This is a genomic window from Marinomonas sp. (assembly GCF_039940335.1).
Lineage (GTDB): Bacteria > Pseudomonadota > Gammaproteobacteria > Pseudomonadales > Marinomonadaceae > Marinomonas.
In genome coordinates, this window is record NZ_JBDVGW010000005.1 from 517,530 (window position 1) to 565,621 (window position 48,092).

General features: G+C 45.4%; 39 protein-coding genes, 1 tRNA gene, 1 rRNA gene and 2 riboswitches (1 of these 43 only partly in view). Of the genes, 24 read left to right on the forward strand and 17 right to left on the reverse strand.

The features are described 5' to 3' along the window. The 4 genes from ABJF92_RS04460 to ABJF92_RS04475 all read left to right on the forward strand — a co-directional run. Nucleotides 1-717 carry the 3' portion of a carbohydrate ABC transporter permease gene (locus ABJF92_RS04460; RefSeq protein WP_446814639.1) on the forward strand. 426 nt of this gene lie to the left of the window's left edge, so only the last 717 of its 1,143 coding nucleotides appear in the window; its start codon lies off the left edge, out of view; it ends in the stop codon at nucleotides 715-717. 63 nt (nucleotides 718-780) lie between these two features. Next, a complete protein-coding gene (locus ABJF92_RS04465; RefSeq protein ID WP_446814640.1) occupies nucleotides 781-1,872 on the forward strand; it encodes an ABC transporter ATP-binding protein in 1,092 nt (363 codons plus the stop codon). Between the two features lie 78 nt (nucleotides 1,873-1,950). Then, nucleotides 1,951-3,573 carry an alpha-glucosidase family protein gene (locus tag ABJF92_RS04470; protein ID WP_446814641.1) on the forward strand — a complete coding sequence of 541 codons (1,623 nt, stop codon included), beginning with the start codon at nucleotides 1,951-1,953 and terminating at the stop codon, nucleotides 3,571-3,573. Nucleotides 3,574-3,674: 101 nt separating this feature from the next. Next, nucleotides 3,675-4,742: a LacI family DNA-binding transcriptional regulator gene (locus ABJF92_RS04475; RefSeq protein ID WP_446814642.1), complete on the forward strand. Its 1,068-nt coding sequence runs from the start codon at nucleotides 3,675-3,677 to the stop codon at nucleotides 4,740-4,742. Here the strand turns inward: ABJF92_RS04475 and ABJF92_RS04480 are convergent, their stop codons facing one another. The 10 genes from ABJF92_RS04480 to ABJF92_RS04525 all read right to left on the reverse strand — a co-directional run bounded on the left by ABJF92_RS04480 (nucleotide 4,743) and on the right by ABJF92_RS04525 (nucleotide 15,794). Beyond that, nucleotides 4,743-5,465: a 3'-5' exonuclease gene (locus ABJF92_RS04480; RefSeq protein ID WP_446814643.1), complete on the reverse strand. Its 723-nt coding sequence runs from the start codon at nucleotides 5,463-5,465 to the stop codon at nucleotides 4,743-4,745. Between the two features lies 1 nt (nucleotide 5,466). Beyond that, a complete protein-coding gene (locus ABJF92_RS04485) occupies nucleotides 5,467-7,323 on the reverse strand; it encodes a DUF294 nucleotidyltransferase-like domain-containing protein (protein WP_446814644.1) in 1,857 nt (618 codons plus the stop codon). A 24-nt stretch (nucleotides 7,324-7,347) separates the two neighbouring features. Beyond that, the gene (locus tag ABJF92_RS04490; protein ID WP_446814645.1) at nucleotides 7,348-7,914 is read right to left on the reverse strand and encodes a TMEM165/GDT1 family protein; all 567 of its coding nucleotides are present in this window, start codon (nucleotides 7,912-7,914) and stop codon (nucleotides 7,348-7,350) included. A gap of 82 nt (nucleotides 7,915-7,996) precedes the next feature. Then, nucleotides 7,997-8,103, reverse strand: a riboswitch (yybP-ykoY riboswitch). Between the two features lie 78 nt (nucleotides 8,104-8,181). Then, a complete protein-coding gene (locus ABJF92_RS04495; protein ID WP_446814646.1) occupies nucleotides 8,182-9,768 on the reverse strand; it encodes a BCCT family transporter in 1,587 nt (528 codons plus the stop codon). 407 nt (nucleotides 9,769-10,175) lie between these two features. Next, on the reverse strand, nucleotides 10,176-11,363 hold the full coding sequence (hemW, locus tag ABJF92_RS04500) for a radical SAM family heme chaperone HemW (protein WP_446814647.1): 1,188 nt from the start codon (nucleotides 11,361-11,363) through the stop codon (nucleotides 10,176-10,178). Further along, nucleotides 11,360-11,968, reverse strand: a complete 609-nt coding sequence (rdgB, locus tag ABJF92_RS04505) for an RdgB/HAM1 family non-canonical purine NTP pyrophosphatase (RefSeq protein WP_446814648.1) — start codon at nucleotides 11,966-11,968, stop codon at nucleotides 11,360-11,362. The genes hemW and rdgB overlap by 4 nt, the downstream gene beginning before the upstream one ends. Nucleotides 11,969-11,986: 18 nt before the next feature. Further along, the gene (metW, locus tag ABJF92_RS04510) at nucleotides 11,987-12,577 is read right to left on the reverse strand and encodes a methionine biosynthesis protein MetW (protein WP_446814649.1); all 591 of its coding nucleotides are present in this window, start codon (nucleotides 12,575-12,577) and stop codon (nucleotides 11,987-11,989) included. Further along, on the reverse strand, nucleotides 12,577-13,749 hold the full coding sequence (gene metX, locus ABJF92_RS04515; RefSeq protein ID WP_446814650.1) for a homoserine O-succinyltransferase MetX: 1,173 nt from the start codon (nucleotides 13,747-13,749) through the stop codon (nucleotides 12,577-12,579). Before metX ends, metW begins: the two co-directional genes overlap by 1 nt. A 150-nt stretch (nucleotides 13,750-13,899) precedes the next feature. Further along, nucleotides 13,900-14,505 (reverse strand): 16S rRNA (guanine(966)-N(2))-methyltransferase RsmD, encoded by a 606-nt coding sequence (gene rsmD, locus ABJF92_RS04520; protein ID WP_446814651.1) that lies wholly within the window; start codon nucleotides 14,503-14,505, stop codon nucleotides 13,900-13,902. After that, on the reverse strand, nucleotides 14,502-15,794 hold the full coding sequence (locus tag ABJF92_RS04525) for an insulinase family protein (protein WP_446814652.1): 1,293 nt from the start codon (nucleotides 15,792-15,794) through the stop codon (nucleotides 14,502-14,504). Before ABJF92_RS04525 ends, rsmD begins: the two co-directional genes overlap by 4 nt. 182 nt (nucleotides 15,795-15,976) lie before the next feature. On the opposite strand from ABJF92_RS04525, the gene ftsY reads away from it, so the two are divergent. From ftsY to rpoH, 4 genes are all read left to right on the forward strand, one after another. Beyond that, nucleotides 15,977-17,257: a signal recognition particle-docking protein FtsY gene (gene ftsY / locus ABJF92_RS04530; protein ID WP_446814653.1), complete on the forward strand. Its 1,281-nt coding sequence runs from the start codon at nucleotides 15,977-15,979 to the stop codon at nucleotides 17,255-17,257. 47 nt (nucleotides 17,258-17,304) lie between these two features. After that, nucleotides 17,305-17,976 (forward strand): cell division ATP-binding protein FtsE, encoded by a 672-nt coding sequence (ftsE, locus tag ABJF92_RS04535; protein ID WP_446814654.1) that lies wholly within the window; start codon nucleotides 17,305-17,307, stop codon nucleotides 17,974-17,976. Beyond that, nucleotides 17,976-18,983, forward strand: a complete 1,008-nt coding sequence (gene ftsX / locus ABJF92_RS04540) for a permease-like cell division protein FtsX (RefSeq protein WP_446814682.1) — start codon at nucleotides 17,976-17,978, stop codon at nucleotides 18,981-18,983. The genes ftsE and ftsX overlap by 1 nt, the downstream gene beginning before the upstream one ends. A 128-nt stretch (nucleotides 18,984-19,111) precedes the next feature. After that, nucleotides 19,112-19,978, forward strand: a complete 867-nt coding sequence (gene rpoH / locus ABJF92_RS04545; RefSeq protein WP_446814655.1) for an RNA polymerase sigma factor RpoH — start codon at nucleotides 19,112-19,114, stop codon at nucleotides 19,976-19,978. A 45-nt stretch (nucleotides 19,979-20,023) separates the two neighbouring features. Here rpoH and ABJF92_RS04550 read toward each other — a convergent pair whose 3' ends face one another. The 6 genes from ABJF92_RS04550 to metK all read right to left on the reverse strand — a co-directional run bounded on the left by ABJF92_RS04550 (nucleotide 20,024) and on the right by metK (nucleotide 26,267). Beyond that, nucleotides 20,024-20,881 carry an energy transducer TonB gene (locus tag ABJF92_RS04550; protein ID WP_446814656.1) on the reverse strand — a complete coding sequence of 286 codons (858 nt, stop codon included), beginning with the start codon at nucleotides 20,879-20,881 and terminating at the stop codon, nucleotides 20,024-20,026. Between the two features lie 5 nt (nucleotides 20,882-20,886). Next, the gene (gene gshB / locus ABJF92_RS04555; protein ID WP_446814657.1) at nucleotides 20,887-21,834 is read right to left on the reverse strand and encodes a glutathione synthase; all 948 of its coding nucleotides are present in this window, start codon (nucleotides 21,832-21,834) and stop codon (nucleotides 20,887-20,889) included. Between the two features lie 103 nt (nucleotides 21,835-21,937). Continuing rightward, nucleotides 21,938-22,546, reverse strand: a complete 609-nt coding sequence (locus tag ABJF92_RS04560) for an OmpA family protein (RefSeq protein ID WP_446814658.1) — start codon at nucleotides 22,544-22,546, stop codon at nucleotides 21,938-21,940. Between the two features lie 98 nt (nucleotides 22,547-22,644). Beyond that, nucleotides 22,645-24,150: a TolC family outer membrane protein gene (locus ABJF92_RS04565; RefSeq protein WP_446814659.1), complete on the reverse strand. Its 1,506-nt coding sequence runs from the start codon at nucleotides 24,148-24,150 to the stop codon at nucleotides 22,645-22,647. Between the two features lie 127 nt (nucleotides 24,151-24,277). Then, entirely contained in the window at nucleotides 24,278-25,009 is a 732-nt protein-coding gene (locus ABJF92_RS04570; RefSeq protein WP_446814660.1) for a 16S rRNA (uracil(1498)-N(3))-methyltransferase, read from the reverse strand. 94 nt (nucleotides 25,010-25,103) lie between these two features. Further along, nucleotides 25,104-26,267: a methionine adenosyltransferase gene (gene metK / locus ABJF92_RS04575; protein WP_446814661.1), complete on the reverse strand. Its 1,164-nt coding sequence runs from the start codon at nucleotides 26,265-26,267 to the stop codon at nucleotides 25,104-25,106. A gap of 77 nt (nucleotides 26,268-26,344) precedes the next feature. After that, nucleotides 26,345-26,420, reverse strand: a riboswitch (SAM riboswitch). 227 nt (nucleotides 26,421-26,647) lie between these two features. On the opposite strand from metK, the gene tkt reads away from it, so the two are divergent. From tkt to serA, 11 genes are all read left to right on the forward strand, one after another. Continuing rightward, nucleotides 26,648-28,648, forward strand: coding sequence for a transketolase (gene tkt / locus ABJF92_RS04580; RefSeq protein ID WP_446814662.1), 2,001 nt, complete (start codon nucleotides 26,648-26,650; stop codon nucleotides 28,646-28,648). Nucleotides 28,649-28,751: 103 nt separating this feature from the next. Further along, entirely contained in the window at nucleotides 28,752-29,771 is a 1,020-nt protein-coding gene (locus tag ABJF92_RS04585) for a type I glyceraldehyde-3-phosphate dehydrogenase (RefSeq protein WP_446814663.1), read from the forward strand. Nucleotides 29,772-29,838: 67 nt separating this feature from the next. After that, entirely contained in the window at nucleotides 29,839-30,999 is a 1,161-nt protein-coding gene (locus ABJF92_RS04590) for a phosphoglycerate kinase (RefSeq protein ID WP_446814664.1), read from the forward strand. A gap of 299 nt (nucleotides 31,000-31,298) precedes the next feature. After that, nucleotides 31,299-32,366, forward strand: coding sequence for a class II fructose-bisphosphate aldolase (gene fba, locus ABJF92_RS04595; RefSeq protein ID WP_446814665.1), 1,068 nt, complete (start codon nucleotides 31,299-31,301; stop codon nucleotides 32,364-32,366). Between the two features lie 110 nt (nucleotides 32,367-32,476). Then, a tRNA-Leu gene (locus tag ABJF92_RS04600) sits at nucleotides 32,477-32,561 on the forward strand. A 186-nt stretch (nucleotides 32,562-32,747) separates the two neighbouring features. After that, a complete protein-coding gene (locus ABJF92_RS04605; protein ID WP_446814666.1) occupies nucleotides 32,748-33,869 on the forward strand; it encodes a substrate-binding domain-containing protein in 1,122 nt (373 codons plus the stop codon). Next, a complete protein-coding gene (locus ABJF92_RS04610; RefSeq protein WP_446814667.1) occupies nucleotides 33,857-36,430 on the forward strand; it encodes a hypothetical protein in 2,574 nt (857 codons plus the stop codon). Before ABJF92_RS04605 ends, ABJF92_RS04610 begins: the two co-directional genes overlap by 13 nt. Before the next feature lie 3 nt (nucleotides 36,431-36,433). Next, entirely contained in the window at nucleotides 36,434-37,126 is a 693-nt protein-coding gene (mtnN, locus tag ABJF92_RS04615) for a 5'-methylthioadenosine/S-adenosylhomocysteine nucleosidase (RefSeq protein WP_446814668.1), read from the forward strand. A 6-nt stretch (nucleotides 37,127-37,132) separates the two neighbouring features. Then, entirely contained in the window at nucleotides 37,133-38,110 is a 978-nt protein-coding gene (locus tag ABJF92_RS04620; protein ID WP_446814669.1) for a hypothetical protein, read from the forward strand. A gap of 101 nt (nucleotides 38,111-38,211) precedes the next feature. Beyond that, on the forward strand, nucleotides 38,212-39,309 hold the full coding sequence (trmA, locus tag ABJF92_RS04625; RefSeq protein WP_446814670.1) for a tRNA (uridine(54)-C5)-methyltransferase TrmA: 1,098 nt from the start codon (nucleotides 38,212-38,214) through the stop codon (nucleotides 39,307-39,309). 141 nt (nucleotides 39,310-39,450) lie between these two features. Continuing rightward, nucleotides 39,451-40,680: a phosphoglycerate dehydrogenase gene (serA, locus tag ABJF92_RS04630; RefSeq protein WP_446814671.1), complete on the forward strand. Its 1,230-nt coding sequence runs from the start codon at nucleotides 39,451-39,453 to the stop codon at nucleotides 40,678-40,680. A 59-nt stretch (nucleotides 40,681-40,739) separates the two neighbouring features. On the opposite strand, the gene ABJF92_RS04635 is transcribed toward serA, so the two are convergent. Continuing rightward, nucleotides 40,740-42,713, reverse strand: coding sequence for a methyl-accepting chemotaxis protein (locus tag ABJF92_RS04635; RefSeq protein ID WP_446814672.1), 1,974 nt, complete (start codon nucleotides 42,711-42,713; stop codon nucleotides 40,740-40,742). A gap of 344 nt (nucleotides 42,714-43,057) precedes the next feature. Between ABJF92_RS04635 and ABJF92_RS04640 the strand changes: the two genes are divergently transcribed. From ABJF92_RS04640 to ABJF92_RS04660, 5 genes are all read left to right on the forward strand, one after another. Next, nucleotides 43,058-44,170 (forward strand): extracellular solute-binding protein, encoded by a 1,113-nt coding sequence (locus tag ABJF92_RS04640; RefSeq protein WP_446814673.1) that lies wholly within the window; start codon nucleotides 43,058-43,060, stop codon nucleotides 44,168-44,170. 74 nt (nucleotides 44,171-44,244) lie between these two features. Then, nucleotides 44,245-45,336: an ABC transporter ATP-binding protein gene (locus ABJF92_RS04645; protein WP_446814674.1), complete on the forward strand. Its 1,092-nt coding sequence runs from the start codon at nucleotides 44,245-44,247 to the stop codon at nucleotides 45,334-45,336. After that, nucleotides 45,320-46,207: an ABC transporter permease gene (locus tag ABJF92_RS04650; RefSeq protein WP_446814675.1), complete on the forward strand. Its 888-nt coding sequence runs from the start codon at nucleotides 45,320-45,322 to the stop codon at nucleotides 46,205-46,207. Before ABJF92_RS04645 ends, ABJF92_RS04650 begins: the two co-directional genes overlap by 17 nt. Next, complete coding sequence (locus tag ABJF92_RS04655; RefSeq protein ID WP_446814676.1) at nucleotides 46,204-47,004, forward strand: ABC transporter permease; 801 nt, start codon at nucleotides 46,204-46,206, stop codon at nucleotides 47,002-47,004. Before ABJF92_RS04650 ends, ABJF92_RS04655 begins: the two co-directional genes overlap by 4 nt. 432 nt (nucleotides 47,005-47,436) lie before the next feature. Further along, nucleotides 47,437-48,092: ribosomal RNA gene (locus ABJF92_RS04660) — 16S ribosomal RNA — on the forward strand; the annotation flags it as partial.

Genomic DNA, 48,092 nt, shown 5'->3' on the forward strand with positions numbered 1-48,092 from the left:
TATACCGCGCAAATTCCTCCACGCTTTACCCTCGATAACTATCGCGAGGTGTTAAGTACTGAAGGTTTAGGGCAATCCTTTATTAACTCCTTAACGGTAACGATACCGGCCACCATCATTCCGATTCTTGTGGCAGCGTTTGCAGCTTATGCACTGGCTTGGATGCGCTTTCCTGGCCGAGCTTTGTTATTGGCGGCGGTGGTGGGATTGCTGGTGGTGCCTTTGCAGATGTCATTGATTCCATTGCTGAAAAGCTACAACTTAATTGGCGAATTTTTTGGGGTGGGTTCTAAAACCTATGTGGGGGTTTGGCTGGCTCATACCGGCTTTGGCTTACCTTTGGCGATTTACCTATTGCGTAATTATATCGCAGGTCTGCCTGCTGAAATCATTGAGTCTGCACGAGTCGATGGTGCGTCGGATTTTGATATTTTCCGCAAAATTATCTTGCCTCTGTCTTTTCCTGCGCTGGCTTCTTTTGCCATCTTCCAATTCTTATGGGTATGGAATGACTTGCTAATTGCGATGGTATTTTTAGGCAACAACGCAGAGCATCTGGTGCTCACCGGGCAGCTACGAGAGTTGTTAGGTTCCCGAGGTGGTAACTGGGAAATACTAACGGCGTCAGCCTTCATTACCATTATTGTACCCTTATGTGTGTTCTTTAGTTTGCAGCGTTACTTGGTGCGAGGCTTGTTGGCAGGCTCAGTAAAATAAATTATCCCACTGGGTGAGTTGAGCCTAGCTCCTCACCCAAGCAACGAATTGAGAGGAAAAATCATGGCTGATGTTAAGTTAACCCATGTAAAGAAAATTTATTCGAATAAAGTTGAAGTGCTACGAGACATTAATTTAGACATTAAACAGGGTGAATTCATCGTCTTTGTTGGTCCATCGGGTTGTGGTAAATCTACCCTTTTACGCATGATCTCCGGCTTAGAGGAAATCTCAGGCGGAACGCTGGAAATTGATGGTCAAGTGGTCAACGACATACCGCCTGCGTTACGTGGTATTGCGATGGTGTTCCAAAGCTATGCCTTGTATCCCCACATGACGGTGTACGACAACATGGCATTTAGCTTGCAAATTGCCAAGTTAAGTAAGGCCGATATTGATACACAAGTACGTAAAGCGGCTGAAATGCTGCAATTAACGCCTTATTTGGACCGTTTACCGAAAGCTTTATCCGGTGGTCAACGTCAGCGTGTAGCCATTGGTCGTGCTATCGTGCGCCGCCCTAAAGTCTTCTTGTTTGATGAGCCCTTGTCGAACTTGGATGCGGCGTTGCGCGTAGCAACTCGTATGGAGATTGCCAATCTTAAAGAGAGCATGCCAGATTCCACCATGATCTATGTAACCCATGATCAGGTAGAAGCCATGACCCTTGCGGACCGTATTGTACTGTTGTCGGCGGGTAATATTGAACAAGTTGGCTCCCCATTGGAGCTGTACGAGAATCCTGCGAATGTTTTTGTAGCTAAATTTATTGGCTCCCCTGCGATGAATATTGTGCCTTGTCAGATCGCACAAACGGGCGAACAAACTAAGGTGACCGTTGCTGATCACAGTGTGCAGACAGCCGTTAATACTGCGACCAGCGAACAAGGAAAATCGGCATTCTTTGGTATTCGCCCAGAAGATCTACACGTAACGGACTCCGCAGAGCAGGGCTTTTTATCCGGCAAGGTATTCTTTGTTGAATCGCTGGGCGAGTCGACCTTGTTGTACGTGAAGGTGCCCGGTTGTGAAGAGCTAGTAATTGCTAAATTGATTGGCACTTTGCCAACGCAACGTGGTGATCTTGTACACCTAACGGCGGACGCACAAAAAATGCACCTGTTTGATGAGAACGAGCTTGCTTACGGCCGTTAATTAAGCACTTTAAGTAATTCTTATGATAATGAGGCAATGCAGTAGTATTGCCTCAGTTTTTTATTTTGGAGAGTCAGAATGACAACAAGCGATCTTAACTGGTGGAAAGGGGGAATCATCTATCAGATTTACCCTCGTAGTTTTATGGATGCCAATGGCGATGGCATTGGTGATCTAGCAGGTATCACCAGTAAGCTTGATTATGTAGCTTCATTGGGTGTCGATGCGATTTGGTTATCGCCTATTTTCACCTCGCCTATGAAAGACTTTGGCTATGACGTGTCCGATTATTGCGATATCGACCCTATGTTCGGTTCGTTAGAAGATTTCAAAACTCTGATTAACCGTTCCCATGAATTGGGGTTGAAGGTGATGATAGATCAGGTGATCAGTCACTCTGCGGAATCTCATCCATGGTTCGAAGAAAGCCGTCAAGATAAAACCAATGATAAAGCCGACTGGTACGTTTGGGCAGACCCTAAGCCAGACGGTTCACCACCAAACAATTGGTTGTCGATTTTTGGCGGCAGTGCTTGGAAATGGGACAGTCGTCGCTTGCAGTATTTTTTGCATAACTTCCTAGAGTCCCAACCAGACTTTAACTTCCATAACCCGGATGTTCGAGAAGCGCATTTAAACAACATGCGTTTCTGGCTTGACCTTGGCGTAGACGGATTCCGTTTAGACACGGTGAATTTCTATTTCCATAGTGAAGGACTAGAAGATAACCCACCTGTGCCGCCGGGTGAGCCAAAAACCATGGGGGCTCCCCATGACAACCCCTACACTTATCAGCGCCACGTGTACGATCTAAGCCGCCCTGAAAACCTAGACTTCCTAAAAGATCTACGGGCCATGATGGATGAATACCCAGGTACCACGACCGTGGGCGAATTGGGCGATGATTTCCCATTAAAGCGCATGGCTGAGTACACCTCTGGTGGCGACAAGCTGCACATGGCTTATACCTTTGACTTCCTTAACACTCCTCATTCACCTCAATACATTCGTACTACACTGGCGAATATGAATGACATAGTTGGCGATGGCTGGCCGTGCTGGGCACTGTCTAACCATGATGTGGTGCGTGCTTGTACTCGTTGGGGCGCGAATGAAGACCCTGTTGCCTATCCGTTGATCGCCATGGCGCTGATTTTATCCCTGCGAGGTAGTGTGTGCTTGTATCAGGGTGAAGAACTTGGCTTGCCAGAAGCTGAAGTACCATTTGAGCGTATTCAAGACCCATACGGCAAACCACTATGGCCTGTCTTTAAGGGGCGTGATGGCTGTCGAACGCCTATGGTTTGGGAAAATGTTGCTCAAGGTGGCTTCTCGACCATAGAACCTTGGTTGCCTGTTGATGACCGCCATTTACCTTTAAGTGTGGCGGAGCAAGAAGCCGACCCAAGTGCGTTACTGCATAAGGTTCGTCGTCTTATCCATTGGCGTCAAAAGCAGCCTGAGTTGATCAATGGTGAGCTATCTCAACTTGAGGTGGGCAATGAAGAACTGATTGCTCTGGTGCGTGAATATGAAGGCCAACGAGTATTGGTGGTATTGAATATGACCAGCGAAACTCAACAAGGAGAGCTTAACTGCACCATTAGTGACGTGCTAGAAGGCCATGGCTTTACGGCAGAACTGAAAGCTAACTCCTTGATCTTACCTGCATACCAAGCTTTTTACGCAAAACTTGCTTAGTCCCATTATATTGTCTACTTTAGGCAGGTTTAGAAAGTTTCTAAGCCTGCCTTTTTGGGCTTTATTATGATGTGACGGATTTGTTTTCTGCGGGATATGAGATGAAAAAAAACATAAAAAAACTAACCTTAAAAGACGTCGCTGAGCGTTTACAGGTCTCAACCGCCACGATATCAAACGCTTTTAATCGTCCTGATCAACTGTCTGCCAGCTTACGAGATAACATACTGCAAGAGTGCGAGAAAATGGGCTACTTTGGCCCGAACGCCGCGGCCCGCAGTTTACGCACAGGTCGTACTGGAATTGTCGGTATCGTACTATCAGATGATTTAAGTTATAGCCTGACAGACCCTGTGGCAAACCAATTTTTACAAGGGCTAGCGGAAGTCTTCGAAGCGCACGAATACAACATGTTATTACTGTCTTCGAATGAAGAGCAACAAGACGCGCAAAGCCGAATGCAGTCTTCCATGGTGGATGGTTTTATCGTTTATGGACACAAGCCGCAGCAGTGTCAAAATGCGCCCTGGCTCATGCCCCACAAAAACATCATCACGGTTGATAGCTTTATTCCCGGCACCACGTCAGTGAATATCGAAAACCATCAGGGTGCTTATACGATTGCTCGCCATGCCTTGGCTCACCAGCCGAAAGCCGTGGCTATTATGGGGTTAAGTTTGTTGAATACCGACCGTGTTTGTCGAGTGCGTGATGACGAGCTTTATGATCGCGCGGCGTCTATCTCGATTCAACGATTGCAGGGTTATGAGCAAGCTTTACAAGAGCATGGCTTATCGGCTGTACCTGAATATATTTGGAATATACCAGTTAACAGCCATAAATTAGCGTATCAGGCAGCACGAGAAGCCTTATCTATGGCACAGCGTCCTGAACTGTTGCTGTGTATGAGTGATTGTATTGCGATTGCTTCGGTGCAAGCCGCATTACATATGGGTTTAAGAGTGCCAGAAGATATCCACGTGGTGGGCTTTGATGGCATTGCTGAGAGCGCCAATATCCACCCCTCCATTACGACTATTCACCAACAAACCGTGACCAAAGGTCGAGTCGCTGCCGAAGTGTTTTTAGGGTTGCGTGAAGCTAAGGATGTGATTTTAGATACCGAGCTAGAGGTACGAGAGAGCTGTCCAAGCCCAGTCTCTAATTAATCACAGCCAATATTCACCGATGGGCTTGTTTTTATCAAAGTGATAGCTGAACTGAGCTTGCAGCAACTCTGCCGATGACAAAGCGTCGGTAAGGGCGTGATGCGCTTTATAGCGGGGTAATCGATAGTTTTGTCGGCAAGCATCTAAACGTAACGAAGGGGCTTTACCAAGCCTCTGCCACCAAGGCTTATGCTGGACTTTACGCTCAATAGCCATGGTATCCAGCATAGGAAAGTACAGCGGGTAACCATAGACTTTTAGGGCAGCTTCGAGCAGAAATTGCCGTTCTATCGCCAAACAATGTACTACCACTACCTTGCCTATTAGGGCTTCCAATACCTTATCTAAAATCGCACTGACCGGCGGCGCACCGGCCAGTTCACTGTCAGTGATTTCATGGATAGTGACCGATTCTGGGTGTAAATTCTTCTTGGGTTTAGCGATCCAATATTCTGCCCCTTGGCAACGGATAATACTGTGGTCAAAGGGCACTAAACCTATGCTAATGATTTCATCTTGCTGGGCGTCGAGTCCGGTGGTTTCTAAATCCAAAGCCACCATGGGCAAACTGTGCAGAGGTGTATTGATATCTACCACCCCTGCTTGATAATAACGCTTTAATGCGCCCTCAGGTGCTCCATGTGCCCATTTTGCAAACATGTTGGGCCAGTTAGAGGCTTCTTCTGAAGAGACTGTAGCGTTGTTCTTAGGGTCTTTCTGCATGCTAATTACGTTTTCCTGCGTAGCGGAATCTTAAGAATTCCTGTTGGCGAGAAACGATGTCGAAGGCATCCCGTAAGTGGCGCTTTTCGAACGCGGAAAGGTTCTCTGGGTCCACGTGATTGTTCGCTACCTGACCAGCTTCAAGCTGATCTTTTTGATGTTTAATTCGTACCATGCCGATCATCTCTAAGGCAAGGGCAAGGTCTTTCGCTCGGCCTTTGAGCAATAAGCCTGCCGCTTCAATGTCTTCTAGACGCTCTAAGGTGTTGAGCTTGCGGCTACCACAGGCGAGGGCGTGAACACGCACAATGTCGATAATGGGGGCAATGCCTCGCTCTTTTAGATTAAAAGTGCGTGACTGCTTACCACTGCCATCAAGAACGAACTGACGGAAGAAACCAAGCGGGGGTTTTCTTTGGTTAGCATTACGCGCCATAAAGGTTAAAAACGCTGGATGTTGTTTGGTTTGGGCGAGAATATGCTTGTGCAGCTGGTTGGCTAAGCTTTTATCCCCATAGACACCACGCAAATCAAAGAAGATGGATAGGCGCAATAGGGCTTCCGCTTTAGGCTGTTGGATCCATTCACTAAAGTTAGCTTTCCATTGCTCTAAAGGCTGTCGCCAGCGGATATTGGAGGCCATGATGTCCCCTGAGCATAGGGTATACCCGCATTGGTCGAGGTTTTGACAAACCCATTGACTAAGTGATTCGAAATAATCCCCATGTATTTTTTCATCGTACTGATCGCTTAAAATCAAGGCATTGTCTTGGTCGGTACTAATGGTCTGTTCTTCACGGGCTTGTGAACCTAAGGCGACAAAACAATAGGGCACAGGGGGCGGACCGAATTTCTCTTCTGCTAATTTGAGCAAACGCTTAACAAAGGCGGTGCCGATGTGAGACATGGCGTTGCCGATCATTTGTGTGTTGGCATCGGCCACTACGAGCTGGGTAAAGGTGTGGGTCATTTTACGGCTAATGGCCTGTAACCCCTCAATACTGGTTTGTTTGAAGATATCGCTAATGAGATACACACTACCGTGGCTCTCTTTTTGGACAATATCGCCAGTGCTGATAACGCCTATGGGTTGATCATTTTTCATGACTGGTAAATGGTGGATGTTTCTTTCCATCATTTTCAAAACGGCCTCAGAAGCATAGTCGCCGCTGTCCATGACCAATGGATCACGGGTCATGATATGCGCTACGGGGGTGTCGTAATCCAAACCTTGGGCAACAGCACGGGTACGCAAGTCGCGATCGGTTAAAATACCAACCAGTTCCCCTTGTTCAATAATCAGTAGACTAGAAACTTTATGCTCCGACATGGTCTGCGCGGCCATGCGAATGTTGGCGTTGGCGTGAATACTAATTGGCGGCCGACGTAACAAGCTTTTCACCGGTGTGGTCATCAAAGAAATATCGGAGCTTTGGGAATCGACAGCGGTTCGCAGGCGAACATCTCGATCTAGCTCGAAGAAATCAGAGAAGTGGTCGTTCTCTGCATAGAGTTTTAGAAACCATTTAGCCGGTATGCGATACAGCAAGCTATCTTCTATGGTACGCATAAATTGTGTTGATTTACCGCCTCGTAATAAGGAGGCATAGCCAAACAATTCGCCTTCATTCATGCGTCGAATCAGAGTGTTCTCTTTGTGTAAGACTTCTACCGCGCCACTGCGAATAAAAAACAGCACCTCATTCAGCGTGTTGGGAGCGATGGCCCATTCACCTGCACGTAGGTATTGGATTTCAATCTCGCTAACCATGCCTTTGAGCTGCGGATCATCGGCGATCTCCTCAAAGGGGGCGTGCTGACACAGGGCATCCAGAATCTCTGATAATTCGACTTCCATGCTAGTACCTTCGTGAGACCTAATTTAGTGAAGTAAGGGTGACAGGATAGTACCGACACCAATAATAATAAAGAGCACACACGCTAGCTGACGGGTTCGCTTGGCGTTAATACGTTGCATCAACCAGTTACCGGCATACACCACAGGAACATTGGCGAGCATCATGCCCAGCGTAGAACCGATAAGTACCAACCAAACAGAGCCATAGTGAGCACCTAGTAAAATCGTTGCAATCTGTGTTTTATCGCCAATTTCTGCCACAAAAAACAAAACAAAAGAGGCAACAAAGGCACTGTGTTTCAGTATCTTGCTGTCGTCACTGTCATCTTCATCTGGAATGAGTAACCACAGGCCCACCAGAATAAAACTGGCGCCCACAATCCCGTTAGCCCATGCCATAGGAAGCCAGCGAGCGGCCTCAACACCAAGCCAAGCAGACATTAAATGATTCAATAAAGTGGCGGCAAAAATACCGAATACAATGGCGCTTTTAGAAGCAAATCGAGTGGCTAAGAATAAGGCGAGTAATTGCGTTTTATCACCCATTTCAGCGAGGGCAACTGTGCTGACGGATGTGATGAGTGCTTCCATTGATAAACTTCCTCGGTGGGCAAAAAACATAAGACAATAAACTTGTACCCACCAGAGCCAAGTTATCGTCTTAAGTCTCATCAATCTTGGCGATCTACACCAAGACTTCTTTGCCACGAGCATGAGGCTCAATTATGTTGACAAAGAATCTTTGCATTGCAAAGAAGATTACTCCCCTAAGAAGAGGTTGCATCTTAATCGAAGGCTACTCAAAAAACAACTCAGCAGAGAGCTCTACTGAGTTGTTTTATAACCTTTTATGACAGACTACTTAGCAATCAGGTGAACATCACCCTGCAAGCCTTTCCATAGACTGACACACATTACTAACATCAATAAGGTGAAAGGTAGACCAATGGTAATGGCAGCAGATTGGATGGCGCCAAGGGAGTCAGAGCCGCCGCCAACCAATAAGGCGATAGCGATGACACCTTCCAAAATGGCCCAGAAGACACGCTGAGTCATAGGAGCATCAGTTTTACCGCCGGCGGTGATGCCGTCGATAACCAATGAACCAGAGTCAGAAGAGGTAACAAAGAAGACCAATACCAAGACGATGCCAATGAAAGAGATCACTGACGTCAGCGGAAGGCTGGCAAACATTTGGAACATGGCCAGAGAAGAGTCCGTTAGGCCGCCAGCCAGTGCGCCAACACCGTTCTGTACTTGATCCAATGCCGAGCCACCAAAGATTGCCATCCAAATAACGGATACCAAGGTTGGTACTAGCAATACGGCAATAACGAATTCACGAACAGTACGACCGCGAGAAACACGGGCGATAAACATGCCGACAAATGGCGACCAGGAAATCCACCAAGCCCAGTAGAAAACGGTCCAACCGTGGTAGAAGGTTTCATCTTCACGACCAATCCAACTACTTAGCGGGATAATGTTTTCAACATAGCTCAACAGTAGGGTGCCCACAGCGCCTAAGATCGCACCAGTATGGCCAATAATGATGATCAATAACGCCAAACCTGCGGCAATAATCATGTTGATGTTACTAAGCAGCTTCACACCACCTTCTAAACCACGCGCAACCGAAACAATGGCTACGGCGGTCACACCACAAATAACCAGAATTTGAGTGGTTAGCGTGTTGGGAATACCGAACAAGAAGTTTAAGCCACTGGTCGCTTGTAGCGCCCCGAAGCCCAAAGAGGTTGCTAGACCAAAGATCGTTGCAATAACCGCCAAGACATCAATGATGTGACCAACTACGCCCCATACTTTTTCACCAAAAAGTGGGTAAAAAGCGGAACGAATGGTGAGCGGTAAGCCTTTGTTGTAGGCCACAAAAGCGAGAGATAATGCCACAACAGCATAGATGGCCCAAGGGTGTAGACCCCAGTGGAACATGGTTGCACCCATAGCAAGATCTGCGGCTTCAGGTGTGTTCGCCGTAACGTTTAGAGGTGTACCGTACCAACCTGTGTAGTAGGCCACAGGCTCTGCGACACTCCAAAACATTAGGCCGATACCCATGCCTGCTGCGAATAACATAGAGAACCAAGTGATGGTTGAATGCTCTGGTTTCGCTTGGCTGCCACCTAAGCGGATTTTACCGATTGGGACAAAAATCAGAGCCAAACAGAAAAGCACAAAGATGTTACCAGCAATCATGAAGAACCAATCAAAGTTATTGATTGACCAACCACGGGCTCCGGTGAGAATTTCTTTGGCATCCGTAGGAAACCAAATACTGCCAATAATAAAGGCAAAAATAATTAATGCACTAGTAGTGAAGACGGGATTAAGCACATCTAGGCCAAGGAACTGGATATTGTCCTGACCAACTTTATAGGATGTGCTGTACTCTTCCCGACCTGAGTCTGGGACCTGATTACTCATAAAATTCTCCTGAATGAGTGTCTATTTTCCTGAAAGTAACAACGTTTGTTCGCTGAGCACTTTTTAAACGAAACACCAATTCAGCCTAGAAGATAACCCGCCAATTCAATGTTCTTAACACGACGAATATTGTTCTATTTCGACAACAAGGTAAATCATCGTTATTCGTTTGGTTGGATAGAATCCTAGACCATATCGCTCAACAGTCTGCGACAAAAGACCGTGTTAACAGGCGCTTTTAAGCAAAATGTTTTACGTTATAGGGTTATTTTTGAAGTAGATACAGATGCTATCGTTAGAGTTACTCAGACAAGAGGCTAAGCGAGCTAGCCTCTATGGATGTAATAAGGCGCGAATATTGACAGTAATTTAGTTAGATGTCAAATCATCGTCAGGAAAGAGGGTGTTCAGGGCAGGAAAAGTTCAAGCAATTCGTTGAGGAAAAGTTTCCCTTTTTCTGTCGTCTGAATGCGTTGCTTTTGCCAGGCGGTAGCGTCGAGTAAACCTCGGCTTAAGGCAATAATACAGGCATCTATCAGAGATTTAGGCACTTTTTGATAGCAATATTGCTCATATTCATGCAAATCAAAGGTTTCAAACAAGCGTAGGCGATTCATCATAAATTCCAGCGGTAAGTCTTCATTGGTTATCGCATCCTTGGTGATGAGGGCTTGGGCTATGTTGTTCAGATAATGGTTTGGGTGACGAGTCTTTCGAGTTCGAAATATTTGTCCATCCTGCAATGTGATCTTGCCATGGGCTCCTGCCCCTATGCCGAGATAATCTCCAAAGCGCCAATAATTTAAATTGTGTGCCGCTTGGTGCTGCGCTTTGGCGTTAGCCGAAACCTCGTACTGTCTATAACCGTTCGCTGCGAGTAGCTCTTGGCCTTTGTCTTGGATACCCCAAAGGGTGTTATCTTCTGGCAAGCTTGGCGGACGGCGATAAAACTCGGTATTTGGCTCAATGGTTAATTGATACCAAGATAAATGTTCAGGATTAAGGTCGATGGCTAAGGATAAGTCTTTCATGGCCATGTCTAGACTTTGATCTGGTAAACCATGCATCAAATCGAGGTTGATATTGTCAAAGCCTGCCATACGGGACTTATCCACAGCATGGATGGCTTCTTCACGGTTGTGGATTCTTCCTAGGGTTTTCAACAGCTTTGGCTGAAAACTTTGAATGCCGATCGAGAGTCGATTAATACCTGCTTGGCGGAAATGGCGGAATTTCTCTTGCTCGAAGGTACCTGGATTGGCTTCCATGGTGATTTCAGCGTTCTCCACCCAAGTGAGTTTTTCCTGTAAGGCAGCCATCAAACGATAGTAGAAATCTTCACTCATTAAGCTCGGTGTGCCACCACCAATAAAGGCCGTTTCGATAGGGCGACCCGCTACATACGGTAAGTCTGCGTCCAAGTCAGCTAGCAATTGCTGTAAGTAGGCTTCTTCAGGCAATTTGCCATCGTTACCAAAACGGTCTGCTTGGTGAGAGTTAAAGTCACAGTACGGGCATTTTTTCACACACCAAGGCAGGTGAATATACAGACTGAGCGGTGGCAGAGAAGGGCTTGCTGGTAAGGATGTACTCATAAAGTAAGGTTTGCTTGAGCAAAGGTTTCGGCCAGTTGTTTTAGTGCCTTGGCACGATGACTGATCTGGTTCTTAATTTCTTTTGGTAAGCTGGCGGCGCTACAGCCACATTCAGGTACGTAAAACACAGGGTCATAACCGAAACCTTCAGCGCCTTCTAGCGTGTCTAGTATGCGGCCTTCCCAAACGCCATGGAAAATTAGTGGCGTAGCATCATCTTTATGGCGCAAATAAGCCAACACACAATGAAAACGGGCGGTGCGCTCGAGTTCTGGTACCCCTTGCATTTTTTCCAGTAACAGGCGGTTATTGGCGTCGTTATCCCCATGGTGACCAGCAAATCGGGCTGAGTAAATACCCGGAGCGCCGTTAAGGTAATCCACTTCGATTCCTGAGTCATCAGCCAGTGCTGGTAATCCAGTGCTAGCGCAGGCGTGACGGGCCTTTAAGATAGCGTTTTCAATAAAACTCAAGCCTGTTTCGTCAGCTTCACTGACCGCAAATTCACTTTGGGGTTTGACCTGCCAACCCATGTCAGCCAATAGGACGTTGAACTCTTTAATTTTACCGGCGTTATTGCTGGCCAGAACGATCGTTTTATTCACCTTAGTTCCTTTTATGGGTTAGCGGCTAACATGGAAGATTGCGGTTTCACTGAATAGGTTTGGCATGGCACGTATCCACCAATGGTCTTTCAGGTGTCCATCTACGGCGGCCCAACGCATGATTTTGATGCCTTTCTCTTGGCATAAGCGTTCAAAGTCGTTGAAGGTACAAAAGTGAATGTTAGGCGTGTCATACCAGTTATAAGGTAGAAACTCGGAAACCGGCATGTGGCCTTTAATGCCCAGATGAATACGGTTACGCCAATGGCCAAAGTTCGGGAAAGTAATAATGCATTCTTTACCTATGCGTAGCATTTCGTCGAGCAATAGGTCTGGTCGGCGAAATTGCTGAAGAGCATGGGTCATAACAACAAGATCAAAACTTTGGTCACCAAAGTTTTCCAAGCCTTCATCAATGTTTTGGTCTAGGACTGGGATACCTTTTTCAATACAAAGATTGAGATTTTCTGGATCAATCTCTAAGCCATAGCCCTGCACTTCTTTATTACCAATAAGGTGTTCTAGTAGTTCACCAGGTCCACAACCTAGATCAAGAACACGGCTTTTGGGTTGAATCCACTCATTGAGCAGTTCTAAATCGGTACGCATTATTCTGTAGGCTCCTTCAGTAGTGGTTTACCTATGCGTGTCAAAAAGCTTCGCAGGGCATTCATATAACGAGGAATAGGGAAAAGGAAAGCATCGTGACCTTCGTCGGCGACGATTTTAGCGTATGAAACATGCTTACCAGCTTTGACGAGAGCATCGACGATTTCTTCACTGCGTTCTGGAGCAAAGCGCCAGTCGGTCGAGAAGGAAACTAATAGGAATTCACATTGAGCGTTACTTAATACTGCTGCAAGGTCCCCATCCGCTGCGGCGGCTGGGTCAAAATAGTCCAGCGCCTTGGTCATTAGCATGTAGGTGTTTGCATCAAAGCGTTTGGTAAAGGCTTCCCCTTGGTAGCGCAAATAGCTCTCTACTTCAAACTCAATACCATAGTTGTATTGGTAGTGATCATGGCGCATTTGGCGACCAAATTTCGCTCCCATGGCATCATCTGATAAATAGGTGATGTGCCCTAGCATGCGTGCCAAGCCGAGACCATTGGTCGGCACGGTTTGCTTGTCTAGATATTGGCCGTCAAAAAAATCTGGGTCGCGACGAATGGATTGTCTGGCGACTTCATTAAAGGCGATGTTTTGTGTCGACAGCTTAGGCGCGGAAGCAATAATTACGGCGGCTTTTAAGCGATCAGGGAAGCGAATGCTCCACTCTAATACTTGCATGCCTCCTAGACTGCCACCGACGATCGCGGCAAAGGTTTGAATGCCCAGTTTATCCGCAAGGCGGGCTTGGCTTTCTACCCAATCTTCGACGGTTAACAGAGGGAATTCTGCCCCCCATGCTTTTTGCGTGTCGGGGTTAATGCTGACAGGCCCAGTTGAACCGCAACAGCCCCCTAAATTGTTAAGGCTGATCACAAAAAACTTGTTGGTATCGATGGCTTTGCCCGGACCAATGGCTGAATCCCACCAGCCAGGTTTTTTGTCTGCTATGCCTTCTTCATTGGCATGGTAGCCCGCCGCATGATGGTCGCCACTGAGTGCATGGCAAATAAGGATAGCGTTGCTGGCGGCTTGATTCAGAGTGCCGTAGGTTTCATAAATCAATTGGTAAGACGATAAGCTCTGTCCACAGGCGAGTGCCAGAGGCGTATCAAAGTGCGCAATCTGTGGCGTTACAATGCCAACGGAGTCGACAGGAAGAGTGTCCGACATAGGTTTTGACTGTCCTAGTGAAAGTAATCGAATTCCCAGCTGGAAGAACGGGAAGATTTATGCAAAATTAATCTTTTACAGTCTAGCGTTTGCGCTCTCTACCATCAAGGGATAGGCGCAGAAAGCCTCGTATTATGAGGCTCTCGGGGACTATTGATGACCTGCTTGAGTGACTTCAAATAAACGGTAGACCAATTGCCCTGCCGTCTTCTCTTTGCTCAGCTGCCAGTGGCTGGGTAACTCTGGCAAACTGGCTTCTTTCTCCATCTCGATATAGACCAAAGCTCTTGGTGCTAACCAGCCTCTTTCGAGCAAAGGAATGATCTGTCCCAGCCAGCCTTTTCGAAAAGGTGGGTCAAGGAATACTATGTCTAAGGCTTGCGGTGTGGCGGTTTCCAAAAATTGAGCTGAATTTTGTTGAACGACCTGAGCGTTCTTTGCGTTTAAGGTGCTGAGATTTTCCTGCATCTGTCGGGTAACTTGCTTGGAATTGTCGACAAATGTTAATTGTTTCGCCCCTCTAGACAAAGCTTCTAAGCCTAGCGCGCCAGAGCCACAGAAGAAATCGCCACAACAAGCCCCCGGTACATAATGATTGATCCAGTTAAACAGTGTTTCACGCACCCTATCTGGTGTGGGGCGTAAGCCTTCTATGTTCGGAATGGGTAACTGGCGGGAGCGCCACTCACCAGAAATAATGCGCAACTTTGAAGGTTTGGTTTTCCCGCTGGGTTTGGCGTTGGTCTGTTTTTTCATTGATAAACCTGAATTTCTTGGTAGGAAGAAGGCGCAAATAGGCTTTCTAGTCGTTCTTTATAATTGCCTCGAGTTAAGTTATCAATGGTGTCTGGTAACTGGTCGGCAAAGGCTTGTAAGTCGAATGGGCCTTGAGGTTGTACTACTTGAGTGGCGATATGGTTCCACCAAGTGGGCGACAGGGCTTGGCTGGTGACTTGCTGCTTAAAGGTATCAAACAGCTCGTTAAATTTGGTTTGGTCATTCACTGAGGGCAGGTTTTCAAGCTGTACAAAACTGGCAGCATTAAGTTCGCCAGCTGTCGTTTCTTCATCAGAGACTAATACCGCCTGCCGGTATTGTATGTTCCACCATGCCCAAGGTTGTTGTGGTGTTAGGCTTAGATTGAGTTGTACAAAGTTCATGCTGGGCTCTTGGTTGAACTGTCTTACTAGATCACCACCCCAAAGTTGTAAGCTCACCCAATCTTGTGTGCTGCTTAAGGGTTGGAGAGCCAGAGCGCTGTTAGTTTGCCAAAGCTGTCCGTTACCCAGTTGCTCTGTATGATGCTCTTGTAAAGCAACGGATTGATAAGATGCTTCAGGCAACTGGAAACCTTGGGTGATCTGATTTAGGTGGTTTTGTATTTGTGTTAAAGCGTGATCACCCAATGGGCCGACTACACTGATCGCGACTAGGTTTTGTTTAAGTGTTTGGTAATAATCGTGCACTTGAGACAGAGAAATTATGTCATCGGTATGGGCAGCTTCGGTTTTAAAAAGCGCCTTGGTTAAGGCCATTTGCGTGCTAAGCTCGAGTGGTGTGCGTTGCTGTTTGTTGGCGAATGTACGTTGTTTAAAGCTCGGCTCAGACAACCATTGTTGTACAAAGTTTAGAGTCGGTTCTAAGTATTGGCTTTCATTACTGAAGGTCAGCCCAAGTATTTGACGCTCACTGTCGAAATTAGCGCTGGCTTTTGCTGCCAAAGGGGAAAGTCTTTGGTTAATTGTCGCGGTGCTTAGAGGCAATGAATCACTCATCAGCATCGCCAAAGTGAGGTGTGTGAGTTGGGCGGAGTCACTAGGGGCTTGGAAGATAAAGCTTAACTCAAGTTTATTACCTTCTTGCCATTGAGAGGTGGTGAGCCAAGTGACGGGAATGCCTGATTCAGTGTGCCATTGGGCAATAGAAGGAGTCGGCAATTGCTGGCTTGGCGCGGTAAGATTAAGCACCCAAATACCTAGGGTAGAAAGCAGCATAATAGCGGCCAGAACGGGTCGACTAAAAAGCGGTTTTGATTGTTCAGGCATAATGAACCTTGATCTGGTGTGGATTTTGGGCTTTTTCCATGAAACTAAGCCTGTTTGCGAATAGGAATGATGATAAAATCACCATTTTAACGCCAATACCCATGACGAATCATACTTGGTAGGTTAGATCATAACATTTCACCTATGTATTCGGCATTAATCTATTTTAAGAGATCAATTTAATGGAATTTGTTCAGCAACTAATTACTTTCTTAACGCCCTACCTTGGCGAATATGCACGTTATGCACCGATCGCCATTGGCTTATCCTTATCTTTAACGGCGATAGTGATACGTCGTCGCTTTCACCGTAAAATGGCTATAGAAAAACAGAAGGCCAGAGAAAAGGCTACAGCTGCACTAGAAGCTGAAAAAGCCAACGACATTGAGTCTGTTCAAGAAGGTTCCTCGCAAGTTGTTGAACCCATAGATGCATCAACTGATGTGCCGGTTGTGGCCGAAACTCCAGAGGCCGTTGAGCCGGAAACCGTTAAAGACGTTGAAGAAGAGATTACGCCGCCACAAGCTGAAGAAAAACCGTCTCTTTCTTGGGCGCAACGCATTAAGTCTGGTTTATCGAAAACACGTAGTGGTTTGGGGAGTGGATTGGCTTCTATTGTGGTCGGTAGCAAAAAAATCGACGACGACCTCATGGAAGAGCTGGAAACACAATTGCTTATGGCCGATGTAGGGCTAGATGCTACGCAAGCATTAATGCAAAGTGTGACGGACAAACTGAACCGTAAAGAACTCAAAGACTCCAACGCACTGTTGGCGAGTTTAAAGGCTGATATGGGTGATATTCTTGCCAATTCCCAACAAGAACTTGTGCCTGTTAACAAAGAAGGACCGTTTGTAATCTTGATGGTTGGGGTAAATGGTGTTGGTAAAACCACCACCATTGGTAAATTGGCGAAGAAATATCAGGCTCAAGGCCAAAGTGTTATGTTGGCTGCGGGGGATACCTTTCGTGCGGCAGCGGTTGAGCAGTTACAAGTGTGGGGTGAGCGAAACAATGTACCTGTTGTGGCGCAACACACTGGTGCAGATTCTGCCTCGGTTATCTACGATGCCATCGAATCCGCGAAAGCTCGTGGTATTGATGTGGTGATTGCTGATACAGCAGGCCGTTTGCAAAACAAAGCGAACCTGATGAATGAGCTGTCAAAAGTGGTGCGTGTGATGCAAAAGCTTGATGTACATGCGCCTCATGAAGTAATGCTAGTATTGGATGCTGGGACAGGACAGAATGCTTTAAGCCAAGCAAAACTTTTCTCGGAAGCAGTAGGGGTGAGCGGCATTACCTTGACGAAACTAGACGGCACCGCGAAAGGGGGGATTATTTTTGCGATCGCTAAACAGTTTTCACTTCCTATCCGCTATATCGGTGTGGGTGAACAAGCAGATGATCTACGACCTTTCGTCGCGCAAGAATTTGTCGATGCCTTGTTTGATAGCGAATAATGATCAATCAATAAATATGGTTAAGTAAATAAGGAAGCTTTACAAGCGTGGAAATTGAATTTCAGCGGGTTGGAAAAAGGTACGAAAGTGGTCAGGACGCTTTGTCGCAGGTGAGTTTTCACTTGCGACAGGGGGACATGGCTTTTCTTACTGGGCATTCAGGGGCCGGTAAAAGTACCTTGATGAAGCTTATGATGATGATTGAGCGCCAGACATCAGGACAGATTTTAGTGGATGGGGTGGACTTAAGAACCTTAAGTCGCCGCGCGATTCCACAGCATCGTCGTCGTGTGGGTGTGGTTTTTCAAAATCACCAGTTGTTATTTGATCGCAGCGTTTTTCATAATGTTGCCTTACCTTTGCAAGTGAGTGGTGCAGACCCTCAACAAATAGCGAAGCGTGTTCGTGCAGCATTGGACAAAGTCGGCCTTTTGGGCAAAGAAAAGTTTAACCCTATGGCACTATCCGGTGGTGAGCAGCAACGTATTGGCATTGCTCGCGCTGTGGTAAATAAGCCGCAATTGCTGTTAGCAGATGAGCCAACGGGTAACCTAGATCCTAGGTTATCCGCCGAGATCATGAATCTATTCCAAGAATTTAATCGCGTTGGTGTGACTGTATTGGTCGCCAGCCACGACCTTGCGTTGGTGGCTAGAATGCGCCATCGAGTGTTGACCCTGAATCAAGGTCGAATGGTGAATGATGGAGGTTTTGCTTGATGCCGCAAAAACCGAATCAGCGTGGGGCTACCCGCGATGCCGTAAAGACCACTAAGCATCAGTGGTCAAAGCATTCTTCTTTCAACATTAAGAAATACCTCTTACAGCATCAGGCAACGCTTACCGAAAGTTTCGTGCGTCTGTTAGGTTATCCATTGGCCAGTTTGATGACAGTGATGGTGATTGCCATTGCTTTGTCTCTGCCAGGTGGTTTGTATGTATTGTTGAAGAACGTCCAGTCTGTGACGGATCAGTGGGAGCAACAGTCGGTTATTACCTTGTATTTGTTTCCGCAACTTGAAGACACCCAAGCCTTGGCGTTATCCCATCGTATTTCTGCACAAGCCGATGTGGCCAATGTTGAGTACATATCCAAGGAAGAGGGGTTACGCTATTTCGAACAGGAAAGTGGCTACGAGCAAATTTTGTCGTCTCTGCCTGAAAACCCTCTACCTATTGTGTTACGAGTGATTCCTAAGCAAGAGGTGAATCTAGAGTCTCTGCAGAGTTTGCAATTGCTGAGAGATAACTTAGCGAGCGAGAATGAAGTAGAAAGAGCGGACCTCGATGCACAATGGTTACAACGTCTTGCCAATATCTTAAGCTTCGGTCAGCGCTTTGTGTATGTTTTATCCACTTTGCTGGTGGTTGCTGTGCTACTAATTGTGGGGAACACCATTCGTATGGCGGTTGAAAGCCGACGTAATGAAGTGCTCGTGATGAAGCTTGTGGGGGCAACCGATGCGTACATTAGAAGGCCATTTTTGTACATGGGCTTTTGGTTTGGTGTGTTAGGTGGTTTATTCGCAAGCCTTTGTATTTTAATGGTTAGTTGGTGGGTTAGTGCGCCAGCTGAACGCCTCATTGATCTGTATCAAAGCGGATTTGAGTTGCAGTCTTTCAATGTGGATGAGATCGTTTTATGCTTAGTCATTAGCGCGATGGTGGGTGTTTTCGGGGCTTGGATTGCTGTGAATCGCCACATCACTAATATTGAGTTAGAATAAAGCGCTACGGACAACGGAGAAGCAAAATAATAGTCATGCTTTCTCCACATTTATGTCCTATACAAATTGAATTAAGTTGATAGTATTTTGTCATACACAGTATGAACAACTACAAGGTGGAAATAGAGATGAGTAAAGCTCTTCAGCCTACGGATATTATGATTCCAGGCCAAAATCTAGAATCTTACATGCAAGCCGTTAGCAGAATTCCTATTTTGACAGCGGAAGAAGAAAAAGCGCTGGCAGAACGTCTATATTACAAAGAAGACCTTGAGGCCGCGCGTACCCTAGTTATGTCGCACCTAAGATTTGTTGCACATATTGCAAAAAGTTATTCAGGCTACGGCTTGGCTCAGGGTGATTTGATCCAAGAAGGCAATGTCGGTTTGATGAAGGCGGTAAAACGTTTTAACCCTGAAGTGGGCGTACGTTTGGTGTCTTTCGCGGTACATTGGATTAAAGCCGAAATTCATGAATTCATTCTGAAAAACTGGCGTATCGTGAAAGTTGCGACGACAAAAGCTCAGCGCAAAATGTTTTTTAATCTTCGTAGTGCAAAGAAAACATTGTCTTGGTTTAGCAATGACGAAGTCGAGTCTGTGGCGAGCGATCTTGGTGTGACACCAGAAGTTGTCCGTCAAATGGAAGGCCGTTTAAGCTCCTCTGATATGGCATTTGATGCCTCGGCAGATGACGATGATGAAAGTGCCTTCCAAGCACCGTCCCAATATCTTGAAGACCATAGCTATGACCCTGCAATGTTGCTTGAGAATGGTAATTGGGCAGCGGATTCTAATCAACGCCTTGAAGAGGCTATGGCAGATCTAGATGAGCGTAGCCGTAATATCCTAGTACAACGTTGGTTGTCGGATGGTAAGTCTACTTTGCATGAGCTGGCAGATGAATACGGCGTTTCTGCTGAACGTATACGTCAGTTAGAGAAGAATGCGATGAAAAAGATTCGTATTGCTATGGGTGATGGTCAATTTGACTAAGACTTAAGCCAATACCTAAGAAGGTCTTCAAAATGAAGGCCTTTTTTATTGGCTCTGTAATTGGTTTCCTGGCGTAAAGCGCCAAGTTCGAATGATTTCTAGTTGGTCGACTTCTGCTTTTAATTCCACTGGGAAAGCTTGAAAAGGCTCTGCCAGACGTACGATACGCATAGCCGCATCGTCTAACACTCTAATGCCAGAAGTTTGCAGCACTTCTATGTCATCAACATAGCCTGTGGGTAAAATACTGACCGCTAATCTTAATTCACCGTATAAATGGCTACGTTTTGCTTCAATAGGGTAATGGATGTTACCAATGCGCTCGATTTTTCGTCGCCATTCGTCTAGGTATTGGGCATCTATCGCCGCTTTTGCAGACACAGATGTTAAGCGACGAATGCGCGGGCGTTTGGCGTAAGCTTGTCTTTGTTGATCTAGCAAAGCTTCCAGTGTGGCAATGTCGCTGGATAGGTGGCTGGGAATTTGAGTCTCTCCTGAAAACTGCTCTTCTAGAGTCTTCGCCTGCTGGTCTGGTTCTTCCAGCACTTCAAACTTTGCTTCTTGGTGGCTTGATAGTAAGGGCTGTTCTTCAATAGGCTTAGAAGAGGCCAATTGTGGTTGTACTGGTGGCGTAATATCTTGGATATTATCGGATAAAAACTTAGCCGTTTCTGAGGTGGTGAGCTTTTGCTTATGAAGCTCCGTGCCGCTGCCTTGTTGATTTGCTTGGGCGATGAAATCTGCTTCTTTCGGAGGCTTCGAGACATGCTGAACAAGCGTGATTTCAAGCGTTTTAGGCTTGGCTGGGGCGCTGAGAAAATCAAAGCTCACAATCATTACCATCAGCACATGAAAGCTAATGGCAATGAAAAGAGCGATGGAAAATCGATCAATAACGCGCATCTAGGCTACTGCAGTTTCGACTCGATGGCCTCTATGAGTGTCATGGCAATGTTAAGACCAAACTGATTGTCTAACTCACGTACACAAGTTGGGCTGGTGACGTTAATTTCGGTCAGATAATCCCCAATCACATCTAGGCCAACGAACATAAGGCCCTTTTCTTTCAATGAAGGAATGATCTGCTCACAAATCCAACGGTCGCGCTCGCTTAACTCTCTGCCTTCACCACGGCCACCTGCGGCAAGATTGCCTCGGGTTTCACCTGAAGCTGGAATGCGTGCTAATGCATAAGGCACAGGCTCACCATTAACCACTAGGATACGCTTGTCTCCTTGTTTGATCTCAGGGATAAACTTTTGCGCCATGATCTGCTCTGCACCCATATTGGTTAAGGTTTCAATAATCACGCTAACGTTTGAGTCATCGGCTTTCAAGCGGAAAATAGAGCTACCACCCATACCATCTAAAGGTTTGAAGATAACGTCGCCATGTTCTTGGTGAAAAGCTTTTAATAGGTCTGCACGACGGGTCACAAGAACTGGAGGGCAGCACTGTGGAAATTGCGTCGCAAAAAGTTTTTCGTTGCAGTCACGTAAGCTTTTTGGATCGTTTACGACCATTGCACCATCACGTTCCGCTTGTTCAAGAATCATTGTGCTGTAGACAAATTCACTGTCGAATGGAGGGTCTTTGCGCATCAGGATAACGTCAAGATCACCCAGGGCAATTCTGCTTTCTTCGCCTAGGTCATAAAAATGCTCAGGGTCTTTATAAACACTTAAGGGACGGGCCATAGCGTGAGCTTTGCCATGGTCAAGAAAGAGGTCTTTTTGTTCCATATAAGTAAGCTCCCAGCCTTTCTCAGCGGCCGCCCATAACATGGCAAGGGAAGTGTCTTTCTTGTAATTAATGGAGGTAATGGGGTCCATTACGATGCCAAGTTTGATTGTCATAAAACGATTCCCTCTGTGTCATATTCGAATAATAGCTATGCTACATAAATATGGGGGCAGAGGGAAAAAAAACTAGTGAAGGATAGGGGCTGGAAGCAAATAATTACTCACCTGCATAGATATCCCAACGTTTCACATCATATCGAGCTCTTGAAAAGACTTCAGCCATCACACGACGGTTTCTAGAGCGTCCTTCAGCAGAGGTGTTATCTGCAATAGGTTGCTCTTCGCCATAACCCTTGAACGTCACACGAGCTGAGTCAACTTGGAAGTAGGAGGTTAATACTTTTGCTACCGCTTCTGCGCGCTCAAGAGAAAGTTCTTTGTTGTAGACATCGTTACCGACATCGTCTGTGTGCCCCTCAATATGGGCTTTGGTGTTCGGATGAACTCTAAGAAAATCGGCAATTTTTTGGATTTCCTGATAGTAATCTCGCTTTACATCATATTTTCCTGTTTCGAATAAAATCGCCAGCTCAACGGACAGTAAAAGTTTACTGTCTATTGTGCAGCCATAAATATCGATAGCCGAGTCACTTATTGGTGTATTTTGGCAGCGATCACGGATGTTAATGACGCCATCTCTATCATCGTCGTGCAGTTGTTCTTGAATATGCCCTTGTTCAAGGAAAACTTCGGAAGCTTGTACAGGTTGGATTATTAACATTGTCACGGAAAGCGCGCAGGCTAATAAATAGAAAGGTGTGTTCATCAAGTATCTGACTCCCTGTCATGTTCTTGTTGATAAGTAGCTCTGACACCATAGCTTCATTCATTTGAGACTATGGTGTCAGTGATTAAATTAAAGCACTACCAAGACCCCGTATTATCATCGGCCTCAAGGAAAAGCTCATCTTCTAATGAATCTGTTTGGTCCGTGCGTTGTACAGGAGTAGGAGAAGAGGGTACAGTTTGTACTTGTTTCTTCACTTCTTGTTCAACAGATCTGAGCTCTTGCGTCGCAGAGGTCTTTTCAGGCGGGTGGTCGTAGTCAAAGTCGTCATTAAAGCCGAGCAATTGTGGACGATAAATGCGGAATGCGCGCATTAGCTCACCCTTAGCGTTAAATAAACGAAACTCAGAGAAAAGTTGGTCGTAATCCGCATTCACATAGTCTTGGCGTGCTTGGAAAAGCTCGTTCTCACTGTCGAGTACATCAAGCAGTGTTCGACGACCTAAGCGGAATTGTTTTTCATAAGCAATTTGAGACTCTTTCGTCGAAATAACGTATTGACGGATATGTTCTTTTTGCCCAACGGTTGCCTCATAGGCAGCCCATGCTAGACGAACAGTTAGCTCTGTATCTCTAATGGTGTTGCGGCGAATTTCGGAAGCTTGGACATTCTGCTGAACAGCTACTTCTTTTTGTCGCTTTTGATTACCACCGCTGTAAATGTCATAACTTAAACGGAACATAGCCAATAGGTCTTCACTTGGACCTTCATCCCCGTCTAGGTTGTTATCCCATGAACGTTCTAAAGCAAAGTTGATATCTGGGTATAAGCTGGAGTCCGAGATTTTCTTAAAGCTTTCTGTTGCGCGAACATCCCATTTAGCACCTTCAATTGCTGGATTTTTGGCGAGAGCTTGTTTAATTGCCACGTCTAAGCTGTCAGGGATAAGGTCTTTATCCGGAACAGGATAAATTAAATCTTCAGGTGGTAGCTGACCCACAACATTTAAGTAGTTACTTTCGGCATCACGCAAGTTATTGATAGCAGCAAGGTTATTCGCATGAGCTTTGGCTAAACGCGCGGTGATTTGACTTAAATCGGATTGACGGCCGATACCAGTATCACTCTTCAGCTTAATTTGCCCGTAGATACGAGTGTGGGTTTCAAGGTTTAGATCTGCTAATGCCACTAGCTCACGATAGCGCAAGATGTTGGCATAAGCTTGGGCGACTTCAAGAGCCGTATTTTCCACAGCAATCAAAGCGTTCCATCGCTCTGCTTCTGCTTCATTACTAAGACGCTCAATTTCATACTTTGTTGAAAAGCCGTCAAAGATTGGTTGGTTAAGAGCAAGGGTTAGCTCTCGACGAGTCAGACTGACATCACTACTTGTTGAGGAGTCTCCGTAAGTTGTCTCGCGTCCAATCCCTGCCGAAAGGTTGATGTTTGGATAGTAGCCTGAATGACGAGATATCTCACCGTCTTCGGTGATTTCGCGATATCGAGCGATGGCTTGTCTAACTTCAGGGTTACTTTCTATAGCGATATAGGTTGCTTCTTCCAAGGTTATCGCATTGACCAAACTGGAAGACAGTGCCGTACTCAAGCAAACAGCACTGGTGAGAATGATTTTATAGAACATAAGCTACTTATTCCTTTTGTGTTCGCTGCTATATGAAAACATTGTAACAAGGAATATATCGCAATTACCTTACGGATTGTTGCAAATTTCCTTTTAAAATGTGTGTTTGTTGTAAACACACAAAAAGCTAGAGATCTCCCCATAGTAGGTTTAATACACCTAAGGCGATCACTGGCGCCGTTTCTGTACGCAGCACTCTAGGACCAAGCGCAATAGGGTTAAAGTTATGATTTATAGAAGATTTTACTTCATCTTCGGTTAAACCACCTTCTGGTCCAATTAACAAACTAATGTGATTATTGGTAGGACAATTAAAATTTTTAAGAGGTTTTGCGCTGTGATGGTGCAGCGTAAACTTTAACAAATCACTACATTCAGCGACCCATGTATCAAGTGCTATAGGCGGATAGACTTTCGGCACTATACCGCGCCCAGACTGCTCTGCGGCACTGATAGCAATTTGTTGCCAATGATTTAGGCGCTTCTCAATGCGGCTGTCGTTGAGCTTTACTTCACAGCGTTCGCTGAATAAGGGTTGTATCGCATAGACACCTGCTTCTACAGATTTTTGTATGGCGTAATCCATGCGCTCCCCTCGAGATAAGGTTTGGCCTATGGTGACTTTTAGAGGAGATTCGTTATGCAGTGGTTCGAATTCGGTAATGTCGGCTTTGGCTTGACGCTTTTCGACTTCAACTAGAGTTGCATGATATTGCCCTCCTTGGCCATTAAATAATCGAATAGGATGGCCGGTTTTAAGGCGAAGCACCTTACATAGATGTTGAAAAGTGGTGTCGGGTAAGGCGAAACGGGTGTTTTCCTTTAACTCGGCGTCTACATAAACTCTTGGTATACGCATGCTCTACTCTGCTGCTGTGGTCATAAATTGAATAAAAAAAGCCCTCTCTAAAACATGTCTTAGAGAGGGCTTGTTATAGCTTAAAAAGCGCTACTTATAAACCTGCTGCTTTACGCAATAGGTCAGCTTTATCCGTTTTTTCCCAGGTGAAGTTGTCACCGGTACGGCCAAAGTGACCGTACGCCGCTGTTGGCAAGTAGATTGGGCGTTTTAGATCTAACATCTTGATTAGGCCTGCTGGACGCAGTTCGAAGTGGTCACGAACTAGATCGACGATTTGTGCATCACTAATCTTGCCAGTGCCAAAGGTATTAATGCTGATAGATGTCGGCTCAGCGACACCGATAGCGTAAGACACTTGGATTTCACATTTATCTGCAAGGCCTGCTGAGACAATGTTCTTGGCAACGTAACGACCAGCGTAGGCAGCAGAACGGTCAACCTTGGATGGGTCTTTACCAGAGAAAGCACCGCCACCATGGCGAGCCATGCCACCGTATGTATCGACAATAATCTTACGACCTGTTAAACCACAGTCGCCAACAGGGCCACCGATAATAAATTGGCCAGTAGGATTAATGAAGAACTTGGTTTGAGCTGAAAGCCATTCTTCTGGCAATACTGGCTTAATAATTTCTTCCATAACGGCTTCGCGCAAATCGGATTGCTTCACGTTAGCGCTATGTTGTGTAGAAAGAACGACTGCATCAATCGCACAAGGCTTGCCATTTTCATCGTAGCGAAACGTTACTTGGCTTTTTGCGTCTGGGCGCAAGAAGTCTAGAGTGCCATTTTTACGAACTTCTGCTTGGCGCTGAACAAGACGATGAGCATAGGTCACAGGGGCAGGCATCAAGACATCGGTCTCATTGGTGGCAAAGCCAAACATTAGGCCTTGGTCGCCGGCACCAAGCTCTTTTTCGTTAGCTTCATCAACACCCACTGCAATATCTGCAGACTGTTTGCCGATGGCGTTCATTACCGCACAGGACTCCCAGTCAAAGCCCATGTCTGAGCTGTTATAACCAATCTCTTTTACAACGTTGCGAGTAATCTCTTCAATGTCCACCCACGCATTTGTGCGTACTTCACCTGCTACCAATACCATGCCCGTTTTTACTAGGGTCTCACAGGCCACGCGGGCTTGAGGATCTTCCGTTAAAATAGCATCAAGGATGGCGTCAGACACTTGGTCTGCAATTTTATCTGGATGGCCTTCAGAAACAGATTCTGAAGTAAATAATGAATAATCTGACATGTAATTAGTGCCTCTATCAAAATGATGGATAAGCGCTAAAAAGGTATAAAAAAACCCGCTTAGCAATCGGTACAGCTAAACAGGCGTCGTGCTTCTGTTTAGCTGATTTTATATAGCGTCCGCAAGCCGAAACAAATCGACGCTGTTAAGGTCGAGAATAATGCATGAAAAATGTCTAATTATCAACCTAAGGGGTGGATATAAGAGAGCAAAGCGGTTTCTTTTTTGCTAGGATTGGAATCATTCTAATGCAGTTTCATTTTTCATTGCTCTAATCTGGGGCGTAATCGCAGAGCTTAACCGTCTGCACGCTAGACATTGCTCTATGGCGTGGAAAGTGGATCTCTATTGTTCATTAAGCTACTAGGAGTGGAATAATAATGCCGTCTCGTAAACAACTCGCTAATGCTATACGCGCTTTAAGTATGGATGCTGTTCAGAAAGCCAAATCAGGCCATCCTGGTGCGCCTATGGGTATGGCTGATATAGCTGAAGTTTTGTGGAACGACTTTCTAAAGCACAACCCTAACAATTCTAAATGGGCGGATCGTGACCGTTTTGTACTGTCTAACGGCCATGGCTCTATGCTGATCTACTCACTACTACACTTATCAGGTTATGCACTACCGATCGAAGAGCTTAAACAGTTCCGTCAATTACACTCCAAAACACCAGGTCATCCGGAATATGGCTACACAGACGGTGTAGAAACAACGACAGGTCCTTTGGGTGCTGGTATTAGTAATGCGGTTGGTATGGCGATCGCTGAAAAAACTTTGGCGGCCCAGTTTAACCGTGAAGGCCACACAGTGGTTGATCACAATACTTACTGTTTCTTAGGTGACGGCTGTTTGATGGAAGGTATCTCCCATGAAGCGTGTTCCTTAGCGGGCACTTTAGGCTTAGGTAAGTTGGTGGCTTTCTGGGACGACAACGGCATTTCCATTGATGGTCATGTAGAAGGTTGGTTCACAGACAACACACCACAGCGTTTTGAATCTTACGGCTGGCACGTTATTGCTGACGTTGATGGCCATGATCCAGAAGCCATCAAAGCCGCTATTGAAGCAGCGAAAGCGGAAACCAGCAAACCAACATTGATTTGCTGTAAAACTATTATCGGCTTTGGTTCTCCTAACAAGTCTGGTAGCCATGACTGTCACGGTGCACCACTAGGCGAAGAAGAAATCGCTGCCGCTCGTGAATTCTTGGGTTGGGAACATGCACCATTTGAAATTCCTGCCGATGTTTACGCAGGCTGGGATGCGAAAGCTGCAGGTGACGACCACGAAGCTAAGTGGAACGAAACCCTTGCCGCTTATAAAGCTGCTTATCCTGAATTGGCCGCAGAATTTGAACGTCGTGTCTTGAACGGTGAGCTACCCGCTGACTTTGCAGCGAAAGCACAAGCTTACATTGAAGAATGCCAAGCGAAAGGCGAAAACATAGCCAGCCGTAAAGCATCACAAAATGCTATCGGCTTCTTCGGCGCTATGTTGCCAGAGTTACTAGGTGGTTCTGCTGACTTGGCAGGTTCAAACCTAACGCTTTGGTCTGGCTCTAAAGGCATTCAAGAAGATCCAGCAGGTAACTACGTTTACTACGGTGTACGTGAATTTGGCATGAGCGGCATCATGAACGGTGCTTCTTTGCATGGCGGCTTCATCAACTACGGTGCGACTTTCATGATGTTTATGGAATACGCACGTAATGCGGTACGTATGTCTGCCTTAATGGGAATTCAAAATATCTTTGTTTACACCCATGACTCGATTGGTCAAGGTGAAGACGGCCCAACTCACCAACCTGTTGAACAGCTTGCTAACTTGCGCATGACACCAAATATGGCGGTATGGCGTCCGTGTGATGCGACAGAAACAGCGGTGGCTTGGAAAGCGTCTATTGAGCGTCGTGATGGGCCAACTTCATTGATATTTTCACGCCAAGGCTTACCTGCTCAAGCTCGTTCAGCGGATCAATTAGCGGCTATTCAGAAGGGTGGGTACGTGCTACAAGATTGTGCCGGTACACCAGATTTAATCTTGATTGCCACCGGTTCAGAAGTTGCACTAGCGGTTGAATCTGCTGCAACGCTTACGGCAAAAGGCAAAAACGTTCGTGTGGTTTCTATGCCATCAACGACTGTTTTTGATGCTCAAGATGCCGCTTACAAAACGTCTGTATTGCCTGCTTCTGTGACGAAACGCGTTGCCATTGAAGCCGCTCACGTAGATTTTTGGGCTAAATATGTTGGTTTTGAAGGCGCTACGGTTGGCATGACGACATTTGGTGAATCTGCTCCTGGTGGTGATCTACTGAAGCACTTTGGCTTCACGGTAGAGAATGTTGTGGCAACTGCAGAGAAAGTACTGACTGCATAATTGATTACGGCACTCAATTGCAAATGGGGGCGCCTGCAAAGGCACCCCATTTTTGTGTTTTATAATAGAGGATTATTCCTCATGAATGCGATGAAGTAGGGCTATGTTGCGAGTCGCGATAAATGGTTATGGCCGAATCGGTCGTTCGGTGTTACGAGCTTTGTATGAAAATGGCTATCGTGAGCAAATGCAGGTGGTCGCGATTAATGAGCTTGCTGATATCGACACAATCAGCTACCTAACCCGCTATGACACCACTCATGGTCGTTTCCCTAAACAAATTTCAACTTCTGCGAACAGCTTGTTGGTAGAAGACGATGAAATACTGTGTTTCGCTTGTGAAAAACCAGAAGACATTCCTTGGTCAGGTCTGGCTATCGATATGATTCTCGAATGCTCCGGCAGCTTTGCGGATAGAGAAGGGGCGCAAGCCTATTTAACCACGGGTATTCCACGTATTTTGCTCTCTCAGCCAGCGGATGCGGAAGTGGATGCCACTATTGTTTATGGTTTTAATCACCCCGAAGTGAGTGTTGACCACAGTATTGTGTCGGCCGCTTCATGCACCACGAATTGCCTACTGCCAGTATTGGATACGATAAAGCGGTTCGCAGGTATTGAGCACGGTACGACTCAAACCATTCACTCTGCAATGAATGATCAGCCAATCATTGATGGTTATCACACGAAAGATCTGCGTTTAACTCGGGCGGCCTTGAGCTCTATTATTCCAGTCGATACGGGGTTGGCGAAAGGGATTAACCGCATGATGCCCGAGTTGAATGGCAAAATGGCCTGTAATGCCGTGCGTGTACCCACATTGAATGTCTCTGTTATTGATTTGGTGTTGCGCACGGAGCGTGATGTGACTGAGGCTGAGATCAATGCCCAGCTGTTACGCGCAACTCAAGGGAAATATGCAGGTTTAATAGGGTATACACAAGAAGCTCATGCATCGGTTGATTTCAACCATGATTCTCGATCTGTGATAGTGGACGGCTCGCAAACGAAAGTGGTTGATGGGCGCTTAGTTAAGTTATTGTGTTGGTTTGATAATGAATGGGCTTATGCCAATCGCATGTTAGATGTGGCGAGATATTGGGCGACCTTGATCGAAAAGTAAGAAGGTTGTGTGAAGCACAAGAAGATTTAAATTTTACTGTTTAAGCTTAAATGATGAGGGTATCGAAATGACTGTAATTAATATGACGGATCTGGATTTAGCAAACAAGCGTGTACTGATCCGTGAAGATTTGAATGTGCCAGTAAAAGATGGACAAGTTACCAGTGATGCACGTATTCGTGCAGCGTTACCAACGATCAAACTGGCCCTAGAAGCTGGTGCCAAAGTCATGGTTATGTCTCACCTAGGTCGCCCAACGGAAGGTGAGTACGACGAACAGTATTCTCTTAAGCCTGTGGCGGATCATTTGTCTACGCTACTTGGTCAAGATGTACCATTAGTCAAAGATTGGCTAGACGGTGTTGAAGTGGCTGCGGGTCAGGTTGTTCTTGTTGAAAACGTGCGCTTTAACGTCGGCGAGAAGAAAGACGATGAAGCACTCTCGAAAAAAATGGCAGCTTTGTGTGACATTTATGTCATGGATGCTTTTGGTACAGCGCACCGTGCTCAGGCATCGACTCATGGTGTGGGTAAATTTGCTCCTGTGGCCTGTGCAGGTCCTTTGTTGGCCGCCGAGTTAGAAGCACTTGGAAAGGCACTAGACAATCCTGCGCGTCCGTTAGTAGCGGTGGTTGGTGGCTCAAAAGTATCAACCAAACTGACGGTGTTAGAGTCTTTGTCAAAAGTTTGCGACCAGTTGATTGTCGGTGGCGGGATTTCTAACACCTTTGTGGCGGCAAGAGGTTACAACGTAGGTCAGTCTTTACATGAAAAAGACTTAATCCCTCAAGCACAAAAGCTAATGGCAGATCTTGATATTCCAGCGGTGACCGATGTTCGTGTGGGAACTGAGTTCTCTGACACTGCTGTTGCAACGGTCAAGCCTGTTGATCAGGTGGCGGACAATGAAGAAATTATGGACCTTGGTCCTGATTCTGCTCAAGCCTTAGCGGAAATCTTGAAAAGCGCAAAAACGATTCTTTGGAATGGTCCTTGTGGTGTATTTGAGTTTGATAACTTCTCTAAAGGAACGGAAGTGGTTGCACAAGCCATTGCACAAAGTGATGCTTTCTCAGTTGCGGGTGGTGGCGATACGCTAGCGGCGATTGATAAATATGGTTTAGCAGACCAAATTTCTTATATTTCTACTGGTGGTGGCGCCTTTTTGGAATTTGTTGAAGGAAAAGTACTACCAGCTGTTGCGATGTTGGAATCCCGCGCGTCATAATAGCGTATAAAGAATGACGTTAGATCATTCCACATAATAATGGCGAAAGCCGATCACGTTAACCACGAGTGAATAAGTCAGAATCTAGATTTTGCTTATTCACGGTGAGTTGGCGGATATGAAACTAGAGAGTGACTCTCTTGGTACTCGTACCAAGAATGACGATAAGGCGTAAGCCACACAGTGTTTATGGTTTGATAAACACTGTGAATATAAATAAAACAGCGACCTAACCCTAGGTTAGTTCCATCTTTTGTGATGTTTCACGGAAGATATACTGTCAGTCAGAGGAAACTTTTATGCCTTTAATTAGTATGCGTCAGCTATTAGATCACGCCGCCGAGCACAGCTACGGCTTGCCTGCTTTCAATGTGAATAACATGGAGCAAGTTAAAGCGATCATGGAAGCCGCGCACGAAGTCAATTCACCTGTCATTATGCAAGCCTCTGCTGGTGCGCGTAAATACGCAGGTTCTCACTTCTTACGTCACCTTATCGCAGCTGCTATTGAAGATTACCCTCATATTCCTGTTGTAATGCACCAGGATCACGGTACCTCACCTGCTATTTGTCAACGTTCGATTCAACTAGGTTTCTCCTCTGTAATGATGGACGGCTCTCTTGAAGCGGACGGTAAGACACCTGCTTCCTATGAGTATAACGTTGACGTTACGCGCCGTACGGTCGAATTTGCCCACGCTTGCGGTGTGTCAGTAGAAGGTGAGCTTGGATGTCTGGGTTCCCTAGAAACAGGGCAAGCAGGTGAAGAAGATGGTGTTGGTGCAGAAGGAATCTTGTCCCACGACCAAATGCTAACAGACCCTCAAGAGGCTGTGGATTTTGTTAATGCAACGGGCATTGACGCCTTGGCTGTTGCCATCGGTACAAGTCACGGTGCCTATAAGTTTACTCGTCCGCCTACTGGTGACATTCTAGACATTGAGCGTATTAGTAAGATTGTTGAACTACTCCCAAATACTCACATCGTATTACATGGCTCTTCTTCCGTACCTCAGGATTGGCTATCTATCATTAATGAATTTGGTGGTGATATCCCTGAAACATATGGTGTTCCGATTGATGAAATCGTTAAAGCCATTCGTTATGGCGTACGTAAGGTGAATATTGATACCGATTTACGTTTAGCGGCTACTGGGGCTATTCGTCGTAGTTTGGCGGAACACAAAGGCAACTTCGATCCGCGTAAATACTTAACGGAAAGTATTAAAGCGATGAAAGCGGTTTGTATTGATCGTTATGAAGCATTTGGCTGTGCAGGTCAGGCTTCCCGCATTCATACCATTGACTTAGAAGAGATGGCGGTACGCTACGAGCATGGCGAATATCAAAATGGTCGTGTTTTTTAAAACAGGTCTCTAGTTGAGCGAGCAGGGCAATATTTTTTCAAGTATTTTAAAATTTATTATAAAAGTGCTTGACCTGTAAAATCATTTGCCTATAATGCTCGCCATTCCTTGCGGGAGTGGTGGAATTGGTAGACACGCTGGATTTAGGTTCCAGTGCTTCACGGCGTGAGAGTTCGAGTCTCTCCTTCCGCACCAAATTTAAAAAAGCTGACTTTATGTCAGCTTTTTTTTTGCCCAAAATAAGTCATTGTAGCGTTTCTTTGGTCGCTAAGCTTTGGTGATGCTTGTGTTGCCAAGGTATTGCCTTTATCTTCTAAGATTGAGTTTTGCTTATTTTGGCGTTGGAATAAAAGCGCAGCGGCTTCGCCTTGGAACCTAATTATGCAACAGACATTCTTTGGTGCTTTTTTAAAAATTGTGCTTATTGGCCTCTTGCCTATACAGTCTTCTTTCTCAACAACCCTTTCCTCCATTCTTATTGATAGTCAGCAATTTTATAGTTCATATCCAGAGCAGTTACCTCTAGGAGAGCAGTTCGCCGAAGTAGTGGAAGCCTCTGGCATCCCTATCAACAAGCCACCACAAGAGACTTTGCGTATTGTGATTCAGCTGGTAGGGCTAGAGTCGTCTCTAAAAAACCAAGCAATTTTAGAAACGTTCAAACAGAGAATGCGTGAACTGCGAATTGATTACCGTTTAGACACCTTTACTGAAAGTGGTTATTTAGGGGGCAGCGAAGGGGCATTGCAAGGTTATTTGAAAATCGCCGCAATGGATCCCGATTACTTATTAGTTACAGGAGGAGGTGCGGTTCAAAGTCGTATTGTAGAGCGCTTTTTACTGTCTATAAAACCTAAGATTATTGTTTATGATATGGCGACCCCCTTAAGGAATTGGGAGAACCATCCACCGTTGATCTACATCGGCTTTGATGAAAGGCAGGCAACTTCCCAGTTGGCCTTCGAAATTCATAAGAAGTTGCCCATAAAATCTTCTATGCATGCTTTGGTGTTGCCACCAGACTATCTTAGCCACGCGCGCTGTGACACTTTTCTAGATCGTATGTACGACAATAATCGAAAAATTAAAGTTATTAGAAGTGTCGAAAATAGTAAAAAGTTAGCTTATGAAGCGGCACTTGAGTTGTTATCGACTTCCTCGGTTGATTTTGTGTTTAGTTGTACCCAAGCAATTTCTGATGGTGTGGTCTTGGCAATAAAGGCGCTGGGGCTGGAAGGAAAAACCCAAACGAACACTTGGCGCTTATCCTCTCAAGACATCAGGGGGTTAAGAGATGGGCTGGTTCTTATGAGCTACTTATTTAAGCAAGATGAACTGGCGGTTGGGATGGCCGAGGCGGTTAAAAGGGATTTGGAGGGCGCACGTATGCCAAGGTTATACATAGCAAGTGGTAGCTTAGTTAATATGCCATTAAGTGATGAGCGGTTGGGCGAGCTACAGCGTCAGGCATATCGCTATTCGAGGTCTATATGGCAGAAATAAAAGTTAGCTTGAAGAAGCGCTTGCAGCAACTGTTTGTTTGCTTATTCTGCGCTGTGTTTGTGGTTGCTTTAGGTGGGGCTTTATATTTTGTTAATGCTCAAAACAAAGCGCTGATTGAGCAAAAATTAAACTTAAGTCATGCGGCTGTCGAACAAGCTTTTAATGCCTATTTGGTCCGTTCAGAATTTGAGATGAGCTTTATTAGCCAAGATTTGATTTTGGGAGATTATGAGTCAGGCCGAGAATTGGAAATGCTTTTTGGTCACCATGAAATTTTGTTTTTTGGCGGCTTAGACTTTTTTTACATCGAATGGAGTGATGGCCGCCAATCCATTGATCCAAGGGCACGTTTATTTACCAAGGTAGATTTATCCAGTTTAATTGTGCCGACAGAGATTAGTCAGTGGGTTAAGCGGACGACATCTGATGGTGCTTCGTTAATGATTTATAAGAAAAAAATCGTGTCGAAAGAGAATGAGAATGTCGGTTTTCTATATGGTTTTATCTCCTTAAACGCTAACTTGACCTTAGCCTATGAGTTGTATGTTAGTGCTCAGGCTGACATGGTCCGTATTTATGATCAGGCGAGTGGTCAAGTCGTTCTAGAGGAACATGCTAATGACTTTGAGCCAGATTCCTCACTATTGCGCTCCACGCAAGTGATTAAGACCCCCGTTCAAGCACAATTACAGTTGGAGTTGAGCCAACAAGGCAGTTTAACGGGCAATGTACTTTCTAAAAGCATTTTGCCCATGGTCGTGATTGTATGTGTCTTACTTGGTTTATTCTTTATATTGTTAATGGGGGCGCGGCATTTTATTTTTACTCCGCTGAAACGCGTCCAGAAGGCGTCTCCCAATAACTTACCTTTTAATGAGTTTGCACCGATACAACAGCAGAACAGTCACTACAGAGCGCTAATTGAAGGTAAAGACAGGCGTTTCCATGTGTTACTAGAAGCCAGTGACAATGTCATCATTTTCTGCAGTGAAGTGGCAGAAATAGAAATGATGAACGGCCAAGCAAAATCGCTGTTTCCAGACCATAGAAGGGCGAAAACGGTCTTTGACTTTATGCCAATACATTGTCATCAACCAATACAAGATGCTCTTAAGGGGGCTTCGGACATTGCCTTTGAGCTAACATTTCAGGACATAGGGCAAATTTATCATTGGCAAGTCATGTCGTTTCGAAACGAATATGCCTATCGAGGCTTGTTACTTATCGGCACCAACATGACTCATGAAATGCGCCTAACTTGGCAGTTAGAGCAGCTAGATCCTAATTCAGATTTTATGCAAAGTCGGGCAGAAGGTAGCGCCTTACTGGCAGAAATGGACTATTTATCAAGCCCCTCTTTCTACGGCAGCGGTTCAGAGCTGCAAGGCTGGCTCATGCTATTGGTGTCTGTTTTTGAATGCTTAAAAAGCGAAACAGGCCAAGAGGAAATGCGACCACTAGGAGATCTACTAAGCGAAGAAAGTGTCTTTGTCTCCTCAGCGCTTAAGATCTCCAGTGTGTCAACAAGCTTGACATGCTCGGCTAAAACAGGGATGCAACTAGTGCCAAATTCAGGCTGTTTACGCAGTTTGATTCGAGTTGTTCTGATGACATGCTACGTACTGAATAAGTCAGTAAGTGTGGAGTATGAAGTTAATCAACTGGTTCTTAAAATAAGCGGTGATGTCAATGCACGACCATTAATCGCTTGGTTGATTCAAACACTACTGGATAAGCTGGATGGTAGTCTACAGGAGACCAGTACTGGGCTTCATTTAGATCTTGGTTTGCCAAGAATCGGCACCGGTGCAGAGCCTGTTTCACTCCCATTAGTGGTCGCTTGGGTAGCGCTGGACTACCCTCATGAAGAGGCTATTCAAGCCATGCTCGATAAGCTTGGAGCTAGGGTAGAGTTTTATATGGATGCTGATAGCTTCTTTACTCAATCGATAATGGTTGAACGCTTTGATGTGGTGATTATCGGTTGTTTACACGAGGGTGTTGCCCAACAGAAAATGACTCAATCTCTACAGGAACAATATGGCTCAGAAAGCTTACCCTTATTATGGCTTAATAGTCATTCCGAGCGCGCTTATCCCGAAGCTGAAATACTGACGCTATCAGGCGGCATTTTTGAATATTATCTGTATCAGGGATTACGTGAGGTTAGTTTAAAAGACAGTATCTACCCTAGTGTGTTTGGTGAGCAGGATTCAGCATGGGTTGTAGTAGGAGGCAGTCGGGTTTCTCGGGCAATTTGGTTCTCCGGACTGGAGTTACGCTCTATTCCTTCTCATTGTTTAGAAAGCCTATCAGCAACCACAACCTTATTATCCTATAACAGTGATACAGTAATGGTATTATTGGAACCACAAGATAAAAAGTTAATAGAAAATATACAATTACATTACCCTAATGTGAGGCTTGTGGCGGTGCAAAAATGGCCACAAGGAATACCTGGCTCTGTTCAGTTGTTTGAAATGAACATGCCCTATTCTAGTGAACAGATCACCGCTTTGAGCACCGCTATGTCCAAGGCAACTAATAAAATTGAGGAGTAAAGAATGAGTGTAATCGGATTAATTGGTGCAATGGATGAAGAGGTTGCTCTAATCAAATCTTGGATGGTGGATGTAACCGAAGAGAGTATTGCAGGTTGTCATTTTTTCAGTGGCTCATTCGAAGGACAGAATGTGGTACTTCTACAATCCGGTATTGGTAAGGTGAATGCCGCCGTTTCTACTACTTTGCTGTTGGCTAAGTTTGCACCCGAGTACGTGATTAATATTGGCTCTGCTGGCGGCTATGATAGTGCATTAAATGTTGGGGATGTGGTGATTTCTGATCACGTACTACACCATGATGTTGATGTAACGGCTTTTGGTTATGAAATGGGTCAAGTGCCGCAGATGCCAGCGAGATTTGCTGCGGATTCTGCTTTGCTGGAGAAAGCGTGCGATGCCGTGCAAGTCGTAAATCGCGTGCAGGCGAAGGTTGGTCTTATCGGCACTGGTGACAGCTTCATGAGTGATCCTACCCGGGTAGAGAATGTTCGAGGCTTATTCCCAGAATTAGTGGCCGTTGAAATGGAAGCCGCGGCTGTTGCACAGGTTTGCCATAAATTTGCTACGCCGTTTGTAGTGGTGCGTTCTTTGTCTGATATTGCAGGCAAAGAGTCACCACAGAGTTTTGAAGAGTACCTAAAAGTCGCGGCGGAAAATTCTTCTTTAATGATTCAGCAAATGCTAAGAGGCTAAGCCTCTATGTTAAGCAACAAGGACGCGTTGTACCCTTTCTTGTGTGGCATCGGATTGCTATGTTCGATGGACTCATTGGCGCAAAGTAATAGTGACAGTGAAGCCGCTAGTGATAACACCTCTATGTCTTGGTGGCAGAGCAGCCACCAAGCCGCCTCTACTCGAGTTGCTGCTTGGTCCGAGGGCATTGATGAATACCTATCTGGGCAGGAACAAAAACTGCCGAGTGATAGCTATGTGCGTTTGCGCATGGGGCCTATTATCAATGATCGCGGTGAGTACTCGGGTTTTTTTGACTTTAAAGCACGCCTTAAGCTCCCCAATACACAAGATCGTTTACGGCTGGTGATTGAGTCTGACGGTGACACTATTTCCCAAGATAATGTCCGTGGCGAGTCAACTGAAAATATCGGCGTTTTAGATTCAGCGCTGGACTCTAACGTTAGTGCCGTATTGAGATATATAAAGGAAGAGTGGCGAGCAGATTTTGATGCCGGGATAAAAGTCGATTTCCCTTTAAACCCATTTGTGCGCTTTCGCTTGTTCCAAGGGGAGCGTTATAGTTCTTGGGAGTGGCGCCAGCTTGAAGAAGTTTTTGCTTACTACGATGAAGGGGCTGGTGCTCGTTATCAAGTGGGCGCAACGTATTTTTCGACCCCTAACGTCCTGTTAGGCGCCAACCTAGGTACTACTTGGTTGGATAGTGAGTCGACTCTATATGTACGAGAAGACTTTTATCTTCATCATCAGTTAGATGAGAAGAATCGTTTGAATTATCAACTGAGTTTTTTGCAGGAAGGTGAATCAAAAGTTTCTTCCGACAGCGTGTTATATTTTCTCGAATACCACCATAAACTCTACAAAAACTGGCTGATAGGCAGAGTGAAGCCACAAATGACTTATGAGGCTGACGAAGATTACCGAGCCGTTCTCTCCCTTACTTTATCGATGGAAATCCTGCTAGGGCAAAAGTACTTGCACTAATTAGGATATTTCTATACTCCTGCCTTGGTGATTAGATTTGTTGTTAGATAACTCGTATAATCCCGCGCCAATATTGTTTGCTATCGCCAAAGAGAAAACCCATGAGACCGGATCAAATTCAACCAGAACAGTACGACGTCCAGTTAAGCGAAAAACAAGCTGAACTGAACCGTGTCATGGACGGCTTAACCTTGCCTGAAATGGAAGTGTTTGCCAGCAAAGCTAGCCATTATCGAATGCGTGCAGAGTTTCGTATTTGGCACGATGGTGATGATTTGTTCTATGCCATGTTTGATTCTGCGGACCCAAGAACCCCTATCCGTACGGATCAATTTCTCGCCGCGTCCGAACAAATAAACCAGTTGATGCCAGCTTTATTGGATGCGGTTCGGGATGTGCCGGTATTGCGTCATAAGCTCTTTCAAGTAGACTTTTTGACGACTACCACAGGCGAAGCCCTGATTAGCTTGCTTTACCACAAGCCTATCGATGAAGAATGGCATAGTGCGGCGAAAACACTTTATAAAGACTTCCCAGCGTGTCACTTTATTGGCCGTAGTCGTAAGAAGAAACAAGTGTTAAGCCGCGATTTTGTTATGGAAACCCTGACCGTAAATGGCCAAAAGTTTCACTATCAACAAGTGGAAAATAGCTTCACCCAACCCAATGCTGGCATTAATGAAAAAATGCTGGAATGGGCGTTGGATGTGACGCGCCATGCCAGTGGCGATTTACTCGAAATGTATTGTGGTAATGGTAACTTCTCCATTCCCTTAGCGCGTCATTTTGATCGTGTAGTGGCCACAGAAATTTCTAAGGTGTCGGTTAATTCTGCGCAATTAAATATCGCTATCAATGGTATGGATAACGTTCAGGTCGTGAAAATGGCCAGTGAAGATGTCTCCGCGGCCTTAAATGGCGATGCTGAACTACCGAAAAGCCTACAACAAGCAGGTGTCAAAGAGTTATCCCCTTCTGTCGTCTTGGTCGACCCGCCGAGAGCTGGTTTGGATGATGCCACCGTAGAGTTGATCCGCAAAGTTGATGGTATTTTGTATATATCCTGTAACCCTCTCACCTTGAAGGCAAATCTAGACGCCTTGTCGAGCACCCACAAGGTAGTGCGATACGCAATGTTCGACCAGTTTCCCTATACTCACCATGTTGAAACCGGTGTGTATCTACAGCGTATTGTTTAGTGAATAACCTGGTTAAAGATATGAATTTTGCTCCTATGATTATGAATGACTTGATCGTATCTTAACCACGAAAATCAATTGTTTTGTGGTAAGATACGCCACACATTTTTCCTCCACAACCATAGAGAAGTTGAACCAGCCATGAGCATCACCTCACTAAACAAAGACAAGATCAAAATTTTGTTGTTAGAAGGCGTTCATCAATCTGCATTAGATGCATTGCACGATGCGGGTTATACGAATATTGAGTACCACAAAACCGCTCTAGCGGAAGATGAGCTAATCCGTAAAATTGAAGATGCTCACTTTGTTGGTATTCGCTCCCGTACTCAACTGACAGAAAAAGTGTTGAGCCATGCGAACAAATTGGCAGCGATTGGTTGTTTTTGTATAGGTACCAACCAAGTTAACTTAGAAGCTGCTAGCGCGAAAGGTATTGCTGTTTTCAATGCGCCTTTCTCAAATACTCGTAGTGTGGCTGAGTTAGTACTAGGTCAATTGATTCTGTTGTTACGTGGTATTCCTGCGAAAAACGCAGCGTGTCATCGTGGAGGCTGGATTAAGTCAGCGGTAGGTTCTTATGAAACTCGTGGTAAGCGTTTAGGTATTATCGGTTATGGCAGCATTGGTACTCAGTTAAGCGTATTGGCTGAGTCGTTAGGTATGGAAGTATGCTTCTATGACATCGTCACGAAATTGCCACTAGGTAATGCTCGTCAAATCAAAAGTATGAAAGAGTTACTAGGCAGCTGTGATGTGATCAGCTTACATGTACCAGAAACCGCTTCTACTAAGCTGATGATCGGCAAGAAAGAAATCTCGCAAATGAAAAAAGGCGCGATTTTCATGAACGCTTCCCGTGGTACGGTTGCTGATCTTGATGCTTTGGCAGATGCCATCAAAGCAGGTGATCTAAGCGGTGCAGCGATTGATGTATTCCCAGTTGAGCCCAAAGGTAACGACGAAGAATTTGTATCGCCTTTACGTGGTTTAGATAATGTTATTTTGACACCTCATGTGGGCGGTAGCACCATGGAAGCTCAAGAAAACATTGGTGTAGAAGTAGCGGAAAAACTGATCAAGTACTCTGATGTGGGTACAACTATCGCGTCGGTTAACTTCCCTGAAGTGGCTTTACCTGCTCAAGCAGATGATCACCGTATTTTGCATATTCACGAGAACCGTCCAGGTGTGTTGTCTAACATCAACACGATATTCTCTGAAAACAACATCAACATTACTGGTCAGTACTTACGTACATCGGAAAAAATTGGCTACATGGTAATGGACGTTGATTCTGACACGGGCGAGTTAGCTCTAGAGAAGATCAAAGAAGTGGCAGGCACTATTAAAGCGCGAGTGTTGTTCTAACACCAAGCTTGCTCTTGATAAAAAATCCAGTCTAGGCTGGATTTTTTTATGGGTGGTTGTTAGCGTCTGATCCCTAATGTTGATGTAATATCCTGAATCTTTTGCTGGATGTTATTGGCCATTCTATCCATGAACTGTTCTGACTCATCCGCTTGCTCTTTTACTTTATCCACCGCCTGATTCAGGCTACTCATGCCACTTTTTTGTTCTTCAGCATAGCCAGTGGTTTTCTGGGCTAAGTGCGCTGACTGTTCGGATTTTTCTAAAACCTGCTGAGCCGATTCACCTAGATCATGGGTTAGCGCTCGTTGTGATATAGAGGCCTGTTCGATAAGTCCTAAATTATGACTGAGTTTACCTGTGGCTGTAGTTAAGGTGGCAAAAATACGGGTGATTTCTTCAAGGGATTGCTGGGTACGACTGGAGAGGGTGCGCACTTCGGTAGCCACTACGGCAAAACCACGGCCATGTTCTCCAGCGCGAGCCGCCTCGATGGCAGCATTTAAAGCCAACAAATTGGTTTGCTCAGAAATGTCACGAATAGCACTTACGATAGAGGTGGCACTGGAGACGGACGTTTCTAAATTTTTTAAGGATCTTTGGCTGCTTTCTAAGCGCTCTAAGGTAGTTTGGTTTGCCTGCGCTAAAGATGCGGCCTGTGCGACACTGTGCTGCATGGCATGGTTGGTATCGGTGGCGTAGCTTTCGACTTCTCGAGCACGTACTTCGGTTTTGTTTGCCAACACATGAATCTGATTAGACAAGCTCAAGGTCGCATCTAACTCTTGTCTTGATGCGGTGCTGATAGTGTGAACTTCTCCAAAAGCACTAAGCATTTCATTTAGTGAGGCGGAAATATTCGCAAGTTCGGTATCTTTCTGTTGACGCTGTTGTGCCATTTGCTCCAAGTAGGTGTTGAGATAGCGTGCGACATCGGTGAGCTCATTATTGCGCTTACCAAGGTGGATAGTATTGGTGTCTTGATGTTCGACTAGGTTTTTCACGGCAGTGAATAAATCTCGGGCACTGCCCACCACCACTCGGCTTTGAAATTGATGGACGAAAGTTGTTACCAACAGCATCAAAATAACAAAGGCAGAAAAGGCAATGAGAGTTTGTTGTTGGGTTTTCTCTGCGTTACTTTGAATAGTGTAAGAACCATCACTAATAATCTCTTTGAGCTCAATGATAAGCTGACGAATATGTTGCTGCGCAATGAGTGCACTTTCAATATTGGCTAAACTCGACTCGACATCTTTTAGGTAACGACTAGACCAGGTGTGTAATTCACTCTTGGTCTCTTCTAATGGGTCGCTCACCTCAACACTATCTTCATCACTTGCCCAGCCCATTAGAGCGGACAAGTCATCCTCAGTGTTACTGCCTTGCGATTCTGCTAGGGACATTATCGGCAGCTCAATTAGCGTTTGAACATAGGATTGGAAGTTCGATATAGCTTCTTCAAGACGCTGATTGTTGACTGGCGTTTGTTTTCTAAGGTATTCGTTTTTGGCTTGGCTTATTTGCGCTAAGCTAGCATAGAGATTGGCCTGATTAGCTAGATAAATGGCCCCATCAGTTAGGCTGTGTCGGTCAATATAGTCTTGGGTTTTTGTCGCCAAGGTGTCTAAAGATAAACGAATCTGAAGTTCATTATTTTCAATTAACGCATAAGGGTTGCCAGATAATTTACCAGCAGCGCGAATATCAGATTGTAGACTCTGTTGTATCTTGTCAAGTTGCTCACTAATCGGAGTTTGAACTGAGTTTGGGATACTGGCGAGAGAAGGCAAAATTGATTGACTAATGAAACCCTCTGCGCCCTTTAGTTTAGAGGCTTCTCCACTTGATAAGTAGCTTTCAATCATTTGATTGAGCTCGATGGCAGAGCTTTCCCATACTTTGTTATAAGCCTCATTCTGCTCGAATGCATCAGCAAACTTAATTAGGGCCCACAACAATAAAGCGACCAGCAGGCTTGCAATTACAAAGTAACTGATCGTGGTGGTGCGAGTTACCTGAGATATTTTCAATGTGACACATGCCTTAATTACATAAAATTACAATGAGTGCCACCATAGCGGTATTGTGTGACGAAAATATTTCAGTAAAGAAAAATAACGGTAACCAGTGATGATATTTAAGAGAACTATGTGCGCCAATAGCGACAAGAACTTATCTATCGGCGACTTTTTGCCTGTCTATAAGTTATTTATGTGAAAAAAAGCTGTTCCTGTCATGAATTGGTCATTATTTTGTATTAGATTGGTTTTTTTTATTAAAAGCGTGTTTAATAAAAACATGTTTTTAATGTAACTTGATTTAAGCGCTATTCTTTTAACGCAACATAACCATTTAAAAAAACAGGAGCTCACGCATGACTCTTTCTCGTCGACAATTTGTAAAAGGTGCCACCGCAGCCAGTGCTGTTGCGGCTGCCCCATTTTCAATTAACCGTGCAATCGCAGCGAATAAAGAGCTACGAATCTATGCATGGGCGGGTTACATCACGGATGAAATGTTAACAGATTTCAAAGCGAAAACAGGTATCAACGCTACGTTCACACCATACGGCACCAATGATGAGTTGATGAACTCCTTGCGTGCGACAGATGGTACGGGCTTTGACATCATCATGCCTACTGTTGACCGTGTACCAGGTTATGTGGACTACGATTTAGTTCAGCCTCTTGATACGTCACGTATTAACTGGGACGGCTGTTTAGACAGTGCTATCAGCGGCTCGGAAGTTGGTGGCATTGTCGATGGCAAACGCTACTTTGCCCCTGCGGATTGGGGTACAGAGGCAATTGCCTACAACACCGATTATGCTAAGGCTGATCCAAAGAACTTGAGCTACGGTGATTTGTGGCTACCAGAAAATGCTGGTGGCGTTACCGTACGGGGCCATTCTTCTTTAGTCGGGATTGGTTTGTGGCTAGAAAAAGCCGGTAAGTTGCCTTTCCCATTACTTGATTCTTACAAGAACGAAAAGGCGATGCGTGCCAACTTTGATGTAATTTTGAAAGTTGCAGCGGAGCATAAAGCTTCTATTGCTCAGTTCTGGTCAACAGAAAATGAAGCACAGGGAGCGTTTAGAACCAACGGAGCCGTTATCGGCCAGACGTGGGATAGTACTGCATTCAAACTGAAATCCGAGGGTGAACCTATTGCCTACGGTGCGCCAAAAGAAGGTGCGCTGGCTTGGATGGAAGGCTTCGTTATTCCGAAAAATGCCAACAATGTCGATTCAGTTTATGAATTCATCAACTGGTATTACACTCCAGAAGCAGGTGCTATGTTTGTTGAATCGACGGGTTACAACTCAACATCGAAAGGTGCTGATGCATTGTTACCGGCAGCGACCAAACAATTCTTCCAAGACTCTTACTCAGAGCAAGACTTGGCGAACCTTTGGTGGTGGCCAATTCAGGAACCATGGTACGTAGCCCTTCGTAACGAGTACCAAGATCGTTTCTTGTCTGCTTAAGTTAGTTAAAAAGCCCCTCGTAGTTATCTGCGGGGGGCTTTTTTGTTTTTATTAATGAGTTTTTGAGGAGTCTCATGGATAGTAGTGTTCATTTAGATAATGTAGTTATGCAGTTTGGTGACTTTACCGCCATTCAACCAACCGATTTAAAGATTGAATCGGGCGAGTTTTTTAGTTTTCTGGGTCCATCTGGCTGTGGCAAGACTACAATACTTAATATGATCAGTGGTTTTTTAGACCCTACACAGGGTGATGTGAAAATTGGCGACCAATCCATGAGTGGTGTACCTGCCAATAAACGTCCCACTTCCATGATCTTTCAAAACCTTGCATTATTTCCTTTGATGACAGTGGCTGAAAATATTGAGTTCGGCCTAGAAGTTCGTGGTGTACCTAAAGCCGAGCGTAAAAAGACCTCAGACCGGTTATTAGAGTTGGTGGCATTAGAGGGTAGTGGGACAAAGCGTGTCTCAGAATTATCTGGTGGTCAGAAGCAGCGTATCGCCATTGCCCGAGCTTTAGCGGTTGAGCCACAAGTACTTTTACTTGATGAACCTCTTTCAGCTCTCGATTTAAAACTACGCCAACACATGCGTACAGAATTGAAAGAAATTCAACGTAAAACCGGTATTACCTTTATCTATATCACCCATGATCAGGGTGAAGCTTTGACCATGTCTGATCGTGTTGCCGTCATGTCTGCTGGTCGAATTCAACAAGTAGCCGACCCAATTACCTTGTACCGTGACCCGCAAACCGCCTTCGTTGCATCGTTTGTCGGTGAGAACAACAGTATCGCGGGTAAAGTAACTGGGATAAATGAAGGTTATGCGGTAATTGACTGTGCTGGGCTAGGCGTATTGTCCGGTCGCGCTCAAGGAGATTTGCAAGTGGGTGACGAGGCGACTTTATTTGTTCGGCCTGAGCATTTCCGACTTGAGGCAGAAGAAGGCATGCATTCGTTGCAGGCGAGCATAGAAGAGGTCAACTTTGAAGGTGCCTACCTAACGCTTAATGCGACTACGGGCAGTCAAAAAACGTTATCCATTCAGCTGGCTGCTCACCAGTACACGGATGCTTTACAAAAAGGTGCGCAGATCAATCTGTCTTACCATCAAGCAGATGCCGTAGTGATAGGAGGAGGTGACGATGTTCAAACAGCTTAAAGCTCGCTTTGGAAGTGGCTTGGCGGTTGGCATTATCGGCATGATTGCGATTTGGCTGATAGGCTTAGTCATACTGCCTCAGCTCTTGATGATTGATTACTCCTTTCGGCCAAACCTACTGCCGGCTGAGGTCGGTGGACCAAAAGATGTTTACTCACTGGTTAACTACGACACCTTATTTAACAACCAAATCCATTTGGCGATTTTTTTTAAGACAATTTGGTCGAGTGTATTAGTGACCTTACTGACGCTAGTGGTGAGCTACCCTATTGCCTTCTATTTAGCAAAAGTAGCCACAGCTCGCCAAGCGGCCTTGTGTTTACTGCTACTAATTATCCCTTTTTGGATAAACGAGATCCTAAGAACCTTCTCTTGGTACATTATTCTGGCATACAAAGGGCCACTAAATGCCTTACTGCTAAGTTTAGGTGTCATTGATAGGCCTGTTCGTTTCTTATCTGGCGATGGTGGTGTAATGATAGGTATGGTGTATGCCTATATTCTCTTTATGGTGTTTCCTATCTATAACGCTATTGAGAGTCTAGATACTAACCAAGTAAAAGCAGCGCGTAGCCTTGGTGCCGGTTGGATACGTACACATTATCGAGTCATTATTCCTCATGCGAAACCGGGTATTGCTACAGGTTGCATTATGACCTTTATGTTGGCGGCAGGGAGTTACGCCGTACCAGCATTGTTAGGCTCGCCGGGTAGTCGTTGGTTTACGCAAATTATCTATAACTGGTTCTTTGAAGGGGGTAATTGGAACCAAGGGGCGGCTTATGCCTTCTTGTTGCTCGTTATGTGTATTGGCTTCATTGCTTTTGTTATGCGCGTCTTTAAAGTTGGACTAGGAGACATTGCCAAATGAAATCAGAAACGATTATGCGTATTGGGGTACGTTTCTACATTGGTATCTTTTTCCTATACCTATTTACGCCGCTTATTATCATGGGAATTGCAACTTTCAATGATAGTCGTTTTCCTACTGTCTCTCCTTGGAAAGGCGCCACGCTTAAGTGGTTTGAAGCCTTGGCTCAAGATGGTGCCATGTGGAAGGCTCTATGGACCAGTGGTGTTGTTGCGCTAGGTGTTTTGCTGGTGGCTGTGCCTATTGGTATCTGTTGTGCGTTGCTACTTTCAACCTATCAGGGACGTGGTAAGACGTTTCTTTACACCTTGATGATGTCACCCTTGCTAACCCCAGGAGTTATTGTGGGTATCTCTACACTGATTTTCTGGAAAAGCTTGTCTGTGAGTGGTGGGGTATTTTTGACGGTCGTAGCACAAACTACCTTTATCGCTGCTTATGTAATGCTGATGGTATTGGCAAGATTGCAGCGTTTTGATCGAACCTTGGAAAATGCAGCGTTAAGTTTGGGCGCGACCCAATGGCAGACGTTTAGGCGCATACTCTTACCTTATTTAAAACCTGCGATCATTTCAGCGGCGGGTATTGCGTTTTTACAATCCTTCGAAAACTACAATACAACATTGTTCGTGAAGGGTTATGACACAACCTTAACGGTTTACATCGCTTCTAAAGTTCGAACTGGCCTTACACCGGCAGTAAATGCCCTCGGACTGGTGATGATCTCGGTGACTGTGTTGCTAGCCATTGTCTACGAAGTGAAACGACGTAGAGAAATGGCGGGAAATCAAAACTAGACCCTCAAGGTTAACCAAGCCCATTCCTGTTTATGGAATGGGCTTTTTTTTGCCTTTTTTGTATAGAAAACAATCAAAAAAGCGATCAATTGATGATAAAGCACACAAATATGACAGAATGATAAAATAATTGGTCTTTTTTAAAGAAAAGGGTTGCACTAAATCTGTAGATCCTTAATATACGCCCTCGCTGACACGGACAGGGCTTCACTCTGACACAGAGGCGAAGTGGCTTAAGTGGTACGGCAACGCTCTTTAAAATAGATAATCAGATAATTTGTGTGGGCGCTCGCTGGAGACTTCAGAAGATCGACTTACTAGCTTTTGTTAGTGATTTGATCAAAAAAATTGAAGTCTTACGAGACGTCAAACACGTCAATTCGCTTTATAAGTAAATTGTTAGTGTTTCGATACTTGAGTAAGCAAACTTTTTAACTGAAGAGTTTGATCATGGCTCAGATTGAACGCTGGCGGCAGGCTTAACACATGCAAGTCGAGCGGAAACGATGATAGCTTGCTATCAGGCGTCGAGCGGCGGACGGGTGAGTAATGCGTAGGAATCTGCCTAGTAGAGGGGGACAACATGTGGAAACGCATGCTAATACCGCATACGCCCTACGGGGGAAAGGAGGGGATCTTAGGACCTTCCGCTATTAGATGAGCCTGCGTGAGATTAGCTAGTTGGTGGGGTAAAGGCTCACCAAGGCGACGATCTCTAACTGGTCTGAGAGGATGACCAGTCACACTGGGACTGAGACACGGCCCAGACTCCTACGGGAGGCAGCAGTGGGGAATATTGGACAATGGGCGCAAGCCTGATCCAGCCATGCCGCGTGAGTGATGAAGGCCTTAGGGTTGTAAAGCTCTTTCAACGGTGAAGATAATGACGGTAACCGTAGAAGAAGCCCCGGCTAACTTCGTGCCAGCAGCCGCGGTAATACGAAGGGGGCTAGCGTTGTTCGGAATTACTGGGCGTAAAGCGTACGTAGGCGGATTAGAAAGTTAGGGGTGAAATCCCAGGGCTCAACCCTGGAACTGCCTCTAAAACTCCTAATCTTGAGTTCGAGAGAGGTGAGTGGAATTCCGAG

Excerpts from the sequence above, each read along its gene's own strand:
- ABJF92_RS04465 (WP_446814640.1), top strand. The coding sequence starts at position 781 with ATGGCTGATGTTAAGTTAACCCATGTAAAGAAAATTTATTCGAATAAA.
- ABJF92_RS04470 (WP_446814641.1), top strand. The coding sequence starts at position 1,951 with ATGACAACAAGCGATCTTAACTGGTGGAAAGGGGGAATCATCTATCAG.
- ABJF92_RS04475 (WP_446814642.1), top strand. The coding sequence starts at position 3,675 with ATGAAAAAAAACATAAAAAAACTAACCTTAAAAGACGTCGCTGAGCGT.
- ABJF92_RS04480 (WP_446814643.1), bottom strand. The coding sequence starts at position 5,465 with ATGCAGAAAGACCCTAAGAACAACGCTACAGTCTCTTCAGAAGAAGCC.
- ABJF92_RS04485 (WP_446814644.1), bottom strand. The coding sequence starts at position 7,323 with ATGGAAGTCGAATTATCAGAGATTCTGGATGCCCTGTGTCAGCACGCC.
- ABJF92_RS04490 (WP_446814645.1), bottom strand. The coding sequence starts at position 7,914 with ATGGAAGCACTCATCACATCCGTCAGCACAGTTGCCCTCGCTGAAATG.
- ABJF92_RS04495 (WP_446814646.1), bottom strand. The coding sequence starts at position 9,768 with ATGAGTAATCAGGTCCCAGACTCAGGTCGGGAAGAGTACAGCACATCC.
- hemW (WP_446814647.1), bottom strand. The coding sequence starts at position 11,363 with ATGAGTACATCCTTACCAGCAAGCCCTTCTCTGCCACCGCTCAGTCTG.
- metW (WP_446814649.1), bottom strand. The coding sequence starts at position 12,577 with ATGCGTACCGATTTAGAACTGCTCAATGAGTGGATTCAACCCAAAAGC.
- metX (WP_446814650.1), bottom strand. The coding sequence starts at position 13,749 with ATGTCGGACACTCTTCCTGTCGACTCCGTTGGCATTGTAACGCCACAG.
- rsmD (WP_446814651.1), bottom strand. The coding sequence starts at position 14,505 with ATGAAAAAACAGACCAACGCCAAACCCAGCGGGAAAACCAAACCTTCA.
- ABJF92_RS04525 (WP_446814652.1), bottom strand. The coding sequence starts at position 15,794 with ATGCCTGAACAATCAAAACCGCTTTTTAGTCGACCCGTTCTGGCCGCT.
- ftsY (WP_446814653.1), top strand. The coding sequence starts at position 15,977 with ATGGAATTTGTTCAGCAACTAATTACTTTCTTAACGCCCTACCTTGGC.
- ftsX (WP_446814682.1), top strand. The coding sequence starts at position 17,976 with ATGCCGCAAAAACCGAATCAGCGTGGGGCTACCCGCGATGCCGTAAAG.
- rpoH (WP_446814655.1), top strand. The coding sequence starts at position 19,112 with ATGAGTAAAGCTCTTCAGCCTACGGATATTATGATTCCAGGCCAAAAT.
- ABJF92_RS04550 (WP_446814656.1), bottom strand. The coding sequence starts at position 20,881 with ATGCGCGTTATTGATCGATTTTCCATCGCTCTTTTCATTGCCATTAGC.
- gshB (WP_446814657.1), bottom strand. The coding sequence starts at position 21,834 with ATGACAATCAAACTTGGCATCGTAATGGACCCCATTACCTCCATTAAT.
- ABJF92_RS04560 (WP_446814658.1), bottom strand. The coding sequence starts at position 22,546 with ATGAACACACCTTTCTATTTATTAGCCTGCGCGCTTTCCGTGACAATG.
- ABJF92_RS04565 (WP_446814659.1), bottom strand. The coding sequence starts at position 24,150 with ATGTTCTATAAAATCATTCTCACCAGTGCTGTTTGCTTGAGTACGGCA.
- ABJF92_RS04570 (WP_446814660.1), bottom strand. The coding sequence starts at position 25,009 with ATGCGTATACCAAGAGTTTATGTAGACGCCGAGTTAAAGGAAAACACC.
- metK (WP_446814661.1), bottom strand. The coding sequence starts at position 26,267 with ATGTCAGATTATTCATTATTTACTTCAGAATCTGTTTCTGAAGGCCAT.
- tkt (WP_446814662.1), top strand. The coding sequence starts at position 26,648 with ATGCCGTCTCGTAAACAACTCGCTAATGCTATACGCGCTTTAAGTATG.
- ABJF92_RS04585 (WP_446814663.1), top strand. The coding sequence starts at position 28,752 with ATGTTGCGAGTCGCGATAAATGGTTATGGCCGAATCGGTCGTTCGGTG.
- ABJF92_RS04590 (WP_446814664.1), top strand. The coding sequence starts at position 29,839 with ATGACTGTAATTAATATGACGGATCTGGATTTAGCAAACAAGCGTGTA.
- fba (WP_446814665.1), top strand. The coding sequence starts at position 31,299 with ATGCCTTTAATTAGTATGCGTCAGCTATTAGATCACGCCGCCGAGCAC.
- ABJF92_RS04605 (WP_446814666.1), top strand. The coding sequence starts at position 32,748 with ATGCAACAGACATTCTTTGGTGCTTTTTTAAAAATTGTGCTTATTGGC.
- ABJF92_RS04610 (WP_446814667.1), top strand. The coding sequence starts at position 33,857 with ATGGCAGAAATAAAAGTTAGCTTGAAGAAGCGCTTGCAGCAACTGTTT.
- mtnN (WP_446814668.1), top strand. The coding sequence starts at position 36,434 with ATGAGTGTAATCGGATTAATTGGTGCAATGGATGAAGAGGTTGCTCTA.
- ABJF92_RS04620 (WP_446814669.1), top strand. The coding sequence starts at position 37,133 with ATGTTAAGCAACAAGGACGCGTTGTACCCTTTCTTGTGTGGCATCGGA.
- trmA (WP_446814670.1), top strand. The coding sequence starts at position 38,212 with ATGAGACCGGATCAAATTCAACCAGAACAGTACGACGTCCAGTTAAGC.
- serA (WP_446814671.1), top strand. The coding sequence starts at position 39,451 with ATGAGCATCACCTCACTAAACAAAGACAAGATCAAAATTTTGTTGTTA.
- ABJF92_RS04640 (WP_446814673.1), top strand. The coding sequence starts at position 43,058 with ATGACTCTTTCTCGTCGACAATTTGTAAAAGGTGCCACCGCAGCCAGT.
- ABJF92_RS04645 (WP_446814674.1), top strand. The coding sequence starts at position 44,245 with ATGGATAGTAGTGTTCATTTAGATAATGTAGTTATGCAGTTTGGTGAC.
- ABJF92_RS04650 (WP_446814675.1), top strand. The coding sequence starts at position 45,320 with ATGTTCAAACAGCTTAAAGCTCGCTTTGGAAGTGGCTTGGCGGTTGGC.
- ABJF92_RS04655 (WP_446814676.1), top strand. The coding sequence starts at position 46,204 with ATGAAATCAGAAACGATTATGCGTATTGGGGTACGTTTCTACATTGGT.